Below are 53,494 nucleotides of genomic sequence, written 5' to 3' on the forward strand. Positions count from 1 at the left end.
ACACCTCCTGCAAATAATCGGTCGCGGTCGAGGGGGCTGCCCCCTCGACCGCCCAGAGGATATGCGTGATGACCCCATTGCTGAAACTGAACAATATCTGCAAGTCGTTCGGCGCTGTTCGCGCCTTGTCCGACATCGATTTCGAACTCCATGAATCCGAGGTCCTCGCGCTGGCCGGGGACAATGGCGCGGGAAAATCGACCCTCATCAAGATCATCTCCGGCGCGCAACCCGCCGATAGCGGCCAGATTTTTTTCGAGGGCCGCGAGGTGACGGTGCGCAAGCCGGAGGACGCCCGCCAGCTCGGCATAGAGACGGTCTACCAGGACTTGGCACTCTTCGATGATTCCAATGTTGCGGAAAACATCTTCGCGGGACGCGAGTCCGTTCGCAACATTCTCGGGGCGAAATTCCTCAAGGCGGAGGAGATGCACAGCCGCTCGAAGGCGCTGCTGAAATCGCTGAACATTCACATCCAGTCGACGCAGTTCACGGTGAAGGGCATGTCCGGGGGGCAGCGCCAGAGCGTCGCCATCGCACGCGCCGTCGCCTTCGGCCGCAAGGTCGTCATCCTGGACGAACCAACGGCGGCACTCGGCGTGCCCGAGCAGGAAAAGGTCCTGTCGCTGATCAAGGACCTGCGTTCGCGCGGCTTCTCGATCATCCTGATCAGCCACAACCTGCATCACATCTTCGAGGTCTGCGACCGCATCCATGTGTTGCGGCAGGGCCAGACGGCCGGGGTGCGAAAGAAGGCGGAGACCGATCCCGACGATATCGTCAAGCTCATCACCGGCGGCAATCTGGTCGCGCATTGAGCACGATCAGAGGGTTACAAGCCGTCTTCGTAAAAGCGCAGGGCAAGCTCGATCTGCGGGCCGAACATGGCTTTGCCATGCTGCGTGCGGCAGTCGCGCGCTTCGGCCGTTTCCAAAAGAGGCGTCATATGGGGCACATTCACCACATCGCCGACGAAGATGCCGCGCGATGTGCCCGCAAGATCGACTGGCAGCGGATCGTCCGGGGACATGCCGACGCTGGTGGCGTTGATGACAATGTCGATCTCCTCGCCGGGCCGGCTGTCCGTTGCGCAGAAGACCGTTTTCGGAAAAGCGCCGCGCAGCCGGTCCGCGAGCTTTTCCGCACGGTCGCGGTTGCGGTTGACGAGGTCGATGCGGCCAATTCCGGCTTCGGCCAGCGCGCAGCATATGCCGGCGCTGACGCCTCCGGCACCGGCGACATAGGCCGAGGCGCCAGCAATTCGAACGCCCGCTTCGTTCATCGCGCCGACGAAACCGGCACCATCGAGTTGGTGGCCGGAGAACTTCCCGTCCGGCGTACGGCGAACGACATTGACCGCACCGGAAATACGCGCCGTTTCGCTCAGGTCGTCGAGAAGCGGCAGGATACGCTCCTTGAACGGCATGGTGACGAAGAAGCCCCGGAGGTTTTCGAGGTGGCGCAACCCGGCAAGCGCCGTTTCCAGCGCCTCCGGCCGGATGCCGAAGGGAACCATGCGGCCGGGCAGGCCGTGTTGCGCAAGGTAGGCATTCAGGATGCCAGGCGAGCGCACGAAGGTGATTGGATAGCCGACAAGGCCAAAAAGTCTGTGTTCGTCGCTCACGTCGTTCCTCCGCTTAAAACTTCGACGGATATCGGAGTAACAGAAAAACAGAAAACGAGAAACGTTTTTCGTTGCCATTTTCCAGAAACGTTTTTATACCCGATCGCACCTATCGGGAGGACTGCATTTTGAAAGAGAAATTGACGACCCTGGAGAACGCTCTGTCTCCGATCGTGTCGGGCTCGACGGTGATGATCGGCGGCAGCCTGTTGCGCCGTCAACCCAATGCCGCCGTGCGCCAGCTGATCCGCAACAAAGTGCGCGATCTCACGGTGCTGAGCTGGGCCGGCACGACGGCGATCGATCTGCTTGCCGCGGCCGACGCGATCCGCCGCTGGGAAGGCATCTATGTGGGCCTGTTCAACTACGGGCTTGCGCCGAACTTCCGCCGTGCCGTCGAAAGCGGTCGAATCGAGGTGCGTGACTTCTCCGAAACGGCCATGGTGGCGCGCCTGCGTGCGGCCGCCCAGGGCATGCCCTTCCTGCCGATCCGCACGCTGTTCGGCTCCGATCTCGCCAAGGTGAACCCCGAGCAGATTCGCACCGTCGATTGCCCCTTTACCGGTGAGAAGCTGCAGGCGATCGCGGCCGCCGAACCCGAGTTCACGATCATCCACGGTTATGCGGGCGACAAATACGGCAATGTGCAGTGGCCGGTCGTGCGCGACACGGACGACATGGACCAGTCGATGGCGGCCGGCGCCAGGCGTCTTATCGTGACGGTCGAGAAGATCGTGCCCCACGATGAAATCAAGAAGCAGCCGTCACTGACATACATTCCCGGCAACTGGGTGGAGGCAATTGTCGAGGTGCCCTACGGGGCGCATCCCGCCGCCTGCGACACGCTCTACGACGAAGACGATGCGCATATGAGCGACTACATCGCCCGTTCGAAGACCGCCGATGGCGTCAAGGCCTATCTCGACGAGTTCGCCCACGGGCTGCGCGAACATGCGGCCTATATCGAGAAATGTGGGGGTCTTTCCGCGCTCTCGGCGCTCAACGTCAAGGGGAGGGCATAAGTCATGGCGACCTATTCCAACAATGAACTGATCACCGCCTATCTCGCCCGCCAGATTCAGGATGACGATCTCTGCTTCGTCGGCGTCGGCACGAACGGCCGGGCTTTCACGCTCGCTGTCGGCATGCCGCTGGCGGCCGCGCGTCTCGCGCAGATGGGGCATGCGCCGGGTGCCGCCGTCTACTGGGGCAACCTGTTGGAGCCGGATCTGTCGGTGATCCCCGAGCACTTCACGCAGGATGCCTTCACGCAGTGGCACGCCGCTGCATGCCCGCCGGATACCGGCGTGAAATGTGACATGCTGGCGCGGCGCAAGTTCGATGTGTCCTTCAATTCGGCCGCCCAACTCGACCGCTACGGCAACATGAACATCACGGCGATTGGCGACTATCGCAAGCCGAAGGTCCGCCTTGTCGGCAGCCTTGCGCAGCCCGAGCACTTCGCCTTCGTGCGCCGGCCGATCCTGCTGATGGACCTCGATGCGCGCAGCTTTGTCGAGAAGGTCGATTTCATCACCAGCGCCGGCCACCTGTCCGGCGGTAACAGCCGGCGCGAGGCCGGGCTCGGCGAGGGCGGACCCGCACTGGTCGTAACGGATAAGGCGATCTTCGATTTTGCCGAGGATACCCGCGAAATGCGGCTCAGATCGTTGCATCCGGGGGTGACGAAGGACGAGGTGCTGGCCGCCATGTCCTTCGTGCCGCTCGTCCCCGAAACAGTTCCGGAAACCGAGGCGCCGACCGCGGAAGAGCTCGCCCGCATCCGTAACGACATCGACCCCAACCGTATCCTTCTCAAAGTCTGACCATGCAAGCATCTTCACCCTCTACGGTCTCGTCCCTGTCCGGCATTAAAGTGTTGGATCTTTCCAGGTTTATCGCGGGCCCCCATTGCGCCATGCTTCTTGGCGATCTCGGTGCTGACGTCGTCAAGGTCGAGCGCACGTACGCCGGCGACGACACCCGCTCGCTCGGTCCGTACATTGCCGGCGAGAGCATCTATTTCATGATGTTCAACCGCAACAAGCGCAGCCTGACGCTCAACTTCCGCAATCCGGAGGCGCAGGATCTGCTGCGCCGCCTCGTGCTGGAAGCGGATGTGCTGGTCGAGAACTTCCGGCCCGGCACGATGGAGAAGATGGGCTGTGGCTGGGAGGACCTGCACAAGATCAATCCGAAGCTCGTGATGGCACGGCTTTCGGGCTTCGGTCAGAACAACAGCCTTTCGGCAGAGCCCTGCTTCGACGGCATCGCCCAGGCGATTACCGGTTTTATGGACCTGACGGGCGATCCGCATGGTGGGCCGATGATGGCCGGCACCTTCCTCGTCGATTACGCGACCGCACTGCATGCGACGATCGGCATTCTCGCGGCCCTTAACCACCGTACCAGGACGGGCGAGGGGCAGGTGGTCGATGTCAGCCTGATCGGCGGTGCCACCTCCATGCTGATGACGGCGATCCCGGAATTCCTGGTGAACGGTCGGCGCATGACGCGGGCTGGGAACCGCGACCGCTATGCGGCGCCCGCCAATACGTTTCGCGCCAAGGACGACGTGTGGATCCACATGGTCGCCGGCAACAACGCCCATTTCCCACGCTTCGTGAAGATGATCGGCCGACCCGAGCTGTTGGAGGATCCGCGTTTCGCGACGCTTGAAAACCGCATGGTCAACGTGGAGGCGATCGAGGCGATCGCTGCCGATTGGATCGGCGCGCACAACGCGGACGAGGTGCTTGCAGCCCTGCGAGCGGCGGAGCTTCCCTCCGCGCGCATCCGCACCGTCGAGGAGGTCGCCAACGACCCGTACATGCGCGAGGCCGGACACATCGTGGATATCGTTCATCCCAAGGCTGGTGTGGTGCCGATGCAGGGGCCGCCGGTCGGCCTTGGCACTACGCCGACGGCCGTTCGGCTGCCGCCGCCGATGCTTGGCGAACATTCCGACCAAGTGCTGCACGAGTGGCTGTCGATGCCCGACGAGGACATCGGCAAGCTGCGTGCGGCGACGGTCATCTGACAGACTTCATCCGCATTTCCAAAGGGTTCAGGGAGGATAGAACGTGAGCAAGGGTAATATGAGCGGCGCGCATGTGATGGCGCAGGCACTGAAGCGACATGGCGTCGAGGTCATCTTCGGCCAGTCCATTCCGGCAGCGCTTTTCCTGGCGGCGCCGCACTACGGCATAAGGCAGATCGGCTACCGCACCGAGAATGCCGGCTCCGTCATGGCGGATGCCTATGCGCGCATCTCGCACAAGGTGGCGGTCGTGACAGCGCAGAACGGTCCGGCGGCGACGCTGCTGGTGCCGGGACTTGCGGAAGCCTACAAGGCCTCGATCCCGATCGTCGCGATCGTGCAGGACGTGGCGCGGCCCTTCGCCGACAAGAACGCCTTCCAGGAACTCGACCATCTCGATCTCTTCAAGGGCGTGGCCAAATGGATCAGGCGCGTCGCCGACGTCAACCGCATCGATGATTATGTCGACATGGCGTTCACGGCGGCTGCATCCGGCCGCCCAGGACCGGCCGTTCTGATCGCCCCGATCGATATGTTCGTGGAGACGGCGGAGAGCCGCAACGACAGCCGCATGGCGTCTCTCGGCAGCTTTCCGCTCGATCGCAGCGGGCCGGATCCGGACCGCGTCGCCGAAGCCGCGAAGCTGCTGGCATCCGCGGAGCGTCCGCTGATCATCGCCGGCGGCGGCGTGCACGTCTCTGACGCCGCCGGCGAGCTTGCCGCCCTCCAGGAGCGTTTCTCGATCCCGGTCGCGACCACCGTCATGGGCAAGGGCGCCGTCGATGAAGGGCATCCGCTGTCCGTCGGCATCGTCGGCTACTTTATGGCGACGCGTAGCCGTACAAAGCACCTGCGTGAACTGGTGACGGAAGCCGACGTGATCATGCTGATCGGCAATCGGACGAACCAGAACGGTACCGACAGCTGGTCGTTGTTTCCGAAGGACGCCAAGTATATCCATCTCGATATCGATGGGCAGGAGATCGGCCGCAACTACGAGGCGCTTCGCCTTGTCGGTGACGCCAAGCTCGGTATCAAGGCGCTTTCCGCGGCACTCGAGGGCGAAGACGGCGCAAAGCGGAAAGCCGCTCGGCCGGCGCTTGAAAAGGCGATCTCCGAGGGCCTTACCAAGGGGCGCGCGGACGCGGAGTCTGTCGAGACATCAAATGCAAGCCCAATCCGACCCGAGCGCCTCATGCGGGATCTCGACAGCCTGCTCACGCCCGACCACATCGTCGTGTCGGACGCCAGTTACTCGTCGATCTGGGTCGGCAACCATTTAAAGTCGCGCAAGGCCGGCATGCGTTTCCTTACGCCACGCGGTCTCGCCGGTCTCGGCTGGGGCCTGCCCTATGCGCTGGGCGCCAAGTGCGCCAGGCCCGATGCGCCGATCTTCGCGCTCGTCGGCGACGGCGGGTTCGCCCACGTCTGGTCCGAACTGGAGACGGCGCGCCGCATGGGGCTCAACGTCGTCGTCGCAGTGCTGAACAATTCGATCCTGGGCTATGAAAAGCATGCAGAAAAGGTGATCTTCAACGAATATTCCGATGCTTGCGATTTCACTCCGGTTGATCACGCGGCGATAGCCCGCGGCGCGGGTTGTGAGGGTGTGCGCATCGAAAAGGCGCAAGACTTCCTGCCCGCGCTGAGGGCGGCCTTTGCTGCCAATACCACGACCGTGCTCGATGTCATCACGGACGAGCGCGCCTATCCGCCGATCACCATGTTCAATGACAATTCGGTGCTCAACTACTGAGGAGGCGACGTCATGAAGAAGCTGATGAACAAGCCGTCGGGCTTTGTCGATGAAATGCTCGACGGCCTGGTTGCCGCCAATCCATCTCTGGCGCTCAGCGGCGAGACCGGCCGCGTCGTGCATCGTGCAACACCGATCCGCAAAGGCAAGGTCGGTGTCGTCTCCGGCGGGGGCTCCGGCCACCTGCCGCTCTTTACCGGTTACGTCGGTGAAGGCCTGCTTGACGGCTGCTCGATCGGCAACGTCTTCGAGGGGCCGACGGTCGGTTCGTGCATGGAAGCGATCCGGCTGGCCGACGGCGGCCAAGGCGTGCTGCGGCTCTACGGCAATTATGGCGGCGACCGCATGAACTTCGACATGGCCGGCGAAATGCTGGAGGACGAAGGCATCCGTACGACGACGGTGCTCGGCAATGACGATGTCGCCAGTGCCGGGCCGTCCGAACGGCAGAAGCGCCGCGGCGTTGCTGGCATCATCTTTGCCTACAAGACGGCCGGCGCTCTCGCCGAGACCGGCGCCGACCTCGATGCGGTGACGGCTATCGCGCAGAAGACGGTGGATCGCACGCGCACCATCGGCGTCGCACTATCGCCCTGCCAGGTTCCGGGTTCCGACAAGCCGTCCTTCACGCTTGGTGACAACGAGATCGAGATGGGCATGGGTATTCACGGCGAACCGGGCATATGGCGCGACCAACTCAAGCCGGCGGATAGGATCGCCGATGAAATGATCGAGCGGCTGCTGGCCGACAAGCCGGAGGGCGTGGGGAGCAGGGCGTCGATCCTTGTCAACAGCCTCGGCGCCACGCCGCTGGAAGAGCTCTTCATCCTCTACCGCCGCGCGCGCACGAAGCTCGAAGCCGCCGGCATTACGATCGTGAGGCCGCTCGTCGGCCACTACGCAACATCGATGGAAATGGCCGGCGCCTCCATCTCGCTCTGCTTCGTCGATGACGAGATCGAGGCCCTGCTGGTGGCGCCTGCCTCCTGCCCGTTCTGGACGGTGACGGCATGAGCGTCACGGTCTCCTCCATTGCCTTCGCAATCGCCCGCGCCAATGAGGCGATGGGACCGCTGGAGCAGGTGTTGAACGATGCGGATGCGAAACTCGGCGACGGCGACACGGGCGGCATGCTTGCCCGCGTCATCGGCAAGATGGCAGAGGTCGATCTGTCTGGCATGGTCGATCCAGGCTCGGCGCTGAGCCAGCTCGCGAAGGCTGCGACGCTTGCCACCGGATCGAGCCTCGGCACTCTTTTCGCCACTGGATTGCTGGCCGCAGGACGAGAGGCGAAGGGGCGCGAAGCGATCGACGCCGGTGACCTCTCCGATCTCGTCGCTACGGCGCGCGACGCAATGATCGCGCGAGGCGGGGCTTCGCTCGGCGACAAGACAGTGTTGGATTCACTTGATGCCATAGCCGATGCGGTGAAGGATGCGCGAACGCCGGGCCAAGCCGCGAGCGCGGCGGCAAAGGCGGCGGCCGACGCTCTCGAAGCGTTTCGCAGCCGGCCGAACCGCATCGGTCGCGCCCGCATGTTCGGGGATCAGACGATTGGCATCGACGATCCTGGCATGCTGGCGATCCGGGAGCTCACCGCTGCTCTGGCACGGTGATCCTCAGTCTGGAGAAACGAGAGGCCGGCGTTCTGCCGGCCTTTTTGCGTTGTGGCCATCCGCCGGCGGCGCGCAGGATTCGCGCGGGACGAGTTTGGTTGGAATGATGACCTCGCGCGGCGTGGGCGGTCGTTTGGAATGGATGCGGCGCATCAGCAGTTCCGCGGCCGCCGCGCCCATCTCTCGCTTCGGCAGGCGCAGCGTGCTGAGATTGATGCGGCGCAGTCTTGCAAGATCGATGTCGTCGCAGCCGAGCAGCGACATATCCGCTGGAATGGAAATGCCGAGCTCGCTTGCGGCATCCTGGACGCCGAGTGCGCAAACGTCGTTGCTGGCAATCACGGCTGTCGGACGCTTCTGCATAGAGGCGAAATAGTGCATGGCCTCGTAGCCGGCTTCCACGGTATAGTCGCCACGATAAACAAGGTCCGGGTCGCCGTCGCAGTCGAGCTCAGCAATCGAGGCTTCGAAAGCCTCCAGTCGCTCCTGTGCGGTGCTGGAGGTCGCGGGACCGGTGACGAGAGCGATGCGGCGGTGGCCGAGTTCATAGAGATAGTTCACGCTGTCGCGCATGCCTTGCAGGTTGTCCGAGCCGATATAATCGTCGCGGAAGCGGGCGCTCCGACGCTGGATGAGCACGAAGGGCGTCTTGCCATCGAGCAGCTTGCGCACCTCCGGCGTGTCGCAATGCTGCGAGATCAGGATCATCCCATCGACCTGGCGGTCAAGCAGGGTGTGCATCTGGCTCACCTGCCGTTCGACGAGCTCGTCCGTGTTGCAGAGCAGGATCGTGCAGCCTTCCCGCACGGCGACGTCGTCGATGCCGCGGATGAATTCAGGGATGGCGGGGTTGCTGACATCGGGCACCAGAACGCCGATCGTCGAGCTCAGTTTCATGCGCAGTGAACGCGCCACCACCGAGGGACGGTAGCCGAGCCTCTCGGCGGCTTCCTTCACTTGCTGGCGGGTCTCTTCGTTCACGTGCCGCTTTCCGGCAAGTGCGTTCGAGACGGTGGATACCGCATGGCCAGTCGCCGCCGCCACATCCCTGATCGTAATCCGTCCTTTGTCGGACACTCTTCAAACTCCAGTTGCAGAACCGATTTTTCGTTCGGCCTGTTTTTATTGCGTTTGCGACTTTAGCCGAGAATCGTCGTCTGAAATAGTCATATACTGAGATTGACACGCCGGTTCAGCGTGTTTAATCAAAACACAAGAACCGTTTTTCGAAAAACGTTTTCTGAGGCGGGAGAGGCCTCATATCGCGGGAGGGGTTTCAGGATGCGGCAGGTCCGTATTCGGACAGCGTTAGTAGGGTGTGGCGCATTTGCCAATGCGGCGCTCGTTCCCGCCATGCATGCGGCCGGCATCGACATCGTAGCCGTCTGCGATCCGGATGCGGCTCGCGCCGATGCGACGATGCGGGCGGCAAGAGCCGGCGCCGCCTATGCGGAAATGTCCGAGATGCTATCCGCCGAGACGGTGGATGCCGTTGTGATGGCGGTTGGCCCGACGATCTATCCGACGCTTGCCAAGCAGGCATTTGCACACGGCGTGCATGTCTTCGTCGAAAAGCCGCCCGCGATCACTCTCGTCGAGGCCGAGGCCATGAAGAGCGCGGCCGTGAAAGCGGGAAAGCAACTGGTCGTCGGCTTCATGAAGCGCTTTGCGACGGGTTATCGCATGGCGAGGGAGATCTCCCAGGAAGGTAACTTCGGCGTCGTGAAAATGGTGAATGCGCGGATTACCTCTGGCGTGTGGACGCCGGCTTGGTCGAAGACGCTTACGCCCTTTTCCTTCGTGCTTGATCACAGCGTGCACTTTCTTGACCTGATGCGTTTCTTTGGCGGTCCGGTCGACTGGGTATCCGCCATCAAGACCGAGGCCTCGGACGAGCGTTTCGGTTTCGCCGTGCTGCTCGGTTACGCAAGCGGCGCCGCCGGCCTATTGGAAATATCGAACTACGAGAGCAGGGGTGTCCCGAACGAGCGCGTGCAGATCACGGGATCGAAGGGCGCGAGCGTCACGGTCGAAAACGTATCGCGTGTCACCTATAATCGCGACGCCGAACCCATGGTGGCGGGGCGTGTCTTCTCGCCACAACGCGAGCGTCTGGTATGGGAGCCGAATATGACGAACATCTCCGCGGAGAATGCGTCGCTCGCCCACATGGGCTATGTCGGTGAGATGCGCAACCTTGCCAACGCCTTGACCGCCGGCCTTCCTGTCACGCCCTCTATCGAGGATGGGATTGCCGCGCTCGCGCTGGCGCATGCGATCGTCGAAAGCGACGGCCGCCGGATGAATCTTCAGAGTACAGGTGAGCTTCGAAATGTCGCTGTCCATTGATCTCAAAGGCCGTATCGCCCTCGTCACCGGTGGCGGAACCGGACTTGGCCGGGCCGGTACGAATGCGCTGGTCGCGGCCGGTGCCACCGTCGTCATCACCGGTCGGCGCCATGATGTGCTTGAACAGGCTGCGCAAGAGGCCGGCGCACAGGCGATGGTCTGCGACGTCAGCGATCCGGATGCGGCGAAGGCGCTGGTCGAGCGTATCGTCGCCGAACATGGCAGGCTCGATATTCTCGTCAACGCCGCGGGCCTCAACATTCGCGGCGACTCGTTCGAATACGGGCCGGAAGACTGGGATCGCGTGCATGCGATCAACACCCGCGGCCTGTTCTTCATGTCGCAGGCTGCCGGCCGCGTCATGCGTGACAACGGCTATGGCAAGATCGTCAACATCGCCTCCATGGCAAGCGAGATCGGCATGCCGTTCATCGTCGCCTACGGGTCGTCAAAGGGTGGGGTGAAGCAGATCACGCAGGGGCTTGCGGTCGAATGGGGCAAGACCGGCATTCGCGTCAACGCGATCGAGCCGGGCTGGTTCAGGACGGAACTGACAGAGCCGCTCTTCCACAACAAGGAATGGGTGGCCAAGGTCGAGAACCGTGTGCCGATGGGCCGTGCCGGAAAGCCGGAAGAGGTCGGCGGCGCGATCGCATTCCTTGCAAGCCCGCTCTCGGACTATATAACCGGCGCCGTAATCAAGGTGGACGGGGGAGCTTTGGCAGCCTGATGCAGGAACAATCCGAAATCGTCGAAACCCCGGAAAACCCGACACTGCTCGAGCGCGTCGGAGAAGCGATCATCGTGCCACTGATGCTCGCCATCATCGCGGTGGGTTTTGTGGCCGTGTGCCTGCGCTATGTCTTGAACGGGCACTACGCCCTGTTCTGGTCCGAAGAGATCATCCGGTATGCTTTCATCTGGCTGTTCTGGCTTTGCGCGCCGATCCTCGTCTGGCGCCGGGCGATGTTCACGGTGGACGTGTTCGTCAACATGATGCCGAGGGCGATGCAGCGCGCGGTCGCCATTCTTCTCGATCTTGCCGTCATCGTGCTGATGGCGACCTTCGTCTACTACGGCTGGGTGATGGCGCGCGTGAACGCACCGCAACTCTCGTCGGCCCTGTCGCTGTCGCTTTTCTGGATCTATCTCGCCATTCCCGTCGGCTCGGCCCTCATCATTTTCGCAACGATCGCACGCATGGTTCGCGACATGCGAAACGGCACGCGGGAGGCAGGCCAATGACACTCACTCTTTTCGGCTGTTTCTTCGTTTTCCTGCTGCTCGGCCTGCCGGTGGCCTTTTCGACCGGCCTTGCCGCGCTCGTCGTCGTCCTCAACTATCCGATCGTTCAGGAACGCCTGTTGATCACGAAAACCTTCGGCGGCATGGATTCCTTCACGCTGATGGCTATCCCCTTCTTCGTGCTCGCCGGCGAGGTCATGTCGCGTTCGGGCCTCACCAAGCGCATCGTCGATCTCGCCATCGCGCTTGTCGGACATTTCCGCGCGGGTCTCGCCTATGTCACCGTCATCGCCAACGTGATGATGGCGGGCGTTTCGGGATCGGCGTCGGCGGATGCCGCGGCCACCGGTTCGATCCTGATCCCGGCCATGAAGGAACAAGGCTACAAGCCGGAATTCGCAGCCCTCATGGTCGCGTTCTCCGCTATGATGGCGCCGCTTATTCCGCCCTCGATCTTTCTCATCATCTACGGCTCCATGGCCGGGGTTTCGATCGGCCGGCTCTTCATGGCTGGCATCATTCCCGGCCTCCTAGTCGGTCTGTCGCTTCTTATCCTCGCCTTCATCGTTACCCGGTTTGCGTCCTTCAAGGTGGATACCGTGACGTTTTCCGGCCAGCGGCTGAAGGAATCCTTTCTGAAGGCGGGTTTCGCGCTGGTCATGCCCTTCGTCATCATCGGCGGTATCCGTTTCGGTATTTTCACGCCGACGGAGGCGGGCATCGTCGCGGTGGTCTATGCGCTGTTCTACGGTTTCGTCATCGAGCGTTCGCTCAATCTCAAGAACCTCCGAGAACTGACGATGTCGGCGGCGCTGTCGTCTGCCAACATCATGATGATCGTCGGTTTCTCGGCCGTGTTCGGCACGATCCTGGCGCTCGGCCGCTTCGAGCAGCAGATCACCTCGGTGTTGTTTTCGATCACCACGGAGCCGCTTCTGGTCGTCACCATCCTGATCATCGCCCTGACGCTGATCGGCGGCCTGATGGATGAGGTCTCGACAGCCGTGCTCTTCGTACCGACGCTTGCCGCCATCGGCGCGCAGATGGGCTTCGATCCGGTGCAGTTCGGCGTCGTCATGGTGCTCGCCATCATGATGGGTGCGGTCATGCCGCCGGTCGGCACGCTTCTGTTCATCGGCGTCAGCATTGCGCGCATCCCGCTGTCGCGCATTCTGGTGCTGGTCTGGGTGTTCCTGATCCCCCTGCTGCTGGTCAATCTTCTGATCGCGTTCGTACCGTTCTTCACAACCTATCTGCCGTCCTTCATGTGACGGCGCAGAAAAGCTCAACGGAGGAGTAGAGCATGTTCATAGAAAAACGTTTCTTGCTTGGTGCGCTGAGCGCACTCGCGCTCATGGCCAGCACAGGTCTCGCGCAGGCGGAAACCACCCTGACGCTGGGCGACATCTATGCCGCAGACCACAGCAACACGCTGGCGGACAAGCGTTTCGCCGAACTGGTGGCCGAGCGCACCAATGGCGACGTGAAGATCGAGGTCTATAGCGACGCCACGCTCGGCAACGAGCGCGAGCTCGCCGAAAGCGTCGTTTCAGGCTCGCTGGACATCGCGCCGAGCGGCATGTCGGGCATCGGCCGTTTCTTCCCGGAACTTCAGGTCCTGGAACTGCCGTACCTCTACAAGGACCTCGACCATATGCAACGCGTCGCGGAGGTGATCGCCCCCGATGTCCAGGCAGCTTTCGGGGCGCAGGGTGTGCGCAATCTCGGCTTCCTCTATCTCGGCCCGCGCTCGATTGCCAGCAAGCGGGCGATCAACACGATCGAGGACATGGACGGACTGAAGCTGCGCGTGCCGGAATCGCCGCTCTATATCGGTTTCGCCAAGGCGCTGAATGCGGTGCCGACGCCCATCCCGTTCCCGGAGGTCTACTCGGCCATCGAAACAGGCGTCGCCGAAGCCTCCGAAGGCGAGCCGGCGACGCTGGCGACGACCAAATGGTACGAGGTCACGAAAAGCGTGAGCCTGACCAAGCATATCTGGCACTTCCGCTTCATTCCGGTGAATGCCGCAAAGTTCGATACGCTGACCAAGGAACAGCAGGACATTGTCGTGAAGGCCGCTGCCGAAGCGCAGGCCTACCAAGCTGGGCTCGTCAACGAGTTCAACGCCAAGGCGCTAGAGGAGATGAAGAGCGCTGGCGTAACCATCGTCGAGACGCAGGGCCTCGATAAGTTCGCCAAGAGGCTTGCCACGTTCCAGGACGAATATGCCGCAAGCCTCGGCGAGAAGGCCGTGGCGCTTCTCGCCAAGGTTCGCAGCGTCCAGTAACTCGCACGACGTCCGCCGTCGCGGCACGGCGGGCGCCCCATTCTCCAAGGATTTGATGACGATGGTGCCCGCAGCCTTCAAGGACCCGACCTACGAAAACGTCTATATCGGCGAGAGCTTTGGACCGGTCGAACTCGTTCTCGACGACTTCTTTCTGCGCAGCTATGCCTATGCGCTCGACGATTACAGCGGCATGCAGATTATCGACGGGCTTGCAAAACCGGTGGGTTACGTGCCGCCGCATATGATCGTCTCGGACCTCATGCAGATCTTCCTCACGGTCTATGACCGCGACAAGGTCGTCGGCCTGCACCAGAAGGAAGAGGTCATCCACTACAAGCCCGTGCCGGTCGGCGCGAAGCTCACACTCACCGGCACCTATGTCGACAAGTATATGAAGCGCGGCAAGGGTTATACGGTGTTGGAAAGCATCGCGCGGGACGACGAGGGCGATATCGTCGTCCTGCAGCGGTCGACGGAAGTTATGCGCATTCCTGACGGCATCAAGGTCGGCATGGGTACGGCAGAGCCGGAAAGGCGCATCAGCCCGCGGACGCTGTCCGGATCGCGCGTTGCGACAATCTCAGCCGATACCGAGGTCGGCACGGCGCTGCGTCCACTTACGAAGCAAGTCCGCCAGGCGCAAATGTCCGTCTTTACTGGCGCCGAATTCCACAAACAGGGAATTCATACGAATCTGGAGATCGCACACAAGGCCGGCCTTCGTGACTGCATCGCTCAGGGAATGATGGAATCATGCTGGGCATCGCAATATCTCGCCAGCCTGTTTGGCGAGCGGTTTCTTTCGACTGGACGCCACTTTTCGACGTATTTGACACCGATCTACGCGAAGGACCTCATCACGCTTGAAGGTGTTGTCGCAAATCGACAGATAGAGGAGGGGGGCACGCGCCTAGAGGTTGAGTTCTGGTTGACAAATCAGGAAGGTCAGTTAACCGCCGTCGGATACGGTTCGGCGTTACTGTGACTTACCGCGGGAATTCCAGTCGAAAAATTTTTTTGGTGTAAAGGCATACCCAGTCATATCCGTTACGTGTCGGGTTGATCCGTGCGATTCCGAAGCGGCATCTTGCTCGCATCCAACCTGTTCGGCGGCAAGACGCCGATCGCGGAATGCTTCTCGCACGGGCCATGGATCGACGGCAGGACGGGCGTGCCGACTGGTCTGCCGCCTGCAAAGTGATCCTTCATGAAGTATGGCTTATGAGCCTCAGAAGGACATTGAAATGGCAGCGAAAAGACACAAGGCAGAAGAGATCGTCACGAAGCTTCGTCAGGTTGACGTGCTGAATGCGCAGGGAAAATCGATGGCGGAGGCGATCCGGTCGATAGGCGTGACGGAAGTTACATATTACCGGTGGCGTTCCGAATACGGCGGTTTGAAGGGCGACCAGGTAAAGCGCCTGAAGGAGCTGGAAGCGGAGAATGCCCGGCTCCGGCGCGCCGTTTCCGACCTCACCTTGGACAAGATGATTTTTGCGGAGGCCGCCAAGGGAAACTTCTGAGCCCCGCCCGTCGCCGCGCTTGCGTGGACCATGTGATCGATGAACTGAAGGTGTCCGAGAGACGGGCGTGCCGAGTCTTGGGTCAGCATCGTTCCACGCAGCGCAAGATCGCAAAGGCTCCGGATGATGAAGCGGCGTTGACCGCCGACATCACGGCGCTTGCCCTCCAGTATGGTCGCTATGGCTATCGCCGCATCACGGCGATGCTGCACCAGGCTGGCTGGATCGTGAACGTCAAGCGGGTTGAGCGCATCTGGCGACGGGAGGGGCTAAAAGTGCCTCACAAGCAACCGAAACGCGGGCGACTGTGGTTGAACGACAGTTCGTGCATCCGGCTTCGGCCGGAATATCCCAACCATGTCTGGTCCTACGACTTCGTCGAGGATCGCACGCACAACGGCAGGAAAATCCGCATGCTCAACGTGATCGACGAGTTCACGCGAGAATGTATCGCCATCAGGGTCGAGAGAAAGCTGAAGGCCATCGATGTCATCGACGTGCTTTCCGACCTCTTCATCCTACGCGGCGTTCCCACCCATATTCGTTCCGACAACGGCCCGGAGTTCATCGCCAAGGCGCTACGGGAGTGGATCGCGGCGGTGGGTGCCAAGACCGCCTACATCATGCCAGGTAGCCCGTGGGAAAACGGCTATTGTGAGAGCTTTAATTCGAAGCTCCGTGATGAACTGCTCAACGGCGAAATCTTCTACACGCTCAAGGAGGCGAAGATCATCATCGAAAACTGGAGACAGCATTATAATACCGTGAGGCCACACTCATCGCTGGGCTATAAGCCACCGGCACTCGAAGCAACGGTCTGGTCTCGCCAAAATGGACCCGCGTCAACACCAACTGTGGCTAGCAGGCCGAGCATGCACTAACATTCCAAACGGATCACCCCGTGGGGGCAGGCCAGGATCGCAATCCGACCGGAAAGAGTCAGCCGGAGGCATGTAACGGAGTCCCTGTATGGTCCGGAAGTAGATCGGCCAGGTCGGCCCGCGTCCATATCTGGGAGGCTCTTGTAACCAACTAAGGTTCAACGCCGCCATTTTGAAGAGGGAGGCCGAATGCGGTGTCGAGAATGAGTTCATCGCTGTGAAGTTTCAGTCCCGGCATGTCTTCTTCTACCGAACGCTTCAACAAAGGCCCTACGATACCGCGGTCGACGAGGCTGCATGCTAAACGACGGACGTTTAATGCGATAAAATGCTATGGGCTTCGTGGCCGGCGTCGAGGGCGACAAGGTGCGCCTGTCGGCCAATGCCGATATCGCCGTGACGCTGGAGGAGGAGCAATCCGGCCGTCCGGTCGATCTCTGACCCGTTTCGGGGTGGCTTGCCTCCGGCCGCCCCGCTTTTCTTTCCGTTCAGGGGGCCCCGATGGAAAACTACGATCTCTATCTGAATTCGCGGAAGCCGGCGATCGGCCTCTACGTGCGTGCCGGTGCGGGCCTGCCCGACATCGCCGATGCGAAGGCCTGGATTTTCGATGGCACCGTGGAAAAAGACGCGCTACCGTCCGACGTGGTGAAAGCCATCGAGGCGAACGGTCACGCCTTCCGCGACATGGATTGAGCCGGCATTCCGCCGGCTTGCCGCCTTCCAGCCCTTGGCGAATGGATCCCGCATGGATGCAGTCCTTCCCTCCGTCCTCCCGCAGCCGGTCGCCGCGCGCCTGACAAAGGCGGCCATTTTCCTGGTCGTGACACTCCAACCCGGCCGCGAGGCCGAAAGCGCGGTGCGCAAGCTCTGCGCCGATCTCTCGGGTCTCCTGCGCGCCGTCGGCTTTCGCGATCTCGAAGGCGGGCTTTCCTGTGTGCTCGGCATCGGCTCGGATGCCTGGGACCGGCTGTTCGGTGCGCCGCGACCCAGGGATCTGCATCCTTTCCGCGAAATCCGCGGCAAGCACCATGCCGTCGCCACGCCCGGCGACCTGCTCTTCCATATCCGCGCCACGCGCACGGATCTCTGCTTCGAACTCGCCACCCACATCATGAGCCGGCTGGGCGGCTTCGTCGCCACCGAGGATGAGGTGCACGGCTTCAGCTATTTCGACGACCGCGACCTGATCGGCTTCGTCGACGGCACGGAAAACCCGGTCGACGGCGCGGCCGTCGCAGCGACGATCATCGGCGCGGAAGATCCGGACTTCGCGGGCGGCAGCTATGTCATCGTGCAGAAATACCTGCATGATCTTCCGGCCTGGAACCGGGTGCCGGTCGCCGAGCAGGAGAGGATCATCGGCCGCGAAAAGCTCTCCGACATCGAACTCGACGACGCGGCCAAGCCGAGCTACGCCCATAATGTCCTCACCTCCATCGAAGAGAACGGCGAGCCGCTGGAGATCCTGCGCGACAACATGGCTTTCGGCGATGTCGGCAAGGGCGAATTCGGAACCTACTTCATCGGTTATGCCCGCTCGCCGAACCGTATCGAGCGCATGCTGGACAACATGTTCATCGGCCTGCCGCCGGGCAATTACGACCGGCTGCTCGATTTCAGCCGGGCCGTGACGGGCACGCTGTTCTTCGTTCCCGCCGCGTCGTTCCTTGATGCGGTGGTGCCCGATGCCGGGCCCGCGCCTGCCGCGGCGGCGCCCCCGGCAACGGAACCAACGCCACCGCGCCGCGACGGATCGCTCGGCATCGGCTCTCTCAGGAAAGGGGTCTCCCATGAATAACCTGCACCGTGAACTCGCGCCCATTTCCGAGGCGGCCTGGGATGAAATCGAGGAGGAGGCGACCCGCACGCTGAAGCGTCATCTCGCCGCCCGGCGCGTCGTCGATATGGTCGGGCCGTCTGGACTTGGCCTGTCTGCGGTCGGCACGGGACATGTCGAGCCCATCACACCGCCGGGCGAAGGCATCCAGTCCTTGCGACGCGAGGTGAAGGCCCTGGTCGAGCTTCGGGTACCCTTCCAGCTTTCACGCAGTGCCATCGACGATGTGGAGCGTGGCGCGCTGGACAGCGACTGGAGCCCCGTCAAGGAGGCCATGCGCAAGGTCGCTTTTGCAGAGGATCGCGCCGTGTTCGACGGCTATGCCGCTGCCGGCATAGAGGGGATTCGCGCGGCTGCGAGCAATCCGGCCGTGCCGCTGCCGCCGGGCGTAAAGCGCTATTCGGATGCCGTGGCACGGGCGGTCGGCCAGCTTCGGCTTGCGGGCGTGGAGGGCCCCTATGCGCTGGTTCTCGGCGCGGACGCCTATATGGCGGCGAGCGGCGGCAGCGACGACGGCTATCCGGTCTTCCACCATATTGAGCGGGTCGTCGATGGGGGCATCATCTGGGCGCCGGCCATCGAGGGTGGGCTTGTCCTCTCCCTGCGCGGCGGTGATTTCGAACTGACCGTCGGGCAGGATTTTTCCATCGGCTATCTCGGTCATTCCGCCACCACCGTCGACCTCTACGTGCAGGAGAGCTTTACGTTCCGCACGCTGACGACGGAAGCGGCCGTGGCGCTTTCGCCGGAGTGACAGGTCTCCAGGAGGCCGGCATGGCAGGAAAGGCCGACATCACGTCGTCATCGTCGGCCGGCGGGTTCGGTGGAGGCGGCGCGTCATCCCGATCCCGACGGTAAGAAGACGAGCCACGATGGCAGCCGATGGGGCTGCCGGAAGTTGGTCGGGGCGGTCAGTCGTTTGCCAGCAGCGTTGAGGGGCTCAGCCAGAATGGCGGCAGACTGAGCGGAATGTTGGACAGCAGCAGGATGTTATCGCGCACGTCGATGCCGAGTTGCGATTTGACGTAGGTCTTGCGGGCTTCAAAACGGGCCGCGATCTGCGGATACGCGGTTGTAAGTTCCGCGCGCAGGCCGGGATCGGCGAAGGTCACGGCGTCCTCGCAGTTCAGGCTCCAGCCGTTCGGCATCGGGACTGGAATGATGTCGACCTGGAAGGGCATGCCGGAGGCGATCTTTTCGGTCGATCCCGGGCGGATCGGCGAATGCAGCCACTCGTCGTGGCCGGTGAGATGGCCGGGATTGAGCGCGGATTTCAGGTTGCCACGGGCGAGCGTCGACACGACCGCCTCATGAATGGCACCGCCCTCGATGCCGATATCCGCGGTCTCGTACCAAGCCATCAGACCGGCGAAATAGGCCTTGGCGACGGCAAGGAAGCGATCGTCATGGTCGGTCAGCAGGCCGGCGCGCGCGGTCAGTCCGCCCCAAAAGCGACGGCGGTCGTGACTCCGTCACCGCGGCCGGGGACCCGGCCCGTCGGGCTGCGCAGCCCGATGACCGGGCCGGAGGCATCATTGGTGGCGAACATCGGATGGCAGTTCATCGCTTCGCCGGCATAGCCCATGCGGGCGGCGGCGGTCAGTTCGCTGTCACCGAGGGTGAAGCCGGACACGATCCGCCACACGGCTGCCGAAGCGCGCGTCGCGGCCCATTCGGCCTCTGCGATTTGGTCCACGTCGACCACGGCGCGCAGGCCGTTTTCCGGGTGCATCAGAACCGCTGTGGCATCCGTGAGGGAGCCGGCGGTGCCGATCACATGGGCGATGCAATCGACAATATAGGCTGGAACGAAGAAGCTCGGCTTGACGAGGTCCCATTCGGCAGTCTCGAAATATTTCCAGCCGGCAAGACCGATGCTGTCGCCGGGCCTGATCCCGGCTTCGGCGAGAACCGCGGCCAGGTTCGGCTTTTCGCTGCGGTCCTGGCCCATCAGGCTCAGCGACTGGCACAGCATGGTCTCCAGATCGGGAAGCGGCGATATCGCCGTATAGCCCTGGTTTTCATTGCCTGTCACGACGATCTTGCGGTCGTTTGGCCCGAGCAACAGCAAGGCTTCCTCGAAACGCGGCTCGAAGCCGGTGAGAAAACACATGTTGGCGAAATGCTCGCGGTCGGCATAGACCACCATCCAATCGGCACCCGATCGCTCCAGCGCGGTTTTGCAGCGCGCGACATAGGTGGCGACAGGGATCGCGGGACGCTCGAGCGGGATGCCGAAATCGGGAATGGTCACGGGTTTCAAGGTAATCGTCATAATTCACTCTTCCATCTTTGCTTGCATTCGGAGATGCGACCGGGCCTTCCGGCCCCCCGCCGCCGCTTCATATGTCTGGTGGCAGAAAGCCGATGGCTTCCGGTTTGACGGCGCAACGGAGGACGGCGCCGGGACGGATGTCGACTGCGGAGTGCATGGGAACCTGCAGGGTCAGTTCCTGGCCGTCGGTGGTGGTGACGGTCAGCTTTTCGGCCGAACCGACGAAGGAAATGTCGACGACGGTGGCGTCGAAACGGATGGTCGCGGCGGCGTCCGTGTCTCCGACGGCGATGTCCTCGGGTCTGACCCATCCGATGACCTCGCCCTCCTTGCCATGGACGGCAGGATTGAAACGTGGCGGACGTGAACACATGTTTCCGAAAAAAGTAAGCGTCCCATCTGCCGACGCGTGGCGGGTCTTGAAGATGTTGTTGCCGCCGAGGAAGCCCGCGACGAACAGCGATTGGGGATTGGCGTAGATCTCGCGCGGCGCGCCGATCTGGACGATCCGCCCGGCATGAAAGACCGCGATGCGGTCCGACATGGCGTAGGCTTCCTCCTGGTCGTGGGTGACGAAGATGAAGGTGACGCCGGTTTCCTGATGCAGGCGTTTCAGCTCGCGCTGCATGCTTTCCCTGAGATTGCGGTCGAGTGCCGATAGTGGTTCGTCGAGCAGCAGGATGCGCGGTCCGTAGGCAAGCGCCCTTGCGATGGCCACCCGCTGTTGCTGGCCGCCGGAAAGCTGCTTCGGCTTGCGTGACGCGTAGTCGGTGAGGTCGACGAGGCGGAGCATTTCCTCCACCTTCGCCGCGATGCGCGCCTTGTCCCATTTCCGGACCTTCAGGGGAAAGGCGATGTTCTCAGCGACGCTCAGGTGGGGAAAGAGCGCATAGCCCTGAAACACCAGGCCGAAATCGCGGTCCTCGGGATCCATGAACGTGACGTCCTGCCCATCGACCACGATACCGCCTTCATCCGGCCTGGTGAAGCCGGCGATCGACATCAAAAGGGTTGTCTTGCCCGACCCGGAGGGACCGAGAAGGGTCACGAACTCGCCCGCCTGGACCGTCAGGTCGACGCCGTCGAGAGCGACGGCGCTGCCATAGGTCTTGCGCAGCATTCTGATGTCGAGAAACGCCATGTCAGCCCGGATCCCTTGCGAGCGGGCCGGTCGAGCAATGAATGCCGCCGCCACCAAGTTCGACGCATTCGTAGTCGATCGTGAGCACCTCGATACCGGCCTTGTCGAGGCGCTCGGCCAGGCGTGGGGTCCGTGTCTCGTGCATGATGACCCGGCCGGGCGCGATTGCCAGGCAGTTGAGCGAGAAGGCGTTGTCCTCGGGCGGAAGCTCGATCAGCCTCATGCCGCGCTTGTTCAGGTATTCGATGAAGAAGTATGGCAGTTCGTTGATGTTGATGATCGCGGTCTCGTGGTCGATCATGTTGAACGAGCCGTCGATATGGATGCGGTAGCCCGGCATCGGCAGCTTGATCAGCTCGATGCCGAGGCCGTTCAGGATGCGCTCGACCTGGCGGACACCTTCCTCGTTGCAGGCGACCGACAGCGCGCAGACGGCCGTCTTGTCGTCGATCAGGGCAAAGCCGCCGCCTTCGAACACGCCTTCGCCGTGGACGGTCCCGAGGATAGGGCAACCGACCTTCGCGAGTGCCTGGGTGACCGGCAGTTCTTCGCCGCGACGCACCTTGCGGGCGAGGCGGGTGACGATGGCGCCGCCTTTCACGCTGATGACGCTGTCGCGGCAATAGATCTGCTTCATGGCGCCGGGGGCCGCTTTGTCGACGAGGATCACATCGACCCCTTCGGAGCGCAGGAGTGCGGTGAAGCGATCATGGGCGGCCTGCATGGCGGGCAGGTCGGGCAGGGTCTTGCCCATCCAGTACCAGCCCTTTTCCGGATCGCCGAAGCCGCCCGTCTCGAGCATCGGCTTGTTCTCGACGATGTTCACTTCGTCCCCCGGACGATGCATGAGAACGGCGCGCAGCTTGCCGACGTCGTTGGAGCAACCCCAGGGGCGGCCCCATACACTGGTCTGTTCGGCCGGATCGGCGAAGCCGGGCGTCGGCACAGAACCGAAGGTCTGGAAGAACTTTGCTTCCTTGTATTCGTGTTCGCTCATGGAGGGTGTGTGGGCAGTCATGTCGTCATTGTCCTTTCTGGGTTGAGATGGATTTGGCGGTTCAGGACCGGTTGGGTGTGCGGCCGTCCCAGACCAGCATGCGGATGAGAAGGCCGACGATGGTGACGAGCAGCATGACGGCGGCGATCGCGGCGAGTGCGGGATCGACGGAATCGGCGATACTGGTCCAGATCTTGCGCGGCAGCGTCACGATCCTTCGGCTGGTGATGAAGAGGGTGACGGTGATCTCGTCCCAGGAGGTGATGAAGGCGAGAACAGCGCCGGCTGCGACGCCCGGCAAGATGTTCGGCAGGATCACCTTGGCGAACACCGTCGGCGGACGAGCGCCGAGCGAACGGGCGGCCTGGACGAGGCGAGGATCGAGATTGGCGAGCGAGGCGCCGATGGCGAGCACGGCGAGCGGCATCGACAGGATCATGTGCACCAGGGTCACGCCGATCCAAGTATCGAGCAGGTTGAAACGCGACCACAGCCGGACCATGCCCACGGCATAGATGATCGGCGGCACGATCAGCGGGGAGAGCAGGATCAGCCGCATCGCCGTCGGCCAGCGCCCGGCATGGACCCAGGCTCCGATGGCGAAGGCGGCCGCAAGCGCCGTGGCGAGCAGACTGGAGGCGATGGCGATGCCGATACTGGTGATCATGCTGGGCAGCCAGCCGGCGCGCCAGTTGAGGAGCGAGGCGAAATGCTGCAGCGAAAGCGACTGGTCCGGCAGCGACAGATATTCCCTGTCGGTCAGCGAGACGGGGATTACCACGAGGATCGGCAGGAACAGGAAGGCAAGCAGCAGCCAGGCGGAGATGCGGGGCAGCAGGCGTTGCAGGAGGATCCATCCGGGCATCATTTCTGCGATCCCCCGAAGGCGCTGCGGAAGGCGGGATGGCGCATCGCAAGGGCGACGAGACCAGCCACGACCAGAAGCATCGATGTGGAAAGGGCGGTCGCCACGCCCCAGCGAAGGGTGCCGGAGATCTGCACCGATATGTATTCGGCGATCATCAGCACACGTCCGGCGCCGAGGATGGCGGGCGTCACCAGGAAGCCAAAGGAGAAGATGACGATGAAGAGCGTGGTGATGGCCAGGCCCGGCATGGAGAGTGGCAGCCAGACACGCCAGAAGATGGTGAAGGGGCGCGCACCGAGCGAACGGGCGGCCTGGATGATGCGGCCGTCGATGTCGGTCAGGTTTGCGTAGAGCAGCAGGATGGCAAACGGCATCATGTAATGCACCATGCCGATGATCACGCCGAGCTGGTTGTAGATGAGTTCCAGCGGCTCGCTGATCAGGCCCGCCTCGCCGAGGGCGGAGTTGAGCACACCGTTGCGCCTGAGGATCGTGATCCAGGAAAAGGCCCTGACCAGCACCGAGATCCAGAAGGGCAGCATCACCAAGAACATGGCGAAGCGGCGCACGCCGGGGCGCATCTGCACCAGCGCGAAGGCGACGATGTAGCTGAAGACGATCGTCAGCACCGTCGTCATCGCCGAGACGACGAGCGTCGTTCTCACCACGCGGCCGATGGCCGCATTCTGGAAGAGCGCTATGTAGTTGCCCAGGCCGAAGCTCGGTTCCGTGACGCTCAGCGCAAGGACCTGCAGGATCGGGAGGACGTAGAAACAGATTGCCAAGGCACCCGCAGGTACCGTCAGGGCAATGGCCCAACGCTGGAAATTGGTCACGACGATCACCGTCTACCGGCAGCCACCGGCCAGGAAAGGCCGGCGGCTGCGTTGGAGGTTAGCGGGAAATGAAGTCGAGGAAGCGGTTCTGCAGCTCGGCTTCGTTCTCTGCGTAGTATTCGGCCATCACGCGCAGGCCGGTCTTGGCGTTTTCCGGCGCGAGTGGATAGACGGCCTTGTCTTCCTCGGTCATCATATCGAGCGCCTTGGGGTTCGACGGACCGTTGCCCATCAGGCGCAGAAGCACGATCTGGCCTTCCGGCCGAAGCGAGGAATTGATGAAGTCATAGACCTTCTTGCCGGCCGGATTGCCCTTCGGCACTGACCAGGCGGAGGAGAACAACAGGTTCTCGTTCCAGGTCCAGGTGAGGTTCGTGTTTTCCTTGCGCAGAAGATCGGCCCGGGTGTGCCAGATGTTGCCCATCACCACTTCGCCGTCGCGGAAGAGCTGCTGGCTTTGCGCGCCGGATTCCCAGAAGATGATTTCAGGCAGGAGCGGCTCCAGTTTCTTGAAGGCGCGGTCGACATCGAGCGGATACATTTCCTCGGGCTTGACGCCATCGGCGAGCAGGACTGATTCCAGCTGGCCCTGGATCCATTTGCACATCGTGCGCTTGCCGGGAAACTTGACGGTGTCGAAGAAATCCGCCCAGCCCGCCGGTGTCTGACTGCCGGTCTTCTTGGCATCATAGGCGAGCACATTGGCGAAGGTATAGTTGCAGATGCCGAATTCGGCGGCCATGCCGTCGCCGACCAGCGACTTGTCGACGATCGAATAGTCGATCGGTTCGACGAAGCCGCCGGCACCGAGCGTTGCTGCGTCCACCATGCCGCCGTCGGTGGCGTCCCAGGTGACGTTCTTGGATTCGACCATTGCGCGGATCGCACCGGTGGAGGGACCGGCGCCATCTATGACGACCTCGATGCCGCTCTTTTCCTTGAACGGGTCGCCATAGGCCTTCTGGAAGGCTTCGAGCGCTGCGCCGCCCCAATTGCAGACGACGATTTCAGAAGTTTCCGCGGCCGCACGGCCGGGCTTGAATGTTGCGGCGAGGCCGAGGCCCGCCAAAGCGGTCATGAATGCACGGCGGTCGATCTTGCCGGACGTGAACTTGTCCAGGGCGATCATGGCTGAGTCTTGGCTGAAGCGATTTACCGACATTAGAGTATTCCCCTTTTGATTGTTCGATCGGTCACTGCTTCTCCTCCCGGCGGCCGGAATTGCTCCCGGGCGTCAATTTCCAATGTCGCCTTAGCCTCCTCGCTTTGATGGCGGACACACCGATTTGCGAACCACCAGCTCGACTGCGATGCGCTGGATGGCCGTTTCGGATTTTTCTCCCCGGATCAGGCCGAGGAGCATGTTGATGCCGCGCCGACCGAAGTCCTCCGGCGACTGCCTGACGGTGGTCAGCGGAGGATCGAGCAGTTCGGCGTGCAAAATGTCATCGAAGCTGACGAGCGACACATCGTCAGGAATGCGGATACCGCGCTGGCGGGCGAGCTTGATCGCGCCGATGGCGAGCATGTCGGCAAAGGCGAAGACGGCGGTCGGCGGATCGGCCATGCCCATGAGCGCGTCGAAAGCCTCGGAGCCTGCGCTCTCGTCGTAGGAGACCTTGAAAACCAGGGCGGGATCGACCTCGATGCCGGCCGCCTCCATGGTTTCGTGGTATCCGGCCAGCCGCTCGATGGTGCTGAGCAGCCCCTCCGGGCCGGCGATGACGGCGATGCGGCGATGACCAGCCGCGATCAGATGCTCGATCGCAAGCCTGGCGCCACGCACGTTCTCGGCAAACAGGCGGGGCGCCCGCGCGCCGGGCACGTCCTCGTCGATCAGCACCACGTTGCCGCTCTGGTTGATCTTGCGGACCAGCGGCCCTTCGTCCGAATGGTTGGTCATCAGCAACACACCATCGACCTGGCGATCATCGATGCGCGCAAGGAAGGCAATCTCGTTGTCGACGATGTTGCGGCTGTTGAACATCAGCAGGCTGTAACCATTGGCCGCCGCTTCCGCCTCGGAGGCGCTGGCGATCGCCGCAAACAGCGGATAGGCGATGTCGGACGTGATGAAACCAAGCGTCTCGCTCTTGCCGTGGGTGAGCCGGCGGGCAAGTGCGTTGGGGCGATAGCTTAGATTCTTGACCGTCTGCTCGATGCGCTTGGCGGTCGGTTCCGGCAGGGAGATCCGGCCATTCAGATGACGCGAGACGGTGCTGACCGACACGCCGGCAGCAGTCGCGACATCTCGAATTGTTATTTTTCTCGTCGTCATCAGGAAATATCCCAAGCTGAAAACTCTACAAAACCGGTTTACTAAACCGGTTGCGTAAACGGCGAAATGGTTGACCGTTGGGAGGTCCGATGATGGCGAAAATCGCCTCCAGGTCGCGGCCGATGCCATCACGGGCGTATCTCCGGTGATTGGAAGTAGTGCCCGTTCTCTTCGCGCAGATCGTTCTGATCGAGATCGATGCTGCCGACATGCGCGGTCATCAGGTCCGCAGCCGTTGAGAAATCGCCGCTGCGGATGGAAGCGACGATGCCGCGATGCTCTTTGAGGATCGCCTCGACATGATCGGGGCGCAGGCCGACGAGAAACTGCACGCGGATCATATCGGCGACGATGTGCTGGCAGGCGGTCCATGCCCTCGCCATGCCGAAGGCGGACATGAGCGTGGAGTGAAACTCCATGTCGGCGCGGTGCAGAGCCACCATGTCGTTGTCGTCGCGTGCGCGCTCCTGTCGCCGGATCAGCATGTCGAGTTCGTCGAGAACGGTGATCGGCGGAATCGTCCGGGATCGCGCGATCACCGCGCTTTCCAGTGTCGAACGAATGAACGTGGCCTCGTTCACCCGAGCCATATCGATGAGCGAAACGCGCGTTCCCTTCTGCGGGGAAATCTCGATCAGACCCTCTTCGAACAAGCGGGCGAAGGCTTCCCGCACGGGTGTGCGGCTAATGCCGAGTGCCTGCGCGACGTCGGTCTCGGACAGTCCCTCACCGGGCTTGATGCGGGTGGTCACGATCGCCTCGCGCAACTCGACAAGCGTCTTCGCCGAAATCGTGTTCCGGCGTTGGGTGGTGTCGCTACTGGCAAGGGAACTGAGTTTGAGCATGGGCTGTATACTGGCATTCAGGTGAGAGGAGTCAATGTTATTCTTGAGCATGGCAGCGGGGCCGGTCGGATCGTTACGGCCGGACGAGCTGGGGTGGCGGCGTCCCGCTGGCCAGGGCGACGAGGCAGAGAGCGAGTGATTGCGCGCCACCTTCAGGCGTGGGGATACCGGCAATGTGCGGCGTTATGCGGATCCTTGGATGCCGCCAGAAGACATGATCCGAAGGCAGCGGCTCCTGTTCGAAAACGTCCAGCCATGCGCACCCGACCTGCCCGCTGGCAAGCGCCTGCAGAAGATCGCCCTGATCCAGGTGGCCGCCGCGCCCGAGATTGACGACATAGGCGCCACGGGCCAGTGTTGAGAAAAGCGGCGCGGACAAGATGCCGGTGGTTTCAGCTGTCAGCGGCAACAGATTGACGAGGAGGTCGGCACCGTCGGCCGCTTGTGCCAGTCGATCGAAGCCTGAGACAACCTCGATGCCGGGACAGGACGCATCGGCTCTCGTCCAGCCGCGAACGTCGAAGCCGAGTAACGCAAGACCGGTCGCCACCCGGCGACCGATCGGTCCGAGGCCCAGCACGGTCACCTTGAGTTCCTCCCGCCGCCGCCGCGGCGCATCAGCGCCACGCCAATGCCCGACCTGCTGATCCTCATGACGCGTCATGTCGTCCATCAGTTTCGCAAAGGTGACGTGCGCGACGTAGTCCAGAATCTGCCCTGCCTGTTCTTCATCCACCAGGCGGGCGATCGGCACGTTGCCGGGAATCCGCGAGTCGGCCAAAAGATGGTCGGCGCCGGCTCCGAAACAGAAGACGAGCGACAGGCTCTTCGGCAGTGGGCCGAATTCCTCCGGCAGCCGCCAGGCAAGAAGCACGTCATAGTCGCCGTCGTTCGGCATTTGCGGCCAACGATAGGTTATGGCGCCGGGGTGGCGTGCCCGCAACGCGGCATCGAAGACATCGTTGCAGGCAAGGGGATCGGTCAGGAGAATACGCATGGCGGGCATCCGCTCAGGCGGCGATCGGCACCAGCCGGCGAAGGGCCAGCCATTCCAGTTCTGCGGCACCATCCGGGTCGGCGTCGTACTGTGCGGCGGTCTTGTCCTGCACCTCCTTGGGTGGAAGCACGAGCTTCTGCCCGCTCGCCTGGGCGGCGAGCTGAATGCGGCAGGCCTGTTCGAGATTGTACATCAGCGAGAAGGCCTCGCCGATGGTGCGACCGACGGTCAGCAAACCGTGATTGCGCAGGATCATGGCGCGCTTGTCACCAAGATCGGCAACGAGGCGGACCTGTTCCTCCTTGTCGAGGGCGATACCCTCGAATGAATGGTAGGCAAGCTGGCCGTGGAAGAGCAGCGCTGTCTGGTTGAGCGGCAGCAGGCCCTCTTCGAGGCAACTCACCGCGACACCGGCCGGCGTATGCGTGTGCACGACGCAGGCGGCATCAGGTCGGGCGGCGTGGACAGCCGTGTGTATGACGATGCCGGCCGTGTTGATCGGCACCTGGGGACCGCGAACCAGATTTCCATCGTGATCGATCACGGCCAGCGATTCCGGTGTCACTTCGCGAAAGAGATCCCCGTAGCGGTTGATCAACAACTTGTCCGGCTCAGCTGGCAGACGCGCCGATACATGCGTGTGGATAATGTCGTCCATGCCGAAATAGGCGATCAGCCGATAGACGGCGGCCAGATCCTCGCGGGTGGTATATTCGGAAATGCTGATCTCTGCGTTCACATCCAACCCCCTTTGACGGCTAGCATACTTGTATACAAGATGGGCTGTGCGTCAATCGAATTCTGATGCGGATTTACGGCGCCGCATTCTTCTGCATGCCGTTCGAGGAGGATGGTGGGCCGAAGCGGCCGGACGCCGTTTGTTTTAGCAATTTGTCCAGCGTGCAGGTGGGCGCCGGTTACAATTTGCTCGACGCGAAAAGTATTCTAAGTGCTCGCTCGCTCAACGATGTGGAAGCCGGTGTCGACCGTCACTTGCTGCCGCGTGTTGCCGTTCGCTCGCTCGATGATCAGCGACATCGCATTTTGTCCCATCTCGTAGGCGTGAGGATGGACACTGGTGATGCCCGGGGTGATCTCCGAGGCTATTTCATAGTCGCCCCATCCCGCCACGGCCAGCCGTTCCGGGACTTTCCAGCCTCGCCTTCCGCATTCGAAAAGGACGCCGGCGGCCACGATATCCGTCGGGCAGATGATCGCGTCGAGTTCCGGGTCGATGCTGCAAAGGCCGTCCAGGGCTTGCGGACCTGCTCCGAAACCGTGAGCCTGATCGATCAGAAAGATCCGGTGGCTGCTGAGGCCAGCCTGCTCGACGCATTGTATGAAGGCAGGCAGCCGTTCGGTGAAGCGGTGCGAGACATCGCCTTCGTATCCGACGAAACCGATCCTGGTATAGCCTTGTACGATAAGAAGTTCGACGATGGCGCGGGTTGCATCGATCGTGGAGTATCCAACAGCCATGTCAAACGGGTTCCGGTGCACCCAGGCTTCGACAACCGGCACACCTGTCTTTTTCAGCAGGGTTCGCGCGCTGTCCTCGTGTTCATCGCCGACCAGCGCGATACCTGCAACGCGGAGTCCGATGAGAGTGCGGATTGCCGCAGCCTCCTGTTCCAAACTGTCCGCCAGCTTCAAGATGAGCTGGTACCCGTTGTCGGCGACGTGCTCCTGCATGCCGCGGACATAATTGTAGAAGCTCGAATTCTTGATCGAGGGGATGACGGCGCCTATGACGCGGCTCTGGCCTGACGCCAGGTTGCCGGCGGCGTGGTTCGGGACGTAGCCCAGTTCGGCAGCAATCTGCAGCACGCGCTCGCGTGTTTCCTCGTGAACCCGCTGCGGATAGCGGAAGCTGTTTGAAACCGTCATCGGCGATACACCGGCCGCCACCGCGACCGATTGCATGGTGACTGTTCCATCTGGACGAAGCTTCGTCATGCTGCAAACCCTAGTCGATTTTACGGCGCGCTGATTACTGAATACGCAGTGCTTCAAATGTCGCCGAAGAGAGAAAAGCAATCCTTGACAGGAAATGCTTGCAGAATATTGTAGCGCTACAAATTGAATTTGAACATGTCGTCAACGGCCTTGTTTACGGATAAAGACGTAGGAACTTTTCATGACAGTAGTCGGAGCCCGGCTCAACAAGGGACTGGTGCTGACTGGAATCCATAAATCCTATGGCAAGGTCGCGGCTGTCAAGAATTTGGACTTGCATGTCGATGACGGCGAACTCGTCGCATTGCTCGGCCCGTCCGGCTGCGGCAAGACGACGACGCTGCGCATGGTGGCAGGGTTCGAGACCCCGGATGCCGGAACGATTGAGATCGACGGCGAGGAAATCTCGGCACTGCCGCCGCACAAGCGTCGTCTTGGCATGGTCTTTCAGAACTACAGCCTTTTCCCGCACCGGACGGTTGCCGAAAACATCGGTTTCGGCCTGCGCATGGCCGGGATGGCGAAATCCGCCCGTGATGGGAAGATCAATGAGATGCTGGACCTCGTACAGCTGCAAGGCAGGGGTGATGTCTACCCGTCAAAGCTCTCGGGCGGCCAGCAGCAGCGTGTCGCGCTGGCGCGTTCGCTTGTCGTCAATCCCAAGGTCCTGCTGCTTGACGAGCCGCTGGGTGCGCTCGACAAGTCGTTGCGTGAGAGCATGCAGTTCGAAATCCGCGGCATGCAGCGGCGCCTCGGCATCACAGCTCTTCTCGTGACACATGACCAGGAAGAGGCCATGTCGATGGCCGACAAGGTCGCCGTCATGAACGGTGGGCGAATCCTCCAGATCGGCGCTCCGGCAGATATCTACGATCGGCCGAAAAGCCGCTTCGTGGCGGAGTTTCTCGGAGCCTCGAACATATATGAAGGCCATGTCAGCGATGACGGCGGAAGCCTCGTTACGCCCGGTCCGCAGGGGCCTGTAAGGCTGCATCTGCCCGAAGCGCAGAAGGCCGGTCAGTCTCTGCTTCTCTCGGTTCGCCCGGAGCGCATGGTGCTGACGCCCGGCGAGGCATCGGCCGGCCTTGCCGCGCGTGTCGTCGGCGCGGTGTTTCGCGGAAATTATGCTGCCTACCAGGTCGAGGTGCCGGCACTCGGTCGGGAACTCTTCGTTTATCGGCAAGCCGACGGACCGCTCGGCTCCACCACCTATCATCTCGGCCAGGTCGTGACGCTCGACTGGGCGGCGCGGGACGGCGTCATCGTGAGCGCGGAGTAAATTGGAAGTGACGATCATGCAGAAAAGCGGTGCGCGCATCGGGATCGACGTCGGCGGGACGTTTACCGATTTTGTCCTGTCCAACCCGAATGACGGCAGCCTGACCTATTACAAGGAGCCGTCGACGCCGGACGAGCCGTCCCGTGCGCTGATCGAAGGCCTGCAGTCGCTTCTGAAGAACGCGGGCATGAAGCCCAGTGATGTCGGCACTTTGATGCACGGTACGACGATCGGGCTCAACGCGATCATTCAGCGCCGGGGGGCCACCATCGCACTCGTGGTCAGCAAGGGTTATCGCGATATTCTCGAAATCGCCCGTAGCCGCATGCCGTCTTCCTTCGATTTTCATGCCAGTAAGGAAGAGCCGCTCGTTCCTCGCCTGCGGATCCTGGAGATTGATGCCCGTCTTTCTGCGTCTGGCGCGGTCAGCAAGGCCGCCGATGATGCCGAGCTTGATCGCGTTGCTGCCGAACTGAAGGCGCTTGGCGTGGATGCAGCCGCTCTCGTTCTGATCAACGGCTACACGAAGCCTTCGGTCGAAATCGACATGGCCCAAAAGCTTTCCGCGAAGGCAGGCGGTCTCTCCATCACGTCCGCTGCAGCGATCTGGCCGGAAATCCGGGAATACGAGCGTACGCTGGTCGCCTGCCTCAATGCCTATATCCAGCCGCTGATGCAGCGTTATTTCGCCGGCCTTAAAAAAGGGCTGGAGCGGGATGGCGTCGTGGCGCCGATCCTGGTCACGGCGTCGAACGGCGGTTCGCTCAGCCTTGTTTCGGCCCACGAACGGCCGGTCGAAACCATTCTCTCCGGCCCGGCCTCCGGCGTCATGGCGGCGGCGCGTCTGGCGGAGGCCGCGGACGTGAAGTCTATCATCACCTTCGATATGGGCGGCACGTCTTCAGATATCGCGGTGGCTCAGGCAGGCTCCGCGGAACTCGCGACCCGGACCGATATCGGTGGCCTGCCATTGGTCCTGCCGGTCGTCGATGTCTCGGCCATCGGCGCCGGTGGCGGCTCCATCGTCTGGGTCGACGCGCACGGCCTGCTCAAGGTCGGTCCGCAAAGCGCCGGTGCCATGCCGGGCCCCGTTTCGTACGGTCGTGGCGGCAAGGAGCCGGCAGTTACCGATTGCTATCTGGCGCTCGGTTACATCGACCCGGCCGGCTTCCTCGGTGGCCGCATGAAGCTCGACGTTGACGCGGCACGCAAGGCACTGGCCGAAGTGGGTGCGCGGATCGGCCTGACCGGCGACGATGGTGCAGCACTGGCCGCCGAAGGTGCGCTTGCCGTTACCACCGCAGGCATGGCGACAGAGCTCTATAAGACGCTGGCCTCTCGCGGTCTCGATCCAGCGGCTTTCGCGCTGGTTCCGTTCGGCGGCGCTGGGCCGACGCATGCCAATCTTCTTGCCGCGGAAGCCGGTATCGGCCGGGTTGTCATCCCGCCGGCTGCCGGCACGTTCTGCGCTCTCGGCGCTGCCGCTGCCGATCTGCGTCGCGATTTCGTGCGCAGCATCCGCCGTTCCGTCGACGACAAGACTGCGGCGCTGATGCTGGATGTCATGAAGGAACTGGAAGACGAAGGCAGCGCGTGGCTCGACCGCGAAGGCGAGACGAGCCAGACCCGCCGTTTCGAGCGCGGCGCCGACATGCGTTACGCCGGCCAGGCCTATGAACTGCGTGTAAAGCTCGATGAGAATTGCCGCGACGCTGCATCGATTGCCGAAGCTTTCCATCTGGAACACGAACGCATATACGGCTTTCGCGATACGGATACGGACGTCGAGCTCGGCACCGTGCGCCTCGCCGTCGTCGGCGTTACGGAAAATATCAGCCAGCCGGAAATCGCGGCCGGCAGCGGTAAGCCTGCATGCAAAGGCGAGCGGCCAATCTTCCGTTCCGGCAAATGGGTTTCGGCCGGCGTTTATGACCGTAGCGCGCTTGGTGCCGGTGACCAGATCGCCGGTCCTGCGATCATCGAACAGGACGATACGACGACGGTGCTTCTGCCCGGCTGGTCGGCCCGCGCCGACGCCCTTGGTAACCTTCACCTCGAAAGAACTGTGCAATGAAGCTTGATCCCGTCACGCTCGCCATTCTCGGCAACAAGCTCGCCGCCGTCAGCGAGGAAATGTGCCTGACGCTGCAGCGCACCGGCCGCACGCTCTATGTCAAGGAAACGGCCGATTTCGCCTGCGCGCTTGCTGGTCTGGATGGCCGCTTCTTTGCCTATCCGCGCTCGATCGGTGTTTCCGGCTTCGTTGGTCTAGAATGCGGGCCGGCCATTGCGGCGGTCGGCACGCTCGAGCCGGGCGATGTCATCCTCACCAACGATCCCTATCGTTCGGAAGGTCTGGCGACCCATCTGCCTGACCTGCACATGATCGAGCCATATTTCCATAACGGCAAGATCGTCGCCTATGGCTGGTGCTTTGTGCATTGCTCGGATGTCGGCGGCCGTGTGCCGTCCAGCATCTCGCCGGTCAATACGGAAATCTTCCAGGAAGGCCTGCGCATTCCGCCGGTCAAGCTGATGAAGAAGGGGGAGATGAACCCCGACGTCGCGCTTTTCCTCAATGCCAACAGCCGCACGCCCGATGCCAATATGGGCGATATCCGCGCGATGCTCGCAGCCCTTGCAGCGGGCCGACGCCGGCTGGAACAGACGATTTCGCAGCATGGCGCCGAAACGGTTTCGGCTGCGGCCGTCGATCTGGTCGCCTATTCTGCCGAAAAGGCACGCACGGTGTTGAAGCGCGTTCCGGCTGGCACTTACAGCTTTGACGACTACCTCGACGACGATGCCGCAACCCGCCTGCCGGTTCGTGTCGCGCTTAGCGCGACTTTTGCCGATGGCGAGGTGCATCTCGATTTCACCGGCACCGACCCGCAGGTGTCCACCGCGATGAACATTCCTTCGCGTGGTCGCCCGCATGCCTGGCTGACGCTGCGCGTTCTGGCGCTGGTCAATACGCTTGATCCGACGACGCCGCTCAATGTCGGCATGCTGGCACCCGTGAAGATAACCGCCCCCGAGGGCAGCCTCGTCAATCCGCAGGAACCGGCGGCCGTCGGTGTCCGCCATGCAGCGGCGATCCGCGTCAACGACGTTCTGAACGGCGCCTTCGGCAAGGCTCTTCCGGATGTCATGCCGGCGGCATCTTCCGGTACGGTCATTCCGGTCGTGATGGCGGAGCCGGATGGCCATGGTGGTCGTCGCGTGCAGGTTATCGAGCCGATGATCGGCGGCACCGGCGCCCGCAAGGGCCGCGACGGCATCGATGGTCGCGACAGCGGGATCTCCAACCTCGCCAACAATCCGGTCGAGACGGTGGAAGCCGAGCTTGGCATCGAGATCACCACCTATGCGCTGCGTCCCAATTCAGGCGGTGCCGGCCAGTGGCGCGGCGGGTGTGGCATGGAACTGACGTTCCGGGTACTGACCGACGATAGCAACGTTCTCGGCCGCGGCCTCGAGCGGCTGCTGTTCCGCCCCTGGGGTTCGAATGGCGGAAGGCCCGGCATGCCGGGACAGCTCATTCTCAACCGAGGTACGGAGCGGGAAAAGCATCTCGGCAAGATCGACGTCCTGACTGTCAATTCAGGCGACACGGTCACCTTCCTGACGCCCGGCGCCGGCGGCTGGGGTCATCCCGCCGCCCGTGATCCGCAGGCGGTGCTGCAGGATGTCGCCAATGGGTTCGTGACCATCGAGGCCGCCGCCAGCGATTATGGTGTCGCGATCGTCGATGGCGTCGTGGATGCGGTCAAGACCGAAAGCCTGCGCAAGGGTATGGTGGCCAGCACCGTCGTGAATGGTCAGGGTGTCGAGCGTGAGCGCTGGGATCAGGCCTTTCCGGCCAGCGTGATGGACGGTCTCAACCGCTCGCTGGTGGCCCTTCCCGGTTCAGTGCGCCAGCGCCGCCGCCGTGAAATCTTCGATGCCGTGCTTGCGGAACTACCGGAAGGGTTTCCGCGCGTCGCGGCCACGCAGACCGCCGTTAACGCTGCGCGTCAGCGTCTTGAGGCCGCCGCCGGTAGCCTTTGATACGCATGACCCAAAAGCCCAACCACCTCGTTTCAGCTTTGGAGAACCGTGATGACCATAATCAAGAGAAGACATTTCCTCGGTGGTAGCGCCATGATCGGCGCCGGCCTCCTCGCCGGGGGCTTGCCGCGACTGGCGAATGCGCAGTCGGCCGAAATCACCGTGACGGCCTTTGGCGGCGTCTGGGAAGAGGCAGTCCGCACCTGTTTCGTAGCCCCCTTCGAAGCCAAGACGAAGGCGAAGGCAAACGTCTCCCTCGGCGGCCCCCCGCAGTGGCTGGCGCAGGTCGAGGCAAATCAGGCAAAGCCGCCGGTCGACGTGCTGATCATGACGCCGGACCTGGCGTTGACGGCTGCCAAGGCCGGTCTGGTGGAGGACTTTGCCGTCGACAAGATCCCGAACCTCTCCAAGATACCCACCGAGCTGACTGACAGCGTCATGGGCAAGGGCACGCTGTTCGACTACGGCGTCGGTGGCATCACCTTCCACAAGGAACGCGTCACGAACCCGCCGAAGTCGTTTGCGGAATTCGTCGATCGCGTCTCCAAGGGCGAGTTCGTTGCCTCCGTCCCGTCCATCTCTTATGCGGTCACCCCGATCATGCTGATCTGGGCCATGGCCAGGGCGCTCGGTGGCGGTGTCGACAATGTCGATCCGTTCTTCGAGGCCATGGCCAAGATGAAGGACAATCTGGTGTTCTGGGGCGGTCCGAATGACTTCTTCAACCACCTCTCGTCCGGCGAAGCTGACGTCGGCATCTATTTCGACGGCCGCACCTGGAACCACTATGACAGCGGGGCAACCTGGATCGACTTCATCAATCCGGAAGAGGGTGGTTCGCTGAACGGCGTCGCGGTGCAAAAGCCGAAGAATGCCAATCCGCTCGCCTGGGATTACATCAACGAAGTTCTCGACGCGCAGAACCAGACCAAATTCGCTGATATCATGAACTACGGCGTTACCAATACCGACGTTGTCTACAGCGACAAGCTGAAGCCGCGTATCACGCCGTGGCAGAACACCGCCTTCCCGCCCTATGAGCAGATCGCTCTGGTGCGCAACGAATGGGTCGATCGCTGGAACCGTGAAATCGGCCGCTAACCGACGATGGGCTGCCCTCTGAACGGGCAGCCCAAATCTCCCGCCAACGGATGCTTGCGATGAGCGATACCAGCCTGCAAAAGACATCGCCCGGCCGACGGATGCGACTGCTCGCGCCGCCCTTTCTGGCGTTGCCTGCGGTTCTCTTTCTCGTCGTGTTCTTTGTTATGCCGCTGATCGACAACGGCATGCGCAGCGTGATCTCGAATGATGGCGGCTTTACCCTGTCGCGTTATGTCTCGCTGCTGACCGATGGTTTCTACCTCTGGATTATTGCCCAGACGGTGCTCCTCTCCGCCGGCGTGACGATCATCTCGATCATTATCGGGTATCCGGTCGCTTACTTCCTCGTCCGCAAGGCGGGCCGCTTTTCGGGGCTGATCATCTTTCTGCTGATCGCACCGCTTCTGACCTCGATCATCATGCGGACCTTCGGTTGGCAGGTGCTCTTTGCCCGGCGCGGGCTGGTGAACAATCTTCTGGTTGACCAGCTCGGCATTCTCTCAGCGCCGCTGAGGCTCACCAATTCGCCCGAAATCGCGATCGCCGCGCTTGTGCACGTCCTTGTACCCTTCATGGTGCTGTCGATCGCGACGGTGCTTCAGGGCATTGATACGCGGTTGGAAGAGTCTGCAAAAATTCTCGGCGCCAACCGGCTGCGCACCTTTTTCGAAGTGACGCTGCCGCTGTCGCTCGATGGGATCGGCACCGGCGCGATCCTCGTCTTCATGATTGCGAATGGCAGCTTCGTGACGCTGGTCCTGCTTGGCGGCGGCATGCAGACACTGCCGCTGATGATCTACCAGCAGTTCAACACAACGCGCGATTTCGGCATGGCAAGCGCCATGAGCATGATCCTGCTGGTCATCGCTGTCTTCTGCCTGTTCCTGCAACTGCGCCTCGTGCGCCGCAAGGGAGCATGAACGATGAATCGCGACTGGATCAACCTCGGACTTGCCGCCTTTGTCGTCCTCTTCTTCGTCTTCATGCTGGCGCCGATCCTGATCGTCGTCCTCGTGTCCTTCACGTCCGCAGGCTATGTCTCTTTCCCGATTCCAGGCTGGTCGCTGAAATGGTTCGCCCATATCTTCGAATACCAGCCCTTCATCGATGCATTGATCGTCAGCATCGAGATCGCCATCGGGGCGACGATCCTGTCCTGCCTGATCGGCGTACCGGCCGCGATCTTTCTCGCGCGGTCGCGTAGCGCCTGGGCCAGTGGCGTGATGACCTTTCTCCTGTCACCGCTGTCGATGCCGATGATCGTCATCGGCTTTGCCTCGCTCTTCTTCCTGTCCTTGCTCGGCGTCGGTATTTCGTTCGCAGCTCTTTTGATCACCCACACCGTCGTTTGTCTTCCCTATATCGTGCGTACGGTTGCGGGCGTTTACGCGGGGATCCCGCGTTCCTATGAAGAGGCGGCGGCGATCCTCGGGGCAAATCCGATTCTCACGTTCTGGCACGTCACTCTGCCACTGATCAGACCGGGTATCATGGCGGGGTCGCTGTTTTCCTTCCTCACCTCGTTTGACAACCTGCCGATCAGCTATTTCTTCGGCAGCGCCAGCACCAACACGCTGCCGGTGGTGATGCTGAGCTATATGGAAAACCAGTTCGACCCGACGATAGCGGCCTTGAGCACGTTGCAGCTTCTTCTCGCCGTCATCGCGCTCCTGATCGTCGACCGCGTCTATGGCATCGACAAGATGACGGTAGCGGGGTGAGCATGCGCCTGCCGATCGACCATTTCGTCATTCTCGTGCCGGATCTTGAGGCGGCCGGGGCCGCGTTCGAGGCCGCGGGTTTCCATGTGACGCCGCAAACACGCCATAGCGCGGCTATGGGCACGGCCAATCGGTGCGTCATGCTTCAGGGCTCAAGTTATATCGAGATCATGGGTATTGTCGCCGAGACGCCTGCTAATGCGACATGGCGAAGACTGCTGGCGGAAGGAGCAGGCATCCGTGGCGTCGCCCTGCGCAGCATCGATGTCGATGCGTCGGCCAGCAAGCTTGCAGCGCTCGGCATCGCCGTAGAGCCCGTCCGGCATTTTTCCCGCATGACCGAATATGGCGAGTTGCGCTTCTCGATCGCTCGTATCGACCCCATCGCGACGCCCGGCCTGCAATGCCTTGTCTGCCAGCATCACACGGCCGATCTTCTCTGGCGTTCCGAAACCATGACGCATGCAAACGGTGCCAGGTCTCTGACATCCGTTATGCTGCCGCAGGCATCTTCGCTCTCCGCGTTCCCGATGGATGAAAGTGGGCACGGGATTGCCGTGGCAGCCGGCGCGGGAAAGCTCAGCTTTTCCGGCAGTCATGCGCAACATCATGACCTGCGCAGCGTCTGCGGCGTGGAGATCGAGGTTGTCGCCACATGACGTCTTGGCCTTCGGACAAACCATCCTCCCTCTGGATGGCGCTTTCGCGCGAAAAATTCGAGGCGCCTGCGTTGAGGAGCGAGACACGCGCGGATGTCGTCGTGATCGGTGGCGGCATTTCCGGGCTGTCGACGGCCCTTGAGCTTGCTCGACGGGGAAAAAAGGTCATCGTTCTGGAGGCGGTGCGGATCGGTTATGGCGCTTCGGGAAGAGCAAATGGCCAGGTCATTTCCGCGCTGACCCGGCATGGCCCGGACGCCATCAGAAAGATCTGGCGGGGGCAGAAGGGTGAGCGCTTCATACAGCTGGTGAAAGGTGCCGCCGATCAGCTTTATGACCTCGTCGAGCGCTACGAAATCGATTGCGACGCTCGCCGCAACGGCTGGCTACAGCCGGCGCATACACCGGGGCGGCTGAAACGCGTCGGCGGTCTTGCAGCACAATGGGCGGCGGCCGGTGCGCCGACGGGTGTCCTATCGGACGAGGAGATGCGCGCAAGGCTCGGCACTGACGCATACTGCGGCGGCTGGGAGAACCGCGGCGGTGGCCATATAAACCCCTACGCCTTTACCTGTGGCCTTGCTCGCGCTGCTGTTTCCGAAGGCGCCGTCGTCTACGAAAACAGCCCCGCGATACGGTTCGTGCGCGACGGAGTCGACTGGATCGTCGAGACCACCGGGGGCCGCGTGCATGCACCAAAGATCGTTCTGGCGACGGCCGCCTATAGCGGCGATCTCTGGCAGGAGCTGACACGGTCTGTCGTGCCGGTGACATCCTACCAGGCGGCGACGGATCCGCTCGGCGCGCTGGCGGATGAGATACTGCCGAACGACGAAGCCGCGTCTGACACGCGTATGGACCTGCGTTACTTCCGCAAGGACCGTGAAGGGCGGCTGGTTTCCGGGGGCGCGCTGACCATCCAGACTGGTGCCGCAAAGCGACTGCCGGCCATGGTGGGCAAGCGTTTGAAGGGGATGTTCCCATCCCTACCGGAAAATCCGATGACATCCTTCTGGGACGGCCGCATTGCGATGACGATCGACCGCCTGCCGCGTCTGCATCGGCGTGGTGACGGGATTTATGCCTGGATAGGCTGCAACGGGCGCGGCTTGGCGCTTGCCTGCGCCATGGGGCCGGTTCTGGCCGATGCCGTCGAGGGCGTGCCGGACGAGCAACTCGCCGTGATGCCATCCATGCCGCCGGGCGTGCCTTTTTATCCGGTCGTCTCCCGTTTCGCGCGTCTGATCCTGCCCTGGTACCGATTCAAGGACAGCCGCGAGATCTGAGCAGGCATGTGCTCCAGAAGCATCCCAGAATAAAGCAAGGTGAGGTTATGACGTTTTCACTTTCCGCACTCGACCGGAAAACCGGCATGTTCGGCATCGCGGTGGCGAGCTCCAGCATCGCCGTCGGCAATCGCTGTCCGTGGGCGCGGGCGGGAACCGGGGTGATCGCCACCCAGCATCGTACCGATATCCGCTGCGGACCGCTCGGGCTCGATTTGCTCGGCAAGGGGTTTTCGGCAAGCGAGACGGTCGACATCCTCGTCGCTGGCAGCGAACACCCCAATCTTCGACAGTTCGCCGCAGTCGACAGGGACGGTCGGACCGCATTCTTCAACGGTCCCGATATCTCTTCCATCGCCACCGCGCATCAGGGCGACGGTTGTGTCTCGGTCGGCAATTTCATGGCCAACGACCAGGTCACGCACGCGATGGTGCGGGGCTACGAGACCGCGGCCGGCATGGCATTCGTGGAACGGCTGCTCGCTTCGCTCGATGCCGGTGTCGCCGCCGGGGGCGAGACGCAGCCGGCCATGGCCGCCGCACTTCTTGTCGTCGACAAACACGCCTGGCCGCTGGTCGATCTGCGCGTCGATTTCGAACCCGAGCCCGCCACGAAGCTGCGCTCGCTGTGGCAAGCCTACGAGCCGATCGTCGACCGGTTCATTACGCAGGTGCTGGAGCCGGCGACCCTCAAGCCGCTGATCAATTCAGCGCTGCAGGTCTGACGAAGACAAACCGGCCGGCGGATCTGGAGGTCAAGGAAATGACCGTGACGCCGAAAGGGAGCGCGGCGCTCAGCCCATGCGCTCTGACGCATAGCTCCCCGGGCTGGGAGGGAACACGACCGTCCGGCTGCCGTTGATCAGAACGCGATGGTGGATATGTGCATGAACTGCGCGGGCGAGAACCTGGGCCTCCACGTCGCGCCCGAGCGATACGTAGTCTTCCGCGGACTGGGCATGTGTCACCCGCACCGTGTCCTGCTCGATGATCGGGCCTTCGTCGAGATCGGCCGTCACATAGTGCGCGGTCGCGCCGATGAGCTTCACACCGCGCTGATAGGCCTGCTTGTAGGGATTCGCGCCTTTGAAGGACGGCAGGAACGAGTGGTGGATGTTGATGATGCGGCCTGACATCCGCTGGCACATCTGATCGGACAGGACCTGCATGTAGCGCGCCAGCACGACGAGTTCCGTGCCGGTCGAGTCCACGATGTCCATGATTCTTGCTTCCGCCTGCGGCTTGTTCTCCTTCGTCACGGGAATATGGTGGAAGGGAATGTCCTGATTGACCACGACTTTCTGGTAATCGAGATGGTTGGAGATCACGCCGACGAGATCGATGGGCAGGGCACCGATCCGTGAACGATAGAGGAGATCGTTGAGGCAATGGCCGAAACGGGAAACCATCAGGAGCACCTTCATGCGCGTTTCCTGATTGTAAAGCTCCGTTTCCATCGAGAACCGGTCGGCAATCGACTTCAGTGCCTCCCGCAAATCCTCTTCCGTTTTTCCCTCCTCCGAAAGGAAGGAGATCCGCATGAAGAAACGGCCCGAGTTGAGATCGTCGAACTGTGAGCTGTCGACGATATTGCACGCCATATCCGCGAGGAAACCGGAAATTGCAGCGACGATGCCGCGCGTGGACGGGCAGGTGACAGTCAGGACGAAGGTCGTCAAATCGGATCTCCTCACGATGAGTGAAAAATCCCCGCGCCAGCCGGCGCGGGGAAAGCGACCACAAGGGTGTTACGGGAACTAGATATCGAGCGTTGTTGCGTGTTCCCAACTCGTGAATTGGGCACAATAGGTGTTCCACTCGCTCGTCTTCAGCTTGAGATAGGCGGCGGAAAACACGGTGCCGAGTGCGGCCTGCAACGCTTCGTCCTTTTCGTATTCGCGCAGAGCGTCGAGCAGGTTGAGCGGCAGCTTCGGTGCATTCGTCACCGTGTGGCCGTCACGATACATGTCTATGTCGTGGTGAGGCCCCGGATCGGCGTTGGAACGGAGGCCGGATAGGCCGGCAGCAATGATGATCGCCTGGAGAAGATAGGGGTTTACGGCCCCATCCGGCAGGCGCAGCTCGAAACGGCCGGGGCCGGGCACGCGCACCATATGCGTGCGGTTGTTACCGGTCCAGGTCACCGTGTTCGGCGCCCAGGTCGCGCCGGAAATCGTGCGTGGCGCGTTGATGCGTTTGTAGGAGTTGACGGTCGGATTGGTGATCGCCGCCAGCGCCGAGGCATGTTTCATGATACCGCCGAGGAAGGTCTTTCCGTTGGCCGACAGCCCGAATGGCATGGCCTTGTCGGCAAAGGCATTCACTTTGCCATCGAGATCCCAGACGGAAATATGAGCGTGGCATCCGTTGCCGGTCTTGCCCTGAAACGGCTTGGGCATGAACGTCGCGCGAAGGCCGTGCTTTTCGGCGACCGACTTCACCATGAACTTGAAGAAGGAATGTTTGTCGGCGGTCTGGAGAACGTCGTCATATTCCCAGTTCATCTCGAACTGGCCGTTCGCATCCTCGTGGTCGTTCTGATAGGGCTTCCAGCCGAGCTCCAGCATATAACCGCAGATCTCGGCGATGACGTCGTAGCGCCGCATCACCGCTTGCTGATCATAGCAGGGTTTTTCGGCGGTATCGAATTCGTCGGAAATCATCGATCCGTCGGGTGAAATCAGAAAGAACTCGGGTTCCACACCAGTCTTGACGCGAAGACCTTCCTCGGCGGCTTCCGCAACGAGCTTCTTGAGCACAACACGTGGCGCCTGCTCGACCGGCTCGCCGTCCATGACGCAGTCGGCGGCAACCCATGCAACGTCCTTCTTCCAGGGTAGCTGGATGACCGACGACGGATCCGGTACGGCAAAGAGATCGGGATGGGCGGGCGTCAGGTCGAGCCAGGTCGCAAAACCGGCGAAGCCCGCCCCCTCGTGTTGCATGTCGGCGATGGCTTCGGCCGGCACGAGCTTGGCCCGCTGGCTGCCGAAGAGGTCCGTGTAACTAATCATAAAAAATTTGACGCCGTTCTCCTTGGCGTAGCTTGCAAGGTCGAGTGTCACCGTGTTCCCCTTTTGGATTATCCAGACACTTTCATGAGGTGCCGCCGCCTGCCTTGGGAGGATCAGGCGGCGACGGTTAGAAACTGATCAGAACCCTCCCTTGCCCGGAATCCAGCTGGTACCGGCCAGCGGCACCTGAGCCATGGCGGACGCCTCGATCGTGAGGGCAACGAGATCTTCAGGTTCAAGGTTATGCAGGTGGTTCTTGCCGCAAGCGCGCGCGATCGTCTGCGCTTCCAGCGTCATCACCTTCAGGTAGTTGGCGAGGCGACGGCCGGCGAGAACCGGATCGAGCCGCTTCATCAATTCAGGATCCTGCGTCGTGATACCGGCAGGGTCCTTGCCTTCATGCCAGTCGTCATAGGCGCCAGCGGTTGTGCCCAGCTTCTGGTATTCCTCTTCCCAGTGCGGATCGTTGTCGCCGATGGCCACGAGCGCGGCCGTACCGATGGCGACGGCATCGGCGCCGAGCGCTAGCGCCTTGGCCACATCGGCGCCCGAGCGGATGCCGCCCGAGATGATCAGCTGCACCTTGCGATGCATGCCGAGATCCTGCAGCGCCTGGACGGCTGGACGGATGCAGGCAAGCGTCGGCATGCCGACATTCTCGATGAACACGTCCTGGGTTGCCGCCGTGCCGCCCTGCATGCCATCGAGCACGACGACGTCAGCCCCGGCTTTCACGGCGAGCGCGGTATCGTAATAGGGCCTGGCACCCCCGACCTTCACATAGATCGGCTTCTCCCAGTCTGTGATCTCGCGCAGTTCGAGGATCTTGATCTCCAGATCATCAGGACCGGTCCAGTCGGGGTGGCGGCACGCCGAGCGCTGGTCGATACCCTTGGGAAGGTTGCGCATGTTGGCGACACGGTCGGAGATCTTCTGGCCGAGGAGCATGCCGCCGCCGCCAGGCTTTGCGCCTTGGCCGACGACAACTTCGATCGCATCGGCGCGGCGAAGGTCCTTCGGGTTCATGCCGTAGCGCGAGGGCAGGTACTGGTAGACGAGCGTCTGCGAATGGCCGCGTTCCTCATCCGTCATGCCGCCGTCGCCCGTCGTCGTCGACGTGCCGGCGATGGTTGCGCCACGGCCAAGCGCCTCCTTGGCATTGCCCGAGAGCGCACCGAAGGACATGCCGGCAATGGTGATCGGCGTCTTCAGCGTGATCGGCTTCCTGGCGAAGCGCGAACCGAGCACGACCGACGTGTCGCACTTCTCGCGATAGCCTTCCAGCGGATAGCGCGAGATCGAGGCACCGAGAAACAGCAGGTCGTCGAAATGCGGCACCTTGCGCTTCGTACCAGCGCCGCGAATGTCGTAGATGCCGGTTGCCGCGGCGCGGCGGATTTCCGCCAGCGTATAGTCGTCAAACGTCGCGGACTTGCGGGGAGGGGTGAGGGGATTGTGATAGCTCATGGTTGTCCCTTGCCTCAATACGCGTCGGCATTGTCGATGTTGAAATTGTAGAGCTTGCGGGCGGAGCCGTAGCGCTTGAACTCTTCCGGCTTGACGCCGGTGACGCCGGCCTTCTCAAGCAGCTCTGCGAGCTTCTCCAAATGTTCTGGCCGCAACTCCTTCTCGATGCAGTCAGCGCCTAGGCTTTTGACGGTGCCGCGTACGAAGAGCTTTGCCTCGTAAAGCGAATCTCCCAAGGCATCGCCGGCATCGCCGAGCACGACGAGATGGCCCGATTGCCCCATGAAGGCCGACATATGACCGATGTTGCCGTGAACGACGATATCGATGCCCTTCATCGAGATGCCGCAGCGTGAGGCGGCATTACCCTTGATGACAAGCAGGCCGCCACGACCGGTGGCGCCGGCATACTGGCTCGCGTCACCCTCGATGACGACGGTGCCGGACATCATGTTTTCCGCCACGCCGGGGCCGGCCGAGCCCTTGACGGTCACGGTGCCGCCGTCGTTCATGCCGGCGCAGTAATAGCCGACCGAGCCGCGCACTTCGACGCTGACGGGGCTATCGATGCCAACTGCCACCGCGTGGCTGCCGCGCGGATTGACGATCTCGAAGGCGGTGTCATTTGCCCCTTTGGAAAGGGCGTGGAGGGCACTGTTCAGTTCGCGCAGGGGCGTTGTGGAAAGGTCAAATACAGGCATTTTAGGGCTTTCTCGGTTAGCCGATCACGCAGCTTTTTCGTGGTCCCAGAAGTACACGGTCGATGGTTCCGGCTCCCACACGCGGGCGTCCTCGATGCCCGGCAGGTTGACCAGCGCGCGGTACTCCGAACCGAAGGCAACATATTGGTCCGTCTCGGCCATCACGGCGGGCTTGCAGGCGATCGGATCGCGTACGACGCCGAAACCGGATTTCGTGCCGACGACGAAGGTGAAGAAACCGTCCAGATCATCCAGCGCGCCTTCCAGCGCCTGGCCGAGATCCTTGCCCTTTGCCATTTCCGCCGTCAGGTAGGCGGCGGCCACTTCGGTGTCGTTCTGCGTTTCGAACGTCATGCCTTCGCGGATCAGTTCACGGCGCAGGTTGTTGTGGTTCGACAGGGATCCGTTGTGGACGAGGCACTGGTCGGCGCCTGTCGAGAAAGGGTGCGCGCCAAGCGTCGTCACAGCACTTTCCGTCGCCATGCGCGTATGGCCAATACCATGGGTGCCGCCCATCGAGCGCACGTCGAAGCGGGCTACGACGTCCTTGGGCAAGCCGGTTTCCTTGTAAATCTCGATAGAGTCGCCTGCGCCCATAATCCGGATATCCGGACGGATCGATGCAATGGTCGCGCGCGTTGCGGCGATGGCATCGGCTGCGACTTCGATGACGGCATGCGTGCTCTTGACCGTCACCTTGGCATCGATGCCGGCGGATGCGAGCTCTTTGTCAAGAGCAAGGAAGTCCGTTTCGGGATGCGCTGACTGCAGCGTGACCTTGGCCTTACCTTGCGCCGGCGCGCCGTAGATCGCGATACCGGCCGAATCCGGGCCGCGATCGGTCATTGTGATCAGCATATCCGAAAGCAGTGTTCCAAGCTGCGGTTCGAGGCTCTTGTCCTTCAGGAATAGTCCAACAATGCCGCACATACGCGCCTCCATTTGTCTCGCTGACAAATGGCTACCACGCACATCGCCCCATATCAACTGGCAGGAATAAAAATGTCGTGCTGGGAAACTTTATCGTGCCGGTCGCGACTGGGTCGGGTAGCTGATGATCGAGAGATAGCGTGCCGGAAGCTTCAGCAGTTCCTGAGGCCCATGCGGTGCGTCCGCGTCAAAGAATAGGCTATCGCCTGCCTCCATCCTGAAAACCTGGTCACCGTGGCGATAAGCGACCGCTCCCTCCAGCATATAGAGAAATTCCATGCCCTCATGCTGGAAGGTCGGGAAGATGTCCGACTCGGTCGTGAGCGTGATGAGATAGGGTTCTACCGTCACGCCACTCGAATTGTTGTCGATATGGCCAAGCAGGCTGTACTGGTGGCCGGCGCGCGTGCCGCGGCGCTCGATGTTAACGCCTTCGCCGGACTTGACGAAGGTGGCATTGCGCGGCTCTTCAAAGCCCCGGAAGAACGCGGTCAGGGGCACGCCGAGAGCCTTAGACAGAGACTGCAGGGTCGTCAGCGACGGTGAGATGTTGCCGTTTTCAATCTTCGAGAGCGCACCGACCGACATGCCGGTGGCGGCAGCCAGATCGCCGCCGGTGATGCCGAGTTTCTTGCGATAGGCTCGGACCTCGTGACCAATCGCCATTTCCAGGTTCTTCTCGCGCGGTTCGCGTACCGCGTGCGGGTTCTGCGAAAGTGCATTCTGCGCCTTTTTGGAGATCTGCTTTCCGCTTGTCATGTCCCACCGCTTTCTTCAGTCAAATGTTCCCTACAGGAATACAGCGCTTATTCGTAGGAAAATCTTGTCCGTAGCGCCGTGGGCGTTTCGCCGAAACGTGCCTTGAAACTGGTCGACAGATGCGCGGCACCGGAAAAACCCGTGGCGAAGGCAATCTCCGCGACCGAAAGCGGGCTCTGCTCCAGCAGGCGACGGGCATGGGCGAGGCGGATATTGCGATAGGTTTCGAGGAAACCGCCGGCCATGTGCATGGTAAACAGACGATCGAGATGGCGGACACTGATGCCCGCAAGTTTCGCCATGGCTGCACGATCGAGAGGAACTTCGATCGTGGCTTCCATTTTCTCAAGAACGGTCAAGAGCGCGGGGTGGTGCGTTCCGAACCGCTCGGGCAGGGACCCGCGCTGTGGTGCGCCCGGTTCAGCCACGGCCGTATGCAGATACCAGTCACTGACCCGTCGCGAAAAGTGGGTGCCCATGCGTTCGCTGATCATGGCATGCATAAGATCGAGCGGCGCAATCCCGCCCGCGCAGGTGACTCGGTCGCCGTCGATCACATATCGCGCGTGGCGCGGTGCAAGAGCGGGAAACGATTCCCTCAGCAGGCTGGCGTGTTCCCAGTGTATGGTAAAGTCTCGGTTGTCGAGCAGGCCCGCTGCCGCCAGAACATAGGCACCGCTCGATATGCCGCCGATGCGAACACCTTTCCGTCCGAGACGCCGTAGAATAGGGTGGGCGTCCTCGACAGTACTCCAGTCCTTGGGGCCGCCCCCCGCGCAAACGAACACCGTGTGGCATGTCTCTCCCAGCGCGGCCAGCTCTGCGCATTCGACGGTCACGCCCGAGGAACTTGCGACCGGACGACCGTGAAGCGAAAGCGGAAGGGCCTCGTAGAGATCGAGCCCAGCGATGAGGTTTGCCGCCCGCAGCGGTTCCACGGCGGAGGCATAGGACATCAGGGCGAAGTTCTGCACGAGCAGAAATCCGATCCTTTGGGTTCTTTTGGTGTCGGCCGTGGTCATGGCCTGTTTCTATATCATTCTGTCCCTTTTTTGAAAGTACGATGTTGAAAGTGCGTTTACCCTCCGGCCTGTGATCGTCGAGGCCTGACCATGCGTTATTCTGCTTTATCCATTCTCCTCAATGGGCTGACGGGCAACCGGTCCTGGCGCTCCGCCTGGAGGGATCCGCAACCCAAGATCCACTACGACGTGATTATTGTAGGAGGCGGTGGCCATGGGCTCGCGACGGCTTACTACCTGGCCAAGGAGTTCGGCATCACCAATGTCGCCGTGCTTGAAAAAGGCTATATCGGTTCCGGCAATGTCGGCCGTAACACGACGATCATCCGATCCAACTACCTGCTCGAAGGCAACAATCCCTTCTACGAATTTTCCATGAAGCTCTGGGAAGGCCTGGAGCAAGACTTCAATTTCAACGCCATGGTGTCCCAGCGGGGCGTCGTCAATCTCTATCATTCCGACGCCCAGCGCGACGCCTATACGAGGCGTGGCAATGCGATGCGCCTGCATGGCGTGGATGCGGAGCTGCTCGATCGTGCGGCGATCAAGTCCATGCTGCCTTTCCTCGATTTCGACAATGCCCGTTTCCCGATCCAAGGCGGCCTGATCCAGCGCCGCGGCGGCACGGTGCGACACGATGGCGTTGCCTGGGGGTATGCGCGTGGCGCCGATAGCCGTGGCGTCGATATCATCCAGAATTGCGAGGTGACGGGTATCCGTTGCGAAAACGGCCGCGTCACCGGCGTCGAGACCACCCGCGGCTTCATCGGCTGCGGCAAGCTCGGCCTTGCGGCGGCTGGCAATTCCTCGCGCGTTGCCGAGATGGCGGGCATGAAGCTACCGATCGAAAGCCACGTCCTGCAGGCCTTCGTTTCGGAGGGTCTGAAACCCTTCATCGATTGCGTGGTGACGTTCGGTGCCGGCCATTTCTACGTGTCGCAGTCCGACAAGGGCGGGCTCGTTTTCGGTGGTGACATCGACGGATACAATTCCTATGCGCAGCGCGGAAATCTTGCGACGGTCGAGCATGTCGCGGAGGCCGGCAAGGCGATGATCCCGGCACTGTCGCGCATTCGCGTCCTGCGCTCCTGGGGTGGCATCATGGACATGTCGATGGACGGCACGCCGATCATCGACAAGACGCCGACCGACAATCTCTACCTGAATGCCGGCTGGTGTTACGGCGGCTTCAAGGCCACGCCGGCCTCCGGCTTCTGCTTTGCCCATCTCATCGCCAAGGACGCGCCGCACCCCACGACGCGGCAGATGCGTCTCGACCGTTTCGAGCGTGGCTATCTCATCGACGAAAAGGGCCAGGGCGCCCAGCCTAACCTTCATTAAGGATGCCACGATGGCCAGCCTCGTCACCTGCCCGCATTGCGGACCACGCCCGAAGGAAGAGTTCACCGTCAAGGGCGCCGCGTTGCCACGCCCGGATCCTGACGCCTCACCGGAGGCCTGGTTCGATTTCGTCTATCTGCGCGATAACCCTCGCGGCGCCTATCGCGAATACTGGCATCACACATCCGGTTGTCGCCGCTGGCTGGTGATCGAGCGCGATACCGCAACCCATGAAATATACACGACCAGTGACGCCGCCGGCCACCGCGGCGAGGTGACCCCATGACGCCCTTTCGTCTTTCTGCCGGCGGTCTCACCGACCGTTCCAGACCGCTTTCCTTCTCCTTCGACGGCAAGGCGCTGAGTGGATTTTCGGGTGACAGCCTCGCCTCGGCGCTGCTTGCAAACGGTCGTCTCCTTGTCGGCCGCAGCTTCAAGTATCATCGTCCGCGCGGCATCCTCACTGCGGGCAGCGCGGAGCCAAATGCGCTGATGACGATCGGCCGGGGTGGACGCACGGAGCCGAACACCCGGGCCACCATGCAGGAACTCTATGACGGCCTCGAAGCGAGCAGCCAGAACCGCTGGCCGTCGCTTGATTTCGACATCGGCGCCTTCAACAGCTTGTTGTCACCTTTTCTCAGCGCGGGGTTCTACTACAAGACCTTCATGTGGCCGTCAGCTCTCTGGGAGAAGCTGTACGAGCCCTTCATCCGTCGCGCTGCCGGTCTTGGGCGGGCAAGCTACGAGGCGGACCCGGACGGCTATGAAAAGGCTTGGATTCACTGCGACCTTCTCGTCGTCGGTGCGGGAGCGGCCGGTCTTGCCGCTGCCCTTGCCGCCGGCCGCGCCGGTGCGCGGGTCATTCTCGTCGACGAGCATTCGCGTTGCGGCGGCGGCCTGCTGTCGGAAACGGTCCGTATCGGTGACGAAAGTGCGACGGAGTTCGTGGCGACGGCGCTGGCGGAGCTCGCCTCGCTATCGAACGTCACAGTGATGCCGCGCACCACGGTTTTCGGCTGGTACGACGGCAACGTCTTCGGTGCCGTCGAACGCGTGCAGAAACATGTGCAGGCTCCTCTGGAGCGGCTTCCCGTCGAGCGCCTCTGGCGCGTCGTCGCCAAAAAGGCCCTACTGGCGACTGGCGCTGAGGAGCGCCCACTCGTCTTCGGCGGAAACGATATCCCCGGCGTAATGATGGCAGGTGCCATGCGCACGTATCTTAACCGCTACGCCGTCGCACCGGGCAAGAGGGTCGCGATCTTCACGACCAACGACAGCGGTTACGCGCTCGCGCGCGATCTGGAAGCTGCCGGCACAAGCGACGTCATCATCATCGACAGCAGGGCCGAAGGGGCGGATTTTCCGTATGCCGGCGCGGCGAAAATCATGAAGGGCGCTGTGGTCTCGGACGCGCACGGCGGAAAGAGCCTATCGGCGATCACGATCACGCGTGAGGGGCGGACGCAAAGGCTTGCCGTCGATGCCCTGGCGATGTCGGGTGGCTTCAATCCGGTCATCAGCCTTGCCTGCCATCGTGGCGGCAGGCCGCAATGGGATGCCAAATCGAACGTCTTCCTGGCGCCTTCCGATCTCAAGGGGCTCATGCTTGCGGGTGCTGCGGCCAATGTCGATGGGACCGCCGCCTGCTTGCACGATGGCTTTGCCAAGGGTGCCGAATGTGCCGAGGCTTTGGGTTACAGCGCCGCCCGCACGATCGCTCCCGCCGTAACCGACGACTTGGCCTCGACAGCTAAGCCGCTCTGGTCAATTCCGGGCGTGCGCGGCAAGGCCTTCGTCGACTTCCAGAACGATGTTCATCGCAAGGATCTCGGTCTCGCCGTCCGCGAAGGGTATGGCCATGTAGAGCTCGCCAAGCGTTACACGACGAACGGCATGGCTACGGATCAGGGCAAGCTCTCGAACGTCAACGCCATTGCTCTGTTAGCGGAAGCGCGCGGTGTATCGCCGGGGGATGTGGGAACGACGACCTTCCGGCCGTTCTATAGCCCTGTTTCCTTCGGCGCTCTCACGGGTACTTCGCACGGCAAGCACTTCCAGCCGGTACGCAAGTCGCCGCTGCACGAGTGGGCAAAGCGGAACGGTGCCGTCTTCGTCGAAACGGGCCTCTGGTATCGCTCGTCCTGGTTCCCGCGCGCTGGTGAAACGGCATGGCGAGAAAGCGTCGATCGCGAGGTTGTGAACATCCGCAAGAATGCCGGCCTTTGCGATGTATCCATGCTCGGCAAGATCGAGATCACCGGCACCGATGCTGCGGAGTTCCTGAATCGCGTTTATTGCAACGCCTTCCTGAAGCTTCCGGTCGGCAAGGCGCGCTATGGCCTCATGCTGCGCGAAGACGGCATGATCTACGACGATGGCACCACCAGTCGCCTGGACGAAAACCGCTACTTCATGACGACGACGACGGCCTATGCGGCGGGCGTAATGAACCATCTGGAATTCTGCGCGCAAGCGCTCTGGCCGGAACTGGACGTGCGGCTCGCGTCCGTCACCGATCAGTGGGCGCAGATGGCGGTTGCCGGCCCGAAGTCGCGTCAGATCCTTCAAGCGATTGTCGATACGGATATTTCCGACGAGGCTTTCCCGTTCCTGGCCGCTGCCGAGGTTTCGCTCTTCGGCAGTCAGGTTCGCGGACGGCTCTTCCGCATCTCCTTCTCTGGCGAGCTTGCCTATGAGCTGGCGGTACCGGCCGGCTATGGCGACAGCGTAGCCGATGCCATCATGCAAGCCGGCGCCGAACATGGTATCCAGCCCTACGGCGTCGAGGCGCTGTCGGTGTTGCGTATCGAGAAGGGGCACGTCACCCACAACGAAATCAACGGCACGGTCGTACCGGGTGATCTCGGCTTTGGCCGCATGGTTTCGACCACAAAGACCGATTTTATCGGCAAACGAATGTTGGAGCGGGAAGGCCTAAATGCGCCGGACCGGCCGCAGCTCGTCGGCATCATGCCGCTCGACCCCGCAACGGGTTTCCGCACCGGTTCCCACATCCTCGCAAAGAATGCCGAGGCCACACTGGAGAACGACCAGGGCTACATCACCTCGAGTTGCTACTCGCCGCATGTCGGCTCCACCATCGGTCTTGCGCTGGTGCGCCGCGGGCGGGAACGGCATGGCGAGGAAATCATGGTCTGGAACGGTCTGCGCGGCGAGTTCACGCCCGGACGGATCTGCGCTCCGGTGTTTTTCGACGCAGCCAATGAAAAACTCCACGCCTGATTGAAGGAGAACTGGATGTCAGCCTATCGTGTCACGCAGCGCGCCGCCCTGGCCGATCGCAAGCCCGTTGTGCGCACCGGTGTCAGCCTGGAAGCCCTAGCCGAGGGCACTGTCCTGCATCTTCTGGCGCGTCCCAATACCGCCTTACCGGAAATCATCGGCGACGCCGCCCTTTCCGGCCTCTCGCTTCGCTCCGTATCGGTTGGGCAATGGTTTGCCGTAGGCCGGGTCGCCCTACGGTATGAGGATCTCGACGCAATCCAGCAAAAGCTGAAGCCGGTCGCGGACGTCGTCGACCAGAGCCATGGACGCGTTGGCATCCTCGTGCGCGGCCCGCATGCCACCCACGTCCTCGCCAAGGGTACGGCTATCGACCTGACGGATGCTACGTTTCCGGTCGGGCAGTCGTCCACGGCACTTATCGGCCATATAGCAGCACATATCACCCGCACGGAACAGGACGCGTTCGAACTCCTCGTGCTGCGTGGCTTTGCCGAAAGCCTGTGGGACGATCTCGTTCGAATGAGCCTCGAGTTCAGCTAGGCTCAGGACCTG

The 53,494-nt window shown here is 62.1% G+C and carries 51 protein-coding genes; 30 read left to right on the forward strand and 21 right to left on the reverse strand.

Translation table 11 applies throughout. The features are described 5' to 3' along the window. The first annotated feature begins 68 nt into the window (after positions 1–68). A complete protein-coding gene (locus GR158_RS23705) occupies positions 69–818 on the forward strand; it encodes an ATP-binding cassette domain-containing protein (RefSeq protein WP_202402426.1) in 750 nt (249 codons plus the stop codon). A 14-nt stretch (positions 819–832) separates the two neighbouring features. Here the strand turns inward: GR158_RS23705 and GR158_RS23710 are convergent, their stop codons facing one another. Then, positions 833–1,624 (reverse strand): shikimate dehydrogenase, encoded by a 792-nt coding sequence (locus GR158_RS23710; protein ID WP_160872854.1) that lies wholly within the window; start codon positions 1,622–1,624, stop codon positions 833–835. 128 nt (positions 1,625–1,752) lie between these two features. On the opposite strand from GR158_RS23710, the gene GR158_RS23715 reads away from it, so the two are divergent. From GR158_RS23715 to GR158_RS23740, 6 genes are read left to right on the forward strand one after another with little or no spacing between them, the layout of a single operon-like run. After that, positions 1,753–2,646, forward strand: a complete 894-nt coding sequence (locus GR158_RS23715; protein ID WP_160872855.1) for a CoA transferase subunit A — start codon at positions 1,753–1,755, stop codon at positions 2,644–2,646. Positions 2,647–2,649: 3 nt separating this feature from the next. Beyond that, on the forward strand, positions 2,650–3,450 hold the full coding sequence (locus tag GR158_RS23720) for a CoA-transferase subunit beta (protein ID WP_160872856.1): 801 nt from the start codon (positions 2,650–2,652) through the stop codon (positions 3,448–3,450). A 2-nt stretch (positions 3,451–3,452) separates the two neighbouring features. Next, positions 3,453–4,664, forward strand: coding sequence for a CaiB/BaiF CoA-transferase family protein (locus tag GR158_RS23725; protein ID WP_256365827.1), 1,212 nt, complete (start codon positions 3,453–3,455; stop codon positions 4,662–4,664). Between the two features lie 58 nt (positions 4,665–4,722). After that, complete coding sequence (locus GR158_RS23730; RefSeq protein ID WP_160872896.1) at positions 4,723–6,420, forward strand: acetolactate synthase catalytic subunit; 1,698 nt, start codon at positions 4,723–4,725, stop codon at positions 6,418–6,420. A gap of 12 nt (positions 6,421–6,432) precedes the next feature. Beyond that, on the forward strand, positions 6,433–7,434 hold the full coding sequence (locus GR158_RS23735; protein WP_160872858.1) for a dihydroxyacetone kinase subunit DhaK: 1,002 nt from the start codon (positions 6,433–6,435) through the stop codon (positions 7,432–7,434). Next, positions 7,431–8,036, forward strand: coding sequence for a DAK2 domain-containing protein (locus tag GR158_RS23740; RefSeq protein WP_160872859.1), 606 nt, complete (start codon positions 7,431–7,433; stop codon positions 8,034–8,036). Before GR158_RS23735 ends, GR158_RS23740 begins: the two co-directional genes overlap by 4 nt. 3 nt (positions 8,037–8,039) lie before the next feature. Here GR158_RS23740 and GR158_RS23745 read toward each other — a convergent pair whose 3' ends face one another. Further along, a complete protein-coding gene (locus tag GR158_RS23745; RefSeq protein ID WP_160872860.1) occupies positions 8,040–9,113 on the reverse strand; it encodes a LacI family DNA-binding transcriptional regulator in 1,074 nt (357 codons plus the stop codon). Positions 9,114–9,215: 102 nt separating this feature from the next. On the opposite strand from GR158_RS23745, the gene GR158_RS23750 reads away from it, so the two are divergent. The 10 genes from GR158_RS23750 to GR158_RS23795 all read left to right on the forward strand — a co-directional run bounded on the left by GR158_RS23750 (position 9,216) and on the right by GR158_RS23795 (position 18,921). Beyond that, positions 9,216–10,385, forward strand: a complete 1,170-nt coding sequence (locus GR158_RS23750; RefSeq protein ID WP_160872861.1) for a Gfo/Idh/MocA family protein — start codon at positions 9,216–9,218, stop codon at positions 10,383–10,385. After that, positions 10,369–11,115, forward strand: a complete 747-nt coding sequence (locus GR158_RS23755; RefSeq protein WP_160872862.1) for an SDR family NAD(P)-dependent oxidoreductase — start codon at positions 10,369–10,371, stop codon at positions 11,113–11,115. Before GR158_RS23750 ends, GR158_RS23755 begins: the two co-directional genes overlap by 17 nt. Further along, positions 11,115–11,630 (forward strand): TRAP transporter small permease, encoded by a 516-nt coding sequence (locus tag GR158_RS23760; protein WP_160872863.1) that lies wholly within the window; start codon positions 11,115–11,117, stop codon positions 11,628–11,630. Before GR158_RS23755 ends, GR158_RS23760 begins: the two co-directional genes overlap by 1 nt. After that, complete coding sequence (locus tag GR158_RS23765; protein WP_160872864.1) at positions 11,627–12,901, forward strand: TRAP transporter large permease; 1,275 nt, start codon at positions 11,627–11,629, stop codon at positions 12,899–12,901. The genes GR158_RS23760 and GR158_RS23765 overlap by 4 nt, the downstream gene beginning before the upstream one ends. A gap of 32 nt (positions 12,902–12,933) precedes the next feature. After that, the gene (locus GR158_RS23770) at positions 12,934–13,920 is read left to right on the forward strand and encodes a TRAP transporter substrate-binding protein (protein WP_160872865.1); all 987 of its coding nucleotides are present in this window, start codon (positions 12,934–12,936) and stop codon (positions 13,918–13,920) included. A gap of 61 nt (positions 13,921–13,981) precedes the next feature. Further along, positions 13,982–14,908, forward strand: a complete 927-nt coding sequence (locus tag GR158_RS23775) for a MaoC/PaaZ C-terminal domain-containing protein (RefSeq protein WP_160872866.1) — start codon at positions 13,982–13,984, stop codon at positions 14,906–14,908. A 259-nt stretch (positions 14,909–15,167) separates the two neighbouring features. Then, positions 15,168–16,327 (forward strand): IS3 family transposase gene (locus GR158_RS23780; protein ID WP_160872867.1). Its coding sequence is split into 2 segments (ribosomal slippage): positions 15,168–15,432 and positions 15,432–16,327, totalling 1,161 coding nucleotides; the frame shifts between segments, so codons are not numbered across the junction. A 501-nt stretch (positions 16,328–16,828) separates the two neighbouring features. Further along, on the forward strand, positions 16,829–17,023 hold the full coding sequence (locus GR158_RS23785) for a hypothetical protein (RefSeq protein ID WP_160872868.1): 195 nt from the start codon (positions 16,829–16,831) through the stop codon (positions 17,021–17,023). Positions 17,024–17,075: 52 nt separating this feature from the next. After that, complete coding sequence (locus tag GR158_RS23790) at positions 17,076–18,128, forward strand: Dyp-type peroxidase (protein ID WP_160872869.1); 1,053 nt, start codon at positions 17,076–17,078, stop codon at positions 18,126–18,128. Continuing rightward, positions 18,121–18,921, forward strand: a complete 801-nt coding sequence (locus GR158_RS23795) for a family 1 encapsulin nanocompartment shell protein (protein ID WP_160872870.1) — start codon at positions 18,121–18,123, stop codon at positions 18,919–18,921. The genes GR158_RS23790 and GR158_RS23795 overlap by 8 nt, the downstream gene beginning before the upstream one ends. Before the next feature lie 157 nt (positions 18,922–19,078). Here the strand turns inward: GR158_RS23795 and GR158_RS25680 are convergent, their stop codons facing one another. The 12 genes from GR158_RS25680 to GR158_RS23850 form a co-directional block, all read right to left on the reverse strand. Beyond that, positions 19,079–19,528 (reverse strand): hypothetical protein, encoded by a 450-nt coding sequence (locus tag GR158_RS25680; protein ID WP_371731786.1) that lies wholly within the window; start codon positions 19,526–19,528, stop codon positions 19,079–19,081. A 74-nt stretch (positions 19,529–19,602) separates the two neighbouring features. After that, entirely contained in the window at positions 19,603–20,442 is an 840-nt protein-coding gene (locus GR158_RS25685) for a hypothetical protein (RefSeq protein WP_371731787.1), read from the reverse strand. A gap of 67 nt (positions 20,443–20,509) precedes the next feature. Continuing rightward, complete coding sequence (locus GR158_RS23805; RefSeq protein WP_160872871.1) at positions 20,510–21,583, reverse strand: ABC transporter ATP-binding protein; 1,074 nt, start codon at positions 21,581–21,583, stop codon at positions 20,510–20,512. A 1-nt stretch (position 21,584) separates the two neighbouring features. After that, positions 21,585–22,601 carry a dimethylarginine dimethylaminohydrolase family protein gene (locus tag GR158_RS23810; protein ID WP_160872872.1) on the reverse strand — a complete coding sequence of 339 codons (1,017 nt, stop codon included), beginning with the start codon at positions 22,599–22,601 and terminating at the stop codon, positions 21,585–21,587. 40 nt (positions 22,602–22,641) lie between these two features. After that, positions 22,642–23,448, reverse strand: a complete 807-nt coding sequence (locus tag GR158_RS23815; protein WP_160872873.1) for an ABC transporter permease — start codon at positions 23,446–23,448, stop codon at positions 22,642–22,644. Then, positions 23,445–24,284: an ABC transporter permease gene (locus GR158_RS23820; protein WP_160872874.1), complete on the reverse strand. Its 840-nt coding sequence runs from the start codon at positions 24,282–24,284 to the stop codon at positions 23,445–23,447. Before GR158_RS23820 ends, GR158_RS23815 begins: the two co-directional genes overlap by 4 nt. 58 nt (positions 24,285–24,342) lie before the next feature. Beyond that, on the reverse strand, positions 24,343–25,413 hold the full coding sequence (locus tag GR158_RS23825; protein WP_246665774.1) for an ABC transporter substrate-binding protein: 1,071 nt from the start codon (positions 25,411–25,413) through the stop codon (positions 24,343–24,345). Positions 25,414–25,536: 123 nt separating this feature from the next. Continuing rightward, a complete protein-coding gene (locus GR158_RS23830; RefSeq protein WP_160872876.1) occupies positions 25,537–26,562 on the reverse strand; it encodes a LacI family DNA-binding transcriptional regulator in 1,026 nt (341 codons plus the stop codon). Positions 26,563–26,690: 128 nt separating this feature from the next. After that, on the reverse strand, positions 26,691–27,458 hold the full coding sequence (locus GR158_RS23835) for a GntR family transcriptional regulator (RefSeq protein WP_160872877.1): 768 nt from the start codon (positions 27,456–27,458) through the stop codon (positions 26,691–26,693). Between the two features lie 22 nt (positions 27,459–27,480). After that, on the reverse strand, positions 27,481–28,404 hold the full coding sequence (locus GR158_RS23840) for an NAD(P)-dependent oxidoreductase (protein ID WP_160872878.1): 924 nt from the start codon (positions 28,402–28,404) through the stop codon (positions 27,481–27,483). A gap of 13 nt (positions 28,405–28,417) precedes the next feature. Then, a complete protein-coding gene (locus GR158_RS23845) occupies positions 28,418–29,149 on the reverse strand; it encodes a class II aldolase/adducin family protein (RefSeq protein ID WP_160872879.1) in 732 nt (243 codons plus the stop codon). A 200-nt stretch (positions 29,150–29,349) separates the two neighbouring features. Further along, positions 29,350–30,360 carry a LacI family DNA-binding transcriptional regulator gene (locus tag GR158_RS23850; RefSeq protein ID WP_246665775.1) on the reverse strand — a complete coding sequence of 337 codons (1,011 nt, stop codon included), beginning with the start codon at positions 30,358–30,360 and terminating at the stop codon, positions 29,350–29,352. Positions 30,361–30,541: 181 nt separating this feature from the next. On the opposite strand from GR158_RS23850, the gene GR158_RS23855 reads away from it, so the two are divergent. From GR158_RS23855 to GR158_RS23895, 9 genes are read left to right on the forward strand one after another with little or no spacing between them, the layout of a single operon-like run. Beyond that, positions 30,542–31,639 (forward strand): ABC transporter ATP-binding protein, encoded by a 1,098-nt coding sequence (locus GR158_RS23855; protein ID WP_160872880.1) that lies wholly within the window; start codon positions 30,542–30,544, stop codon positions 31,637–31,639. Between the two features lie 16 nt (positions 31,640–31,655). Then, a complete protein-coding gene (locus GR158_RS23860; protein ID WP_160872881.1) occupies positions 31,656–33,713 on the forward strand; it encodes a hydantoinase/oxoprolinase family protein in 2,058 nt (685 codons plus the stop codon). Beyond that, positions 33,710–35,689, forward strand: a complete 1,980-nt coding sequence (locus GR158_RS23865) for a hydantoinase B/oxoprolinase family protein (RefSeq protein WP_160872882.1) — start codon at positions 33,710–33,712, stop codon at positions 35,687–35,689. The genes GR158_RS23860 and GR158_RS23865 overlap by 4 nt, the downstream gene beginning before the upstream one ends. A gap of 51 nt (positions 35,690–35,740) precedes the next feature. Then, the gene (locus GR158_RS23870) at positions 35,741–36,790 is read left to right on the forward strand and encodes an extracellular solute-binding protein (RefSeq protein WP_134651928.1); all 1,050 of its coding nucleotides are present in this window, start codon (positions 35,741–35,743) and stop codon (positions 36,788–36,790) included. Between the two features lie 59 nt (positions 36,791–36,849). Then, the gene (locus GR158_RS23875; protein ID WP_160872883.1) at positions 36,850–37,713 is read left to right on the forward strand and encodes an ABC transporter permease; all 864 of its coding nucleotides are present in this window, start codon (positions 36,850–36,852) and stop codon (positions 37,711–37,713) included. Between the two features lie 3 nt (positions 37,714–37,716). Continuing rightward, positions 37,717–38,514, forward strand: coding sequence for an ABC transporter permease (locus tag GR158_RS23880; RefSeq protein ID WP_160872884.1), 798 nt, complete (start codon positions 37,717–37,719; stop codon positions 38,512–38,514). A gap of 2 nt (positions 38,515–38,516) precedes the next feature. Next, complete coding sequence (locus tag GR158_RS23885; protein WP_202402427.1) at positions 38,517–39,173, forward strand: VOC family protein; 657 nt, start codon at positions 38,517–38,519, stop codon at positions 39,171–39,173. Further along, positions 39,170–40,459, forward strand: coding sequence for an FAD-binding oxidoreductase (locus tag GR158_RS23890; RefSeq protein ID WP_134651920.1), 1,290 nt, complete (start codon positions 39,170–39,172; stop codon positions 40,457–40,459). Before GR158_RS23885 ends, GR158_RS23890 begins: the two co-directional genes overlap by 4 nt. Before the next feature lie 47 nt (positions 40,460–40,506). Beyond that, entirely contained in the window at positions 40,507–41,184 is a 678-nt protein-coding gene (locus tag GR158_RS23895; protein WP_160872886.1) for a DUF1028 domain-containing protein, read from the forward strand. A gap of 69 nt (positions 41,185–41,253) precedes the next feature. On the opposite strand, the gene purU is transcribed toward GR158_RS23895, so the two are convergent. The 7 genes from purU to GR158_RS23930 form a co-directional block, all read right to left on the reverse strand. Further along, positions 41,254–42,138, reverse strand: a complete 885-nt coding sequence (gene purU / locus GR158_RS23900; RefSeq protein WP_160872887.1) for a formyltetrahydrofolate deformylase — start codon at positions 42,136–42,138, stop codon at positions 41,254–41,256. A 78-nt stretch (positions 42,139–42,216) separates the two neighbouring features. Then, complete coding sequence (gene glnT / locus GR158_RS23905) at positions 42,217–43,524, reverse strand: type III glutamate--ammonia ligase (RefSeq protein ID WP_160872888.1); 1,308 nt, start codon at positions 43,522–43,524, stop codon at positions 42,217–42,219. An 87-nt stretch (positions 43,525–43,611) separates the two neighbouring features. After that, positions 43,612–44,940 carry an FMN-binding glutamate synthase family protein gene (locus GR158_RS23910; RefSeq protein ID WP_134651912.1) on the reverse strand — a complete coding sequence of 443 codons (1,329 nt, stop codon included), beginning with the start codon at positions 44,938–44,940 and terminating at the stop codon, positions 43,612–43,614. A 14-nt stretch (positions 44,941–44,954) separates the two neighbouring features. Beyond that, on the reverse strand, positions 44,955–45,641 hold the full coding sequence (locus GR158_RS23915; protein ID WP_160872889.1) for a GXGXG domain-containing protein: 687 nt from the start codon (positions 45,639–45,641) through the stop codon (positions 44,955–44,957). A gap of 24 nt (positions 45,642–45,665) precedes the next feature. Next, a complete protein-coding gene (locus GR158_RS23920) occupies positions 45,666–46,571 on the reverse strand; it encodes a glutamine amidotransferase family protein (protein WP_160872890.1) in 906 nt (301 codons plus the stop codon). Positions 46,572–46,661: 90 nt separating this feature from the next. Continuing rightward, entirely contained in the window at positions 46,662–47,330 is a 669-nt protein-coding gene (locus GR158_RS23925; RefSeq protein ID WP_134651906.1) for a helix-turn-helix domain-containing protein, read from the reverse strand. 47 nt (positions 47,331–47,377) lie between these two features. Continuing rightward, positions 47,378–48,352: a GlxA family transcriptional regulator gene (locus tag GR158_RS23930; RefSeq protein ID WP_160872891.1), complete on the reverse strand. Its 975-nt coding sequence runs from the start codon at positions 48,350–48,352 to the stop codon at positions 47,378–47,380. A gap of 90 nt (positions 48,353–48,442) precedes the next feature. On the opposite strand from GR158_RS23930, the gene GR158_RS23935 reads away from it, so the two are divergent. Genes GR158_RS23935 through GR158_RS23950 form a run of 4 tightly spaced genes read left to right on the forward strand, consistent with a single transcriptional unit; the run spans position 48,443 to position 53,482 of the window. Continuing rightward, a complete protein-coding gene (locus GR158_RS23935; protein ID WP_160872892.1) occupies positions 48,443–49,693 on the forward strand; it encodes a sarcosine oxidase subunit beta family protein in 1,251 nt (416 codons plus the stop codon). 10 nt (positions 49,694–49,703) lie between these two features. Next, positions 49,704–49,979: a sarcosine oxidase subunit delta gene (locus GR158_RS23940; protein WP_160872893.1), complete on the forward strand. Its 276-nt coding sequence runs from the start codon at positions 49,704–49,706 to the stop codon at positions 49,977–49,979. After that, complete coding sequence (locus GR158_RS23945) at positions 49,976–52,939, forward strand: sarcosine oxidase subunit alpha (protein ID WP_160872894.1); 2,964 nt, start codon at positions 49,976–49,978, stop codon at positions 52,937–52,939. Before GR158_RS23940 ends, GR158_RS23945 begins: the two co-directional genes overlap by 4 nt. Positions 52,940–52,954: 15 nt before the next feature. Beyond that, positions 52,955–53,482, forward strand: coding sequence for a sarcosine oxidase subunit gamma family protein (locus GR158_RS23950; RefSeq protein ID WP_160872895.1), 528 nt, complete (start codon positions 52,955–52,957; stop codon positions 53,480–53,482). Positions 53,483–53,494: the final 12 nt, after the last annotated feature.

It is taken from the genome of Shinella sp. AETb1-6 (assembly GCF_009826875.1).
Classification (GTDB): domain Bacteria; phylum Pseudomonadota; class Alphaproteobacteria; order Rhizobiales; family Rhizobiaceae; genus Shinella; species Shinella sumterensis.

Coding starts and splice junctions, on each gene's coding strand:
- GR158_RS23705 (WP_202402426.1), top strand. CDS start 69: ATGACCCCATTGCTGAAACTGAACAATATCTGCAAGTCGTTCGGCGCT.
- GR158_RS23720 (WP_160872856.1), top strand. CDS start 2,650: ATGGCGACCTATTCCAACAATGAACTGATCACCGCCTATCTCGCCCGC.
- GR158_RS23725 (WP_256365827.1), top strand. CDS start 3,453: ATGCAAGCATCTTCACCCTCTACGGTCTCGTCCCTGTCCGGCATTAAA.
- GR158_RS23730 (WP_160872896.1), top strand. CDS start 4,723: ATGAGCGGCGCGCATGTGATGGCGCAGGCACTGAAGCGACATGGCGTC.
- GR158_RS23735 (WP_160872858.1), top strand. CDS start 6,433: ATGAAGAAGCTGATGAACAAGCCGTCGGGCTTTGTCGATGAAATGCTC.
- GR158_RS23740 (WP_160872859.1), top strand. CDS start 7,431: ATGAGCGTCACGGTCTCCTCCATTGCCTTCGCAATCGCCCGCGCCAAT.
- GR158_RS23755 (WP_160872862.1), top strand. CDS start 10,369: ATGTCGCTGTCCATTGATCTCAAAGGCCGTATCGCCCTCGTCACCGGT.
- GR158_RS23760 (WP_160872863.1), top strand. CDS start 11,115: ATGCAGGAACAATCCGAAATCGTCGAAACCCCGGAAAACCCGACACTG.
- GR158_RS23765 (WP_160872864.1), top strand. CDS start 11,627: ATGACACTCACTCTTTTCGGCTGTTTCTTCGTTTTCCTGCTGCTCGGC.
- GR158_RS23770 (WP_160872865.1), top strand. CDS start 12,934: ATGTTCATAGAAAAACGTTTCTTGCTTGGTGCGCTGAGCGCACTCGCG.
- GR158_RS23775 (WP_160872866.1), top strand. CDS start 13,982: ATGGTGCCCGCAGCCTTCAAGGACCCGACCTACGAAAACGTCTATATC.
- GR158_RS23785 (WP_160872868.1), top strand. CDS start 16,829: ATGGAAAACTACGATCTCTATCTGAATTCGCGGAAGCCGGCGATCGGC.
- GR158_RS23790 (WP_160872869.1), top strand. CDS start 17,076: ATGGATGCAGTCCTTCCCTCCGTCCTCCCGCAGCCGGTCGCCGCGCGC.
- GR158_RS23795 (WP_160872870.1), top strand. CDS start 18,121: ATGAATAACCTGCACCGTGAACTCGCGCCCATTTCCGAGGCGGCCTGG.
- GR158_RS25680 (WP_371731786.1), bottom strand. CDS start 19,528: ATGGCTTGGTACGAGACCGCGGATATCGGCATCGAGGGCGGTGCCATT.
- GR158_RS25685 (WP_371731787.1), bottom strand. CDS start 20,442: ATGACGATTACCTTGAAACCCGTGACCATTCCCGATTTCGGCATCCCG.
- GR158_RS23805 (WP_160872871.1), bottom strand. CDS start 21,583: ATGGCGTTTCTCGACATCAGAATGCTGCGCAAGACCTATGGCAGCGCC.
- GR158_RS23810 (WP_160872872.1), bottom strand. CDS start 22,601: ATGACTGCCCACACACCCTCCATGAGCGAACACGAATACAAGGAAGCA.
- GR158_RS23815 (WP_160872873.1), bottom strand. CDS start 23,448: ATGATGCCCGGATGGATCCTCCTGCAACGCCTGCTGCCCCGCATCTCC.
- GR158_RS23825 (WP_246665774.1), bottom strand. CDS start 25,413: ATGATCGCCCTGGACAAGTTCACGTCCGGCAAGATCGACCGCCGTGCA.
- GR158_RS23830 (WP_160872876.1), bottom strand. CDS start 26,562: ATGACGACGAGAAAAATAACAATTCGAGATGTCGCGACTGCTGCCGGC.
- GR158_RS23835 (WP_160872877.1), bottom strand. CDS start 27,458: ATGCTCAAGAATAACATTGACTCCTCTCACCTGAATGCCAGTATACAG.
- GR158_RS23840 (WP_160872878.1), bottom strand. CDS start 28,404: ATGCGTATTCTCCTGACCGATCCCCTTGCCTGCAACGATGTCTTCGAT.
- GR158_RS23850 (WP_246665775.1), bottom strand. CDS start 30,360: ATGACGAAGCTTCGTCCAGATGGAACAGTCACCATGCAATCGGTCGCG.
- GR158_RS23855 (WP_160872880.1), top strand. CDS start 30,542: ATGACAGTAGTCGGAGCCCGGCTCAACAAGGGACTGGTGCTGACTGGA.
- GR158_RS23860 (WP_160872881.1), top strand. CDS start 31,656: ATGCAGAAAAGCGGTGCGCGCATCGGGATCGACGTCGGCGGGACGTTT.
- GR158_RS23865 (WP_160872882.1), top strand. CDS start 33,710: ATGAAGCTTGATCCCGTCACGCTCGCCATTCTCGGCAACAAGCTCGCC.
- GR158_RS23870 (WP_134651928.1), top strand. CDS start 35,741: ATGACCATAATCAAGAGAAGACATTTCCTCGGTGGTAGCGCCATGATC.
- GR158_RS23875 (WP_160872883.1), top strand. CDS start 36,850: ATGAGCGATACCAGCCTGCAAAAGACATCGCCCGGCCGACGGATGCGA.
- GR158_RS23880 (WP_160872884.1), top strand. CDS start 37,717: ATGAATCGCGACTGGATCAACCTCGGACTTGCCGCCTTTGTCGTCCTC.
- GR158_RS23885 (WP_202402427.1), top strand. CDS start 38,517: ATGCGCCTGCCGATCGACCATTTCGTCATTCTCGTGCCGGATCTTGAG.
- GR158_RS23890 (WP_134651920.1), top strand. CDS start 39,170: ATGACGTCTTGGCCTTCGGACAAACCATCCTCCCTCTGGATGGCGCTT.
- GR158_RS23895 (WP_160872886.1), top strand. CDS start 40,507: ATGACGTTTTCACTTTCCGCACTCGACCGGAAAACCGGCATGTTCGGC.
- GR158_RS23910 (WP_134651912.1), bottom strand. CDS start 44,940: ATGAGCTATCACAATCCCCTCACCCCTCCCCGCAAGTCCGCGACGTTT.
- GR158_RS23915 (WP_160872889.1), bottom strand. CDS start 45,641: ATGCCTGTATTTGACCTTTCCACAACGCCCCTGCGCGAACTGAACAGT.
- GR158_RS23920 (WP_160872890.1), bottom strand. CDS start 46,571: ATGTGCGGCATTGTTGGACTATTCCTGAAGGACAAGAGCCTCGAACCG.
- GR158_RS23925 (WP_134651906.1), bottom strand. CDS start 47,330: ATGACAAGCGGAAAGCAGATCTCCAAAAAGGCGCAGAATGCACTTTCG.
- GR158_RS23930 (WP_160872891.1), bottom strand. CDS start 48,352: ATGACCACGGCCGACACCAAAAGAACCCAAAGGATCGGATTTCTGCTC.
- GR158_RS23935 (WP_160872892.1), top strand. CDS start 48,443: ATGCGTTATTCTGCTTTATCCATTCTCCTCAATGGGCTGACGGGCAAC.
- GR158_RS23940 (WP_160872893.1), top strand. CDS start 49,704: ATGGCCAGCCTCGTCACCTGCCCGCATTGCGGACCACGCCCGAAGGAA.
- GR158_RS23945 (WP_160872894.1), top strand. CDS start 49,976: ATGACGCCCTTTCGTCTTTCTGCCGGCGGTCTCACCGACCGTTCCAGA.
- GR158_RS23950 (WP_160872895.1), top strand. CDS start 52,955: ATGTCAGCCTATCGTGTCACGCAGCGCGCCGCCCTGGCCGATCGCAAG.